This is a genomic window from Kribbella sp. NPDC056345, from assembly GCF_042262745.1.
Classification (GTDB): Bacteria; Actinomycetota; Actinomycetes; order Propionibacteriales; family Kribbellaceae; genus Kribbella.
The window spans coordinates 84,497-141,588 of record NZ_JBHJQQ010000013.1 but is presented as its reverse complement, the minus strand read 5'-3'; the positions used below and the strand labels follow the sequence as shown (position 1 = coordinate 141,588).

Here is a 57,092-nt window from a genome sequence, read left to right as displayed (position 1 = left end):
CTACTCCTTGAGCAAACCTGCGCGGAGTTCGGTCAGCGTGCGGGCCAATAGCCGCGAGACGTGCATCTGCGAGATGCCGATCTCCTCGGCGATCTGGGACTGGGTCATCCCGCGGAAGAATCGCAGCGTGAGGATCCGCTTCTCCCGCGTGTCCAGCTGGGCCAGCAAGGGTTTGAGCGATTCGCGGTACTCCACGCTCTCCAGCGCCTCGTCCTCGCCACCCAATCCGTCCAGGACCGTGGTCGCGTCCGACTCGTTCTGGTCGGGAGCGTCCAAGGACAAGGTGTTGTAGGCGTTCGCGGACTCGAGCCCCTCGATCACCAGGTCGGTCGGCAGGCTCAAACGCACTGACAATTCGGCCACGGTCGGGGCCCGGCCGAGCTCCTGGGTCAGCTCGGCGGTGGCCGCGGTCAGCGACAACCGCAGCTCCTGCAGGCGTCGCGGCACCCGGATCGCCCAGCCCTTGTCCCGGAAATACCGCTTGATCTCGCCGAGAATCGTCGGCGTCGCGTACGTCGAGAACTCGACCCCGCGATCGGAGTCGAACCGGTCGATCGCCTTGATCAGCCCGATCGTCGCGACCTGCACGAGGTCGTCGTACGGCTCGCCCCGGTTCCGGAAGCGGCGGGCCAGGTGCTCGACGAGCGGCATGTGCAGCGAGACCAGGCCGTCACGGGCAGCGTTGTGCTCCGGCGTACCGGCCCCGGCGGCAGCCATCGCGGCGAAGAAGGTGGCCGTCCGGGTGCGTAGATCAGGATGTTCCTGGGAGCCGCCGCCCAGGGATCTCTCGTCACTCACGCCTTCTCCGCGGCCGTGGCGGTAGCGGTCGCTGTCACGGTGATGGTCAGGCGGCCGTCGATCGTCTCGACGGCGGCGGTCTCGACCAGGGCGGTCAGCACGGTCCAGCCGAACGACGACGTGTCCGGGGTCCAGCCGGCCGGTACGACGGCGCTCGTGCGGACCGTCAGTTGCGGCGGGTCGATCACGAAGACGCAGTCCAGCACGCCGTCGGTGGCCTGCGGCAGCAGCAGCGAACACGCTTCGTCCACGGCGATCCGCAGATCGTCGATCGCGTCCACGGTGAAGTCGTTGCGGGCCGCAAGGTTGCCCACCACCGACCGCGGTACGGCGATGTACGCACCGTCGGCCGGGATACTCAGGCGGACCTCGGCGGATTGCCCCGTGCTGCTCACTTCGTCTCCTCTGAATCGGACTGACGCCGTACTTCTACCACTCTCAGCGCATTTGAAGCACGGCGCCAGATCCTCAGGAGTGTTCGGACCTCAACCGAGACAAGAAGGTCTTGGTCCGCTGGTGTTGCGGGTTGCCGATCACGTCGGCCGGGGGACCGGCCTCGACGACCACGCCGCCGTCCATGAAGACGACCGTGTCGGCCACCTCGCGGGCGAACGACATCTCGTGGGTGACCACGATCATCGTCATCCCGTCGGCGGCGAGCTCACGCATCACCGACAGCACCTCGCCGACCAGCTCGGGGTCGAGCGCGGAGGTCGGCTCGTCGAACAGCATCAGCTTCGGCTGCATGGCCAGTGCCCTGGCGATCGCAACTCGTTGCTGCTGGCCACCGGACAGTTGCGCCGGGTAGGCGGCAGTGCGGTCGCCCAGGCCGACCCGGTCGAGCAGCGACTGCGCGCGAGCTCGGGCCTCCTTCTTCGACTCGCCCTTGACCTGGACCGGTGCCTCGGCCACGTTCTCGAGCGCGGTCATGTGCGGGAACAGGTTGAACCGCTGGAAGACCATGCCGATCTCGCGCCGCTGGGCCGCGATCTCCTTGTCCTTCAGGCGATACAGCTTGCCACCGCGTTCGGCGTACCCCATCAGGTCGTCGTCGACCCAGATCCGGCCGCCGTCGATCGTCTCGAGCTGGTTGATACAGCGCAGGAACGTCGTCTTGCCCGAACCCGACGGACCGAGCAGGCAGACCACCTGGCCGGCGTCGACATCGAGGTCGATGCCCTTCAGTACCTCGTTGTGGTGGAACGACTTCGTCACGTTGACCGCATGGACGAGTGGCATCAGGCACCTCCCGCCCCGGCCGGACGAGCAGCGCGTGGCGCCGTCGTACCGAAGCCCTTGCCGAAGTGCCGTTCGAGGAAGTACTGCCCGACCATCAGCACGCTCGTCGCGGCCAGGTAGTACAGCGTCGCGGCCACCGCGATCGGGAACGTCTTGTAGTACGTGCTGCCGATCGACTGCAGCTGGTAGAACAACTCGCCGATCACAGGGACGGCGAGGAGCAGCGACGTATCTTTCAGCATCGCGATCGTCTCGTTACCGGTCGGCGGCACGATCACCCGCATCGCCTGGGGCAGCACGACCCGGCGCATCGCCTTGGGTTTGCTCATCCCGAGTGCCTCGGCGGCCTCGGCCTGGCCCTTGTCCACCGACATGATCCCGGCCCGGGCGATCTCGGCCATGTACGCCGCCTCGGACAGCCCGAGACCGATGACACCGGCAACGAGTCCGGTGAACACCTGGTTCGCGTCGAGAGTCAGGAACCGCCAGTCACCGGACATCCCGAGCCAGTCGATGATCTTCCAGTCGAACGGGATGCCGAGGGCAACGCCGTTCGGGAAGAGCACGCCGAGGGTGCCCATCGTGAAGAGCAGCAGGTACCGCGGGACGCTGCGGAAGAACCACGTGAACGCCCAGGACACCCCGGACAGGATGGGGTTGTCCGACAGCCGCATCACCGCCAGCAGCACCCCGCCGCCGACACCGACGACCATCGCCAGCGCGGTGACCAGCAGCGTGCCCTTGAGGAAGCCGTTGATCACTGGCGTCTGGTTCATCGCCTGGAAGACGAAGCCCCAGTCGAACGCCTTGTTGGTGACCAGGAGATGCACCAGCATCGCGACCAGGACCGCGATGATCGCGATCGCGACCCACCGGCCGGGATGCCGGACCGGTACGGCGTCGATCGCGCCGGGCCGGTCGTCCGTCGTACTGGCCGGGGTGGTCTCTGCACTCATCAGGGGTTGACCGCGAAGTCGGTGATCGCTCCCGACTCGTTGCCCCACTTGGCCAGTGCCGCCTTGTAGGAGCCGTCGGCCGCGGCCGACTTCAGCGCCTCGACGACCGCGTTCGCGAACTCGGTCTGCGCCTTCGGGATGACATAGCCGTACGGCGCGGCGTCGTAGATCTCACCGAGCTGCTCCAGGGCGCCGTTGGTCTGCTTGACGGCGTACAGCGAGATCGGGGAGTCGGCGAGCATCGCGTCGGCCTTGCCGGCCACCAGGTCCGCGGTCGCCTGGTCCTGCTTCTCACGGACCAGCGGCTTGATCTCCGGCTTGCCCTCGGCCTTGCACTTGGCCTGCCGCTTCGGCAGGTCCTCCTCCAGCTGCGTGGTGCCCTTCTGGACCGCGACCGTCTTGCCGCAGGCGTCGTCGGCGTTGACACCCTTCGGGTTGCCCTTCGCGGTCACCCACAGGGTGCCGGCGCTGAAGTAGCTGACCATGTTGACCTGCTGCTTGCGCTTGTCGTTGATCGTGAACGACGAGACGCCGACGTCGTACTTACCGCTCTGGACACCGGTGATGATGGTGTCGAAGCCGGCCGGCTGCCAGTCGACGGTGACGCCGAACTTGGCCGCGACCGCGTTGAACAGGTCCACGTCCATACCGACCACGGTCTTGCCGCCCTGGAGCGACTCGTTCGGCGGGTAGCTCGCGTCCACGCCGACGACGATCTTCTTCGCCGCGGCGATCTTCGGCGGCAGCTTGCCGCTCAGGTCCGGCCCACCACTGGACGGCGCGCTCGAGGGTGCACTGTTCGGTGCACTCGGGCTCGAGCCGGAGCCGAGCGAGTCCGAACCACAACCCGCCGCCGCCAGAACCAGAACGCCCGACAGTACGAGCGTCCTCCGCAGGACAGACATCTAGTCCTCCAAGACCGGGCGCCGACCGGATTCCGGCGCCGTGTGGTCCGCATCTTGACACAGGGCGATGCCCGCGCTGCAGCGGAATCCCCCGAATGGAGACCCATTCGTAGCCGATCCACCACCCACGCCTCCACCCCGTCCCACCCCCATCACCCACCGTCACCACCACCCCCCAGCCGCATTTGGCTGGCTACCCAGCCAAATCGGGGGTTCAGCACCGTGGTTATGGGTGCAGAACCCCCGATATCGGTGCCTAGCCAGGCAAATTGTGGTGGGTCAGAGGTCCTGGACGTGGGTGGGGTCGAGGACGCGGCGGAGGAAGAGCTGGGTGCGCTCCTCCTGCGGGTTGCCGATCACGTCGGCGGGTGGGCCCTGCTCGACGATGACGCCGCCGTCCATGAAGACGACCCGGTCGGCGACCTCGCGGGCGAAGGCCATCTCGTGGGTGACGACGAGCATCGTCATCCCCTCGAGGGCGAGTTTGCGCATCACGGTCAGTACGTCGCCGACGAGCTCGGGGTCGAGCGCGGAGGTCGGCTCGTCGAACAGCATCAGCGCCGGGTCCATCGAGAGCGCCCGGGCGATCGCGACGCGCTGCTGCTGACCGCCGGACAGCTGGGCCGGGAAGGCCTGGATCTTGTCGTTCAGGCCGACCCGGTCGAGGTTGGCCCGCGCGATCTTCTCCGCGTCGGCCGGCTTGCGCTTCAGGACCGTGGTCTGGGCGACCGTGCAGTTGGTCAGCACGTTCAGGTGCGGGAACAGGTTGAACTGCTGGAACACCATGCCGATCCCCGCGCGGGCCGCGTCCAGATGGCAGTCCGGGTCGGTGATCTCCTCACCACGGACGATCACCTGACCCTCCTGGGGCACCTCGAGCAGGTTGACGCAGCGCAGCAGCGTCGACTTGCCCGAGCCGGACGGACCGATCACGCAGACGACCTCGCCCTGCTCGACGGTGAAGTCGATACCGCGCAGGACGTGGTTGCTGCCGAACGACTTGTGCAGGTTCTTGATTTCTACCAGTGCCATGTCAGCGGGCCCTCGCAGCCTTGGCCTCGAGCCGGCGCACGAGGATGCCGAGCGGGAGGGTGATGATCAGGTAGCAGAAACCGCAGACCACGATCGGGGTCAGGTTCGAGTAGGTGTTGGCCAGATCCCGGCCGAATCCCGTCAGCTCGTAGCCGTCGGCCGCGACGCCGATCATGAACACCAGTGACGAGTCCTTGACCAGCAGGATCAGGTCGTTGGTGAGCGGCGGCAGCACGATCCGGAACGCCTGCGGGAGCACGATCTTGCGCAGTGCCAGCCCGGGTGGCATACCCAGTGAGCGGGCCGCCTCGATCTGGCCCTTCGGGACCGCCTGGATCCCGGCCCGGATCACCTCGGCCATGTACGCCGCGGCGACGATTCCGAGCGCGAGCCAGACGACGCCGTACGGGTCCCAGGGGATGGTCATCCCCTCGAAGGCCAGCGGCAGCAGGCTGAACGCGATGAAGACCACGATCGCCGGCAGACCACGGAAGAACTCGATGTAGGCGGTCGCGATCCACCGGTACGGCCCGACGCTGCTGAGCCGCATCAGCGCCAGCACCGTGCCACCGGCCAGGCCGATCACGAAGGCGCCGGCCGTGTACTCGACCGTCTTGACCAGTGCCTGCAGGACGCCGTCCTGGAACGTCGACTTGATGAATTCAGGCTTGAAGAAGACCGAGCCGATCTGGCCCCAGTCGGCGCTGAACAGTGCGAACAGGGCGACGATCACCAGGACGGCGTACTGGATCAGGCGGGAGCGCTGAGCCCGCTTGCGCGGACTCAGCCCCTTCCGCACGACAGTGTCAGCTGGAGTGCTCACTTCTTCGGCTCAACCCCGAACCACTTCTTGTAGATCTCGGTGTACTTGCCGTCGGACTTCGCCTTGGCCAGCAGCTCGTTGAACTTGGCCACGATCTTCGGGCCGGAGCCGTCCTTCAGCGCGGCGAACCCGTACTGCTCGCCGGTGTCGAACTCGGCCACCACAGCCATCTCCGGGTTGTCCTTGACGAAGTCGTAGAGCACGCCGTTGTCGTTGATCGCGGCGTCCACCCGGCCGGACTTGACGTTGTTCCCCTGCAGGGCCAGGTCGTTGAACGGGATCACCGTGTAGCCGTTGGCGGCCGCGTTCTTGTCGGCGTAGTCCTTACCGGTGGTGTCGGCCTGGGCGCCGAGCTTCTTGCCCTTCAGGTCGGCCAGGCCCTTGATGCCGGAGTCCTTCTTGGCCATCAGTACCTGGGTGGCGTCCATGTACGGGTCGGTGATGCTGAGCGCGGCCTTGCGCGGATCGGTGATCGTCATCGCGCCCATGCCGATATCGCACTTCTTCGCCTTGAAGGCGGCGCCCGAGGTGACCTGGGCCCACTCGATGTTGACCACGTCGGTCTTCAGGCCGAGGTCGTCGGACAGCAGCTTGAGCAGGTCGACGTCGAACCCGACCACCTCGGTGCCGTCCTTGTACTGGAACGGCTTGTACGGCAGGTGCGTGCAGATGGTCAGCTGGCCGGACTTCACCAGCTCGATCCCGGCCGCCTTGGCCTTGTCCTCGGATCCACCGCCGCTGCCGGACTCGTTGCCGCAAGCGGCGAGGGAGAGCGCCAGGGCCGAGGCGGCGACGGCCGCGGTGATCCGGCGATGCGTACGGAGAGTGCGGACGATGTTCATCGCGATTACTCCTCGACAGGGGTCTGGATCTCCGCATCCTGGCACAGCGGGCAGTTCCCGGCCGGGAGTTCGCCGGGATCGTTATCTGTGTGGGGCCGCTCACAGCAGACCAGTAGGCGCTGTGGTTTACTCGAACCGCACGGGTGACCCCCTGGAAACAGCGCCGTTTCGACGCATCAACGTCGGGCGCACTCAGTCTTGTACACATCTTCCCCGAGGGGTTCTGTCATGGTCGCCCAGCCTGTTTCTGCTGTTGTCTCCGATCCCTACGAAGGCGATCCGGTCTTCGAGCTGCACCGCGGCGGCAAGATCGAGGTGACGTCGTCGGTGCACGTCACCGACGCCGCCGCGCTGTCCAAGGCCTACACCCCGGGAGTCGCCCGGGTCTGTACGGCGATCGCCGAGGACCCGTCGTTGGCCCGCCGCTACACGTGGCGCTCGAACGTGGTCGCAGTCGTCACCGACGGAACCGCCGTACTGGGTCTCGGTGACATCGGGCCGACCGCCTCGCTGCCGGTGATGGAGGGCAAGGCGCTGCTGTTCAAGGAGTTCGGCGGTGTCGACTCGGTGCCGATCGCGCTCGACTGCACCGACGTGGACGAGTTCGTCGAGACGGTCGCGCGGATGGCGCCGTCGTTCGGCGGGATCAACCTCGAGGACATCTCGGCGCCGCGCTGCTTCGAGATCGAGCGCCGGCTGAAGGAGCGGCTGGACATCCCGGTCTTCCACGACGACCAGCACGGTACGGCGGTCGTCGTACTGGCCGCGTTGCAGAACGCACTCCGGGTGACGGACAAGTCGATTTCGGAGATCCGGGTGGTGATCTCAGGGGCCGGTGCGGCCGGGGTTGCGTGTGCGCGGATCCTGCTGCAGGCCGGTGTCGGCGACCTGGCCGTGGTGGACAGCAAGGGCGTCCTGCACCAGGACCGCGCCGACCTGAACCCGGTCAAGCTCTCACTGGCCCGCGACACCAACACCGGCGGCCTGTCCGGTCGCCTGGTGGACGCCCTCGACGGCGCCGACGTCTTCATCGGCGTCTCCGGCGGCACGGTCCCCGAGGAAGCGATCGCCCGGATGGCCCCCAACTCGATGATCTTCGCCCTCGCCAACCCGAACCCCGAGGTCCACCCCGACATCGCCCACCGGCACGCCGCAGTCGTCGCCACCGGCCGCTCGGACTTCCCCAACCAGATCAACAACGTGCTCGCGTTCCCCGGCATCTTCCGCGGCGCCTTCGACGCGAACGCCTCCCGCATCACCGAAGGCATGAAGCTGGCCGCCGCCAACGCGCTGGCCGGTCTCATCAGCCCCGCCGAGCTCCGCCCCGACTACATCATCGCCTCGCCCTTCGACGAGCGCGTCGCACCGGCCGTCGCCGGCGCAGTAGCCGAGGCCGCGCGCCGCGAAGGTGTCGCGCGAGACTGAAACCCAGCTCGAAAGCCCGGACCGCCGCTCCGGGTCAGTGTCGCGCAACGCTGCGACCCAGCCCGAATACGTTGCCGCTCCCTCGGCCCGGTGCTCAAATGAGCCCGACCCGAGGGAGCCGCCATGTTCACCCGCCCCAACCGCATCCTGCTCGGCCTACTAGCTGTCGCGTGTCTCGCGGCACCCCTTCCAGCGCGAGCGATGGGAGTGGGAGCGGGGGTGGGAAAAGGGGGAGCAGCCGCCACGCAAGCTGCTGTCCCCGCGCAAGCCGCGAACCCGGCGCCCTGGGTGGTGCCGGCGTTGCGGGAGTGGACGGGTGGGGAGGGGACGGCTCGGCTTAGCGGGCGGGTTGTGCGGGACGTGGGCGATGCGGCTGCGTTGGCTACTACTAGCGGGGTGTTTGCGGAGGACCTGCGGGCGTTGACTGGGCAGGCGGTTGAGCAGGTGGTGGGGCAGGCGGCCGACGTACGGGCGGGTGACGTCTACCTCGACCTGGCTGCGAGTCAGGTGGGTGCTGAGGGGTACGACCTGGCGATCACGGATCGGGTTCAGATCAGTGCACCGGCCGACGCGGGTGTCTTCTACGGGACTCGGACGGTTCTGCAGTTACTCAAGCAGAACGCCGAGCTGCCACGAGGGAGTGCGCGGGACTGGCCGACCAAGCCCGAGCGAGGGCTGATGGTGGATGCCGGGCGGAAGTACTTCAGTGCGGACTTCTTCGCGCGGCAGATCCAGGACCTGGCCTACCTGAAGCTGAACACCCTGCACCTGCATCTCAGCGACGACCTCGGCTTCCGGATCGAGAGCACGCGGCATCCGGAGATCGTGTCGGCCGAGCATCTGACCAAGCGGCAGCTCGCCGACCTGATCGCGCTGGCCGGCCGGTACCACATCACTGTGGTCCCGGAGATCGATATGCCCGGGCATCTGCGCCAGGTCATCAACGCGCACCCGGAGCTGGAACTACGTGCTGCGGGCCAGCCGACCGGCTCCGGCTTCGTGGACGTGTCCAAGCCGGAGACCTACGCGTTCATGAAGGACCTGCTGGACGAGTACCTCCCCCTGTTCCCCGGTCCGTACTGGCACATCGGCGCGGACGAGTACGTGCAGAACCCTGAGGCCTTCCCGCAACTGCTCCAGTACGCAAGAGCTCGGTACGGCGCCACTGCGGTCGCCAAGGACAGCTACCTCGGTTTCATCAACTGGGCGAACCAGATCGTCCGTGCGGCCGGTAAGACCAGCCGTGCGTGGAGTGACGGGATCGGCGGCGGTTCTGCGGTGACCGTCTCGACGGACATCGTGCTGGAGTTCTGGACGAACCACGGTCTGACCCCTCAGCAGCACCTGACGAACGGACACGTGCTGTCCAACCAGAGCTGGGATCCGACGTACTACGTGCTCGGCAACGGCGCTGTGGTGCGGCCGAACCTGCCCTGGGCGTACGAGACCTGGGACCCAGACCTGTTCCAGGGCGGCCAGCGGATCAGCGACCCGACGCGTAATCGCGGTTCCAACCTGCATGTGTGGTGTGACTGGCCCGGTACCGAGACCGAGGACCAGGTCGCGGCCGGGATCAAGCAGCCGCTGCGCGTGCTGTCGCAGCAGCTCTGGGGCTCGCCCAAGCTGGTGCCGACCTGGGAGCAGTTCCGCTCGGTGATCGGTGCGGTCGGCCGGAACCCGCAGTGGGCGCCGCGGCAGGTAGGCAACCTGGCGGCGGGCCGACCGGTCGTGGTGTCGAGTCTGGAAACACCTGACCTGGTTGGGCCTTACGCGGTCGACAGCGACCCGACCAGCCGCTGGGCCAGCGGGCTGACCGACAACCAGTGGATCCAGGTCGATCTCGGTTCGGTGCGCTCGGTGACCGGCGTACGGCTGAACTGGGATCCCGCCTACGGCAAGGCCTACGAGATCCAGCTCTCGAACGACGGGACGACCTGGCGCAAGATCTACGCGACGAGCACGAGTGACGGCGGGATCGACGACCTGACCGGCCTCACCGGCGCCGGCCGGTACGTGCGCATGCAGGGCATCAGCCGGGCCACCCATTGGGGCTACTCGCTCTGGGAGTTCGAGGTGTACGGCGGAACCGACCTCGCGCTCGGTCGGCCGACGACCGCGTCATCGGTCGAGCCCACGACGACGTACGAGGGCCGGTTCGCGACCGACGGCGACGGTGCGACCCGGTGGTCCAGCGGGTACGACGATGTCGGCTGGATCCAGGTCGACCTCGGCACGGTGCAACCGGTGAACCGGGTCCGGCTGGCCTGGGAGCCGAGCCATGCGCGCGCCTACCAGGTGCAGGTGTCGTCCGACGGGACCAACTGGTCCAGCCTCTACTCGACCACAGCAGGCGACGGCGGACTCGACGACCTCACCGGCCTCGCGGGCTCCGGCCGCTATGTGCGCATGCTCGGGACCGCCCGAGCCACCCAATGGGGCTACTCGCTGTGGTCCTTCGAGGTCTATTCGTGAGACATGTCCCACTGACCAACTGATCAACAGCGGCCTAGGGTGGGTCGCATGCTTGCTGCTTATGCTGCGAAGTTCGACCCGGAGAACCCGGTGGCCGCTCTCGAGGTGGGGGAGCGGCCGGAGCCTGAGGCGCGGGACGGGTGGGTGACGATCGACGTGAAGGCGTCGGCGCTGAACCATCACGACCTGTGGTCGCTGAAGGGCGTGGGGCTGGCCGAGGCGAATCTGCCGATGATTCTCGGGTGCGATGCGGCGGGTGTGGATCCGGATGGCAACGAGGTGGTTGTGCACGCGGTCGTCTCGGACCCGGAGTGGCGGGGGGACGAGACGCTGGATCCGAAGCGGTCGCTGCTGAGCGAGCGGTACGACGGGACGCTGGCCGAGAAGGTGTCGGTTCCGGCGCGGAACGTCGTACCGAAGCCTGCTGGGTTGAGCTTCGAGCAGGCGGCGTGTCTGCCGACTGCCTGGCTGACGGCGTACCGGATGTTGTTCACGCAGTCCGACCTCAAGCCTGGGGACACCGTGCTCGTGCAGGGTGCTGGTGGTGGGGTGGCGACCTCGCTGATCACGCTGGCGCGGGCGGCCGGGATCCGGGTCTGGGCGACCAGCCGGGACGAGGCGAAGCGGGCGAAGGCGCTGGAGATCGGCGCGCATGACGTGTTCGAGTCCGGGGCGCGGCTGCCGGAGCGGGTCGATGCAGTGATGGAGACGGTTGGTCAGGCCACCTGGTCGCACTCGCTGAAGTCGCTCAAGCAGGGCGGGACGCTGGTGATCTCCGGCGCGACGAGTGGGCAGGCGCCGAAGTCGGCCGAGCTGAACCGGATCTTCTTCCTGCAACTCCGCGTGCAGGGCTCCACGATGGGCACCCGGACCGAGCTGGCCGAGCTGGTCCAGTTCATGGCGAACGCCGGGATCTCGCCGCACATCGACACCGTGCTGCCGCTGGCGGACGCGCGGGAGGGCTTCGCGAAGATGAATGCGGGTGACGTCTTCGGGAAGATCGTCTTCACTGTCTGACATGACTCCCGAGATCCGCGTAGCGACGGCCGAGGACGCCGAAGCCGCCGCCTGGTGCCACCTCCTGTGCTGGCAAGAGGCGTACGCCGGTCTCGCACCGCCCGAACTGCTCGCCCGCCGAACGGCGAACGTGGAGCAGCGCATCGAACGCTGGAGCGCGGCGATCACGGAGGGGAAGGTGCGCTGGCTCGCGATCAACCCAGTTGCGGACGTGCGGGATCGGGTGGTTGGGTTCGCGAACAGCAGTCCGGGGCGGGACGAGGATTCGCCGGTGGCGTTGGAGCTGCAGGCGATCTATACGCGGGCGGCGTGGTGGGGGACCGGGCTGGGGGCGCAGTTGCTGGACGTTGCTATCGGCAAGGATCCGGCGTACCTGTGGGTGTTCGAGGACAACGAGCGGGCGCTCGGGTTCTACCGCCGGCACGGGTTCGCGCCGGACGGGGCCCGTAAGCACGACGACTACTTCGATCTGTGGGAGATCCGGCTCGTCCGGACCTGACGTTTCATCCCGGAAACATTCGCGTCGCACCGGGGCAACGCAGGTGGAGCACGCTGTTCCTACCGCCGGGAAACCCCCGGCGGATTCGATCCGCCCGATCGATGAGGGAGCAGGAGTGCCCATGAGGCCGCTTTTGACGGTGATCGTCGACCCCGCCGACAACTGGATGAGCCGCGCCGCGTGCGTCGGCCAGGCCCCGTCGTACGACGAGAGCGCCAGCCAGTGGGAGCAGCGCAAGGCGCAGGCGATCTGCCTGACCTCGTGCCCGGTGCTCGAGGAATGCCGCGAGTGGGCCCGCCGTACCAAGTTCACCGGCACCGCCGCCGGCGAGAAGTTCCTCTCCGGCCGCCGCCGTGGCCGCCCCGGCCCGCAGGAACGCCGCACCCGCATCCCCGCCGCAGAAGAGCAGCAGGCCAGCTGACCAACGCCCCGCCCACCGATGGGTACGTGGGCTAGGCGTCGACGAGTTCGCGCTGGGGTTCGGCTGGCTGGTCGGGCTTGCGGAAGGGGGCCCGGAGGGTGGCGGCCAGGTGTTCGCGGTTGCGGATGACTGCGATCACGGCGAGGACCAGGTAGATCGCGCTCAGGATGTAGCGGCCGGTCTGGCCCGGTACGGCGAACTGGATCGCGAACAGGGCGAGTAGGGTCCAGGCGGCCCAGCGGGGGAAGCGCAGGCTGAGCAGGACCGCGATGCCGAGCAGGGTCTGAGTGGCGGTGAGCAGGAACTCCTCGATCTGCCGGCCGTCCAGGTGCAGGGCGGTGGTGCCGCCGCCGAGGCCGTAGGCGATCGGGAGGCTGCCGATCAGCAGGGTCCACTGGTTCACCTTGGCCGAGATCAGCAGGCCGAGCGCCGCCGCGCCCTTGCCGCGCCAGGCGAACAGGATCGCGATGATGAACTCGGGCGCCTCGGAGGCCAGCGGCGCCAGCCACTGGACGAGCAGGAACTGGTCGATCCCGAGCGCCTGACCACCCTCGACGAGCGAGTCGGCGAAGGGCTCCGCCGAGGTCAGGATGATCCCGGCCGCGACCGCGAACATCCCGATCACCGCGATCCGCCGCTGCACGGTCGGCAGCGCGCCGATCCGCGCGGCCGGGCCGATCAGCTCCGGCTCGTCGTCGTGCCCGGAGACGGCGGCGCGATACAGGTAGTAGGCGAAGAAGCCGAGCAGCGCGATCCCGAGCAGCAGGTGGATCTCACCGGTCACCGGGATCACGAACGCGACCACACCGGCGATGGCGAGAAAACCGAGCTCCCGGCGATAGCCCGACCCGAGAACGAGCTCCTTGACCGAACGCCCGCTCCGCCGGGAGGCGACGTACAGGCTGATCAGTACGACGCTCGACCAGCCCAGGCCGAGGAGTAGCCGGTTCGACCCCGTCATGTTGGCTGCGGCGTACTGCACGTAGTCGGGGTTGCTGCCCGCGGTGTGCGCGAAGTAGAGGTCGACCGCATACTCCGGCAGGACGGCGATGACTGCGAGCAGCGCGATCGCCAAGCCGCCGGAGATGTCCACCTCCGCCGCTTCGGCCGCCCAGGCGAGCACGAACGACGCGGCGACGACCGCCAGCCCGAAAACCAGGATCGAGGCGAGCGCCGGCGGGTGCGTGCCGGCCAGCCGCAGCACGACGGCGGGAACCGCCACCGGGAGCAGCAACAGCACTGGGCGAAGCGCTCTGACCATGCGTCCAGGCTGCCACCATTTTGATACTTTCGCAATTGCGAAAGTGTGAGAGCGTCGTCACCACGGCTCGGCGAGGTACTGCACGGCCCGTTCAGCGGTCACAATGACTGCGCGATGACGACTTCGTTCCCCGAACCCACGAAGGCCCAGCTGGATTCCGCCGCCGGTACCTTCGCGATGCTGTCCGCCCCGGTGCGGCTGCACCTGGTCTCCCTGGCGGCCCAAGGCGAGTACGACGTCGGCACGCTGGCCGACCGGGTCGGCGTCAGCATCGCCACCGCCAGCCAGCACCTCGGCAAACTCCGCCTGGCCGGCATCATCACGGCCCGCCGCGAAGGCCGTCGGCACATCTACACCGTCGACGACCCGCACGTCCTCAACCTGGTCGACCAGATCTTCGAGCACATCGCCCCCGACGGCTCACTGGCGCCGGACCCACCCCGCCGTACGAGGCCTCCGCACACGGACTAGAGCAGGCCCAGGACAGACGAATGCCCTCCGCCGTGGTGGCGAAGGGCATTCGGTGGTTCAGTCGTCTTCGTCGTCCAGGCGGGCGAGCCAGGTGGCGAAGCGTTCGATCGGGGTCTCGAAATCGGGGTTCAGATCGACGAACTCCCGCAGCCGCTCGGCCACCCAGGCCAGCGAGACGTCTTCCTCGCCTCGCCGGCCCTCGAGTTCCTCGATCCCTCGGTCGGTGAAGTACACGTCAGCTGAAGGCCTGCTTCAGCAGCGTCTGCTGCTCCGCCGTGTGCGCACCCATCGAGCCGACCGAGGTCGCCGACATGGCCGGCCGGGAGACCCGGTAGAACGGCTTGCCGCCGAGGTGCTCGGTCAGGTTCAGCGCCATGAACGGCCACGGGCCCTGGTTCGCGGGCTCGTCCTGGACCCAGCGGATCTCGGTGACGTTCGGGTACTTCGCCAGTTCGGCGACGATCTCCTCGGCGGGCAGCGGGTAGAGCTGCTCGACCCGGATGATCGCCGTACTGATCTTGTCCGGCTCGACCTTCTTGCGCTCGGCCAGCAGGTCGTAGCAGATCCGGCCCGACGAGAGGATGACGCGCTCCACGGTGGCCGCGGTGGCCTCCGCCTCGGCGTCGCCCAGGATCGGCCGGAAGGTGCCGTGGGTGAGCTCCTCCGGCTGCGACACCGCCTCCTTGCGCCGCAGCAGCTGCTTCGGCGTGAAGACGATCATCGGGTTGTGCTCCTCGCCGAGCGTGTGCCGGCGCAGGAGGTGGAAGTACGACGCCGGGGTCGACGGCTGGGCCACGGTCATCGCGTTCTCGGCGCACAGTGCCAGGAAGCGCTCGATCCGGGCGGACGAGTGGTCCGGGCCCTGGCCCTCGTAGCCGTGCGGCAGCAGCAGCACGACACCCGACTTCTGGCCCCACTTCGCCTCACCGGCCGAGATGTACTCGTCGATGACGGACTGGGCGCCGTTCACGAAGTCGCCGAACTGCGCCTCCCAGAGCGTCAGGGCCTCCGGCCGCGCCACCGAGTAGCCGTACTCGAAGCCGAGAGCGGCGTACTCGCTGAGCAGTGAGTCGTAGACGTAGAAGTTGCCCTGCTCGGCGTCCAGGTTCTGCAGGGGGACGTAGTCCTGGCCGTTGACCCGGTCGATGATCGCGGCGAACCGCTGCACGAACGTGCCCCGGCGGCTGTCCTGACCGGCGAGCCGGACCGGGCGACCGGCCAGCAGCAGCGAGCCGAGCGCCGTCATCTCCGCCGATGCCCAGTCGATCGGGCCCTGGGTGATCGCGGCGGCCCGGCGCTGCAGCTGCGGCAGCACCTTCGGGTGCACGGTGAAGCCCTCCGGCAGCGTGGTGTACGCGTCGGCGATCTTCTTCAGCACCTCGGGCGTGGTCGCGGTCGCGTCCGGGCCCTGCGGCTTGTCCGGGTACTCCGGAACGGTCACGTACGGCGCGGGGGTGTCCGGCTGGCTCTTCGCCTCGCGGACCTCGGTGAAGACCCGCTCGAGACGCTGCTGGAAGTCCCGCATCGCCTGCTCGGCCTCTTCGATCGTGATGTCGCCACGACCGATCAGGGCCTCGGTGTAGAGCTTGCGGACCGACCGCTTCTGCTCGATCAGGTCGTACATCAGCGGCTGGGTGAACGACGGGTCGTCACCCTCGTTGTGACCGCGGCGGCGGTAGCAGACCAGGTCGATGACGACGTCCTTGTTGAACGCCTGGCGGTACTCGAAGGCCAGGTCGGCGACCCGGACACAGGCCTCGGGGTCGTCGCCGTTCACGTGGAAGATCGGTGCCTGGACCATCCGCGCGACGTCGGTGCAGTACATCGACGAGCGCGACGAGGCCGGCGAGGTGGTGAAGCCGACCTGGTTGTTGACGATCACGTGCACGGTGCCACCGGTGCGGTAACCGCGCAGCTGGGAAAGGTTCAGCGTCTCGGCCACCACGCCCTGACCGGCGAAGGCCGCGTCACCGTGGACCAGGATCGGCAGCACCGGGAAGGCGGCACCGCGGTCGAGGATGTCCTGCTTGGCCCGGACGATGCCCTCGAGTACCGGGTCGACGGTCTCCAGGTGCGACGGGTTGGCCGCCACCGACACCTTGATCTTGTCGCCGAACTCGGAGACGAACTCGCCCTCCGCGCCCAGGTGGTACTTGACGTCACCGGAGCCCTGCACGGTCCGCGGGTCGATGTTGCCGTCGAACTCGCGGAAGATCTGCCCGTACGACTTGCCGACGATGTTGGCCAGCACGTTCAGCCGGCCGCGGTGCGCCATCCCGATGACGACCTCGTCCAGTCCGGCGCCGGCGGCCTCCTCGCAGAGCTCGTCGAGCAGCGGGATGGTGGTCTCGCCACCCTCCAGCGAGAAGCGCTTCTGGCCGACGTACTTGGTCTGCAGGAAGGTCTCGAAGGCCTCGGCCTCGTTCAGCTTGGCCAGGATCCGGAGCTGCTCCTCGCGCGGCGGCTTGGTGTGCGGCCGCTCGATCCGCTCCTGCAGCCACTTGCGCTGCTCGGGATCCTGGATGTGCATGTACTCGATACCGGTGGTCCGGCAGTACGAGTCGCGCAGGATGCCGAGGATCTCGCGCAGCTTCATGAACCGCCGGTCGCCGCCGAACGAGCCGGTGGCGAACTCGCGGTCCAGGTCCCACAGCGTCAGGCCGTGGGTGGCCACGTCCAGGTCGGGGTGGCTGCGCTGCTTGTACTCCAGCGGGTCGGTGTCGGCCATGATGTGGCCGCGCACCCGGAAGGCGTGGATCAGCTCGAGGATCCGGGCCTGCTTGTTGATGTCCTCTTCGTGGCTGTGCGGAAGGTCGGTGGCCCAGCGGATCGGCTCGTAGGGGATCCGCAGGCTCTGGAAGATCTCGTCGTAGAAACCCTCCTGGCCGAGCAGCAGCTGGTGGATCCGGCGCAGGAACTCACCCGACTGGGCGCCCTGGATGATCCGGTGGTCGTAGGTCGAGGTGACCGTCATGACCTTGCTCACCGCGAGCTTGGCCATCGTCTCCTCGGCCGCACCCTGGTACTCCGGCGGGTATTCCATGGCGCCGACGCCGATGATGCAGCCCTGGCCCGTCATCAGCCGCGGCACCGAGTGCTGGGTGCCGATGGTGCCCGGGTTGGTCAGGCTGATCGTGGTGCCCTGGAAGTCCGGCAGCGCGAGCTTGTTGTCGCGGGCCCGCCGGACGATGTCCTCGTAGGCCATCCAGAACTCGGCGAACGTCATGTCCTCGGCGGCCTTGATCGACGGCACCAGCAGCTGCCGGGTGCCGTCCGGCTTCTGCATGTCGATGGCCAGGCCGAGGTTGATGTGGGCCGGCTGGACGTGCGTCGGCTTGCCGTCGGTCTCGTCGTACGACGCGTTCATCTCGGGCAGCGTCTTGAGCGCCTTCACCAGCGCCCACCCGATCAGGTGGGTGAAGGAGATCTTGCCGCCGCGGGCCCGCTTGAGGTGGTTGTTGATGACGATGCGGTTGTCGATCAGCAGCTTGACCGGCACCTGGCGGACGCTGGTCGCAGTGGGGACCGTGAGGCTGGTCTCCATGTTCTGCGCGGTCCGGGCCGGCGCGCCGCGGAGGATCTTCCGCTCGGCGTCGGTGCTGGTGGCGGGCGCGGGCTTGGCCTGCGCCTTCGGCGGCTGGTTCACCGTTCCTCCGGTGGGGGCGGCGGGCGCGGCCGGGGCCGGCACGGGCTGCGTGGCGGGCTTGGCTGCCGGCGCGGAGGCCTGGGCAGCCGCTACCGCGGGCTGGTTCGAGGCGGGCACGGACGGCGCGGAACCGCGGCTCGGGGCCTCAGGGGTCTTGTTGTCCGACACGGCATCGGGCCTCGGAGCGGCGTCGGCCGGGGTCGTCGTCACCGGCTTCGCTTCTGCCTCGGGCTGATACGTCTTGAAGAAGTCGAGCCACGCCGGATCCACCGAGTTCGGGTCCTGCTTGTACTTCTCGTACAGCTCGTCGACCAGCCATTCGTTCGCACCGAAGGCTGCAAGGGGATTTGAGTCTGATGGCTCGGTGGCCACTGGGCAGTTCGCCTCTTCCGATCTCGAGTCAGATACCGCGGGTTATGACTTGTGCAGTTATGGGTTGGTTCCCGAGGGCAAGGCTAATAGCACGGCGGTAAGTTCCACAGCCCGGGATCACCGGACCAGTGTGCCAAGTGGTCGGGACCTGGGACTGCGATCGTTCGAAGCCTGGAACACTGTGCAGGCAGGTGTTTCAGCGGTCCCGTCACTCCGGTTCCCCTGGACGGCCGGACCAATGCTGTGATCAACTGCGGGACGCGTTGTACAGGTGGGATTCCGGGCGCGCGGGCGGTCACTTCGGGTGACGTCGCGGAGCGTGAATGGCGACTGTATGCAACCGTGCCGGTGCAGCAGGTGAAGGTGCACAACTGATGAAAATGTGGTGAAGCTCACCCTGATCATCAGTCCACTTCGCACCTATTGGCCTTCCTGCGGACGCCGTTCCTCCAGAACCTCTCGGACCTCGGGAACTGCGTGCTCGGCCGAGACCGCGTGCGAAAGCGGCGTCTGCCAGATCTTTTCGAGCAGCTGGACGAAGGCGGCGGCCTCGGCCCGGGCGGCGAAGTCGAGGTCGACGAAGACCTTGGTGAGGTCCTCCGCGGGGCGGGTGATGCGGTAGCCGAGCACGTTGTGGTCGCGGCGAGCCCGGTCGTAGCGGTCGAAGGCCGCCTTCCAGGCGGCGTAGTCGTCGATGGTGTTCTCGATGTGCAGAGTGATCATGTGGTCAGCGTGCGCGCGGTCGGCAGTGCGTTCCCATCCCCCATGCTGGGGATTTACGCTCGGTAGGTGCTGGACCGGGTGGAACGGCTGTGCGCGGGGGACCTGGACGCCAAGGCGCTCCGGGAGCAGGTGCTGGCCGCGGTGCGCCGGGCGGTCCCGTTCGACGGACACGTCTGGGTCCTGACCGATCCGGTGACCTGCGTCGGTACGGCGCCGCTGGCCGACGTACCGGGGCTGCAGTGGAAGGACCTGCCCGGGCTGGTGCGGTGGCGCTACCTGGAGCGCGGGACTCGCTGGACCGACCTACGAGCCGCCGGTACGCCGGTCCTGTCGTTCCGGGGTGAGTTCGCCGACATCCTGACCGTGGCGTGCTGGGACCGGTTCGGGTGCTGGGCGTGGCTGGACCTGTGGCGCTCCACGCCGTTCACGCGGTCTGAGCAGACCCAGCTGACCGCACTGGCGCCTGTGTTGACCACTGGGCTGCGGCGGGCGCAGGCGCGCACCTTCGCCGCGGTACCGCAGCACACGCCAGGCGGCCCGGCGATCGTCGTACTGGGTCCTGATCTGACTGTGCGGGTGCGGACGCCGGCGGCGCTGGAGGCGTTGGAGCGATTGAACCCGCCGGACGAGGCGATCCCGGCGATCCCGGCCGCGGCGTACAACCTGGCGGCCGCACTGATCGCTGCCGAGCAGGGGATACCTGTCGGGCCGGCGTGGTCCCGGGTGCATCTCGGGGCCGGGCGGTGGATCACGCTGCGCGCAGCCCGCGCCACCGGCCAGACGGACATCGTGGTGAGCATCGAGGACTCGACACCTGCCGAGCGGCTCGAGGTGTTCGGGCTGTCGCACGGGCTGAGCCCGCGGGAGCGGCAGGTGCTCACCGAACTGGCGACCGGGATCGATTCGCGCGCTCTGGCCGGGCGGCTGGTGCTGTCCCAGCACACGGTCAACGACCACGTGAAAGCGGTCCTGGCGAAGACCGGCACAGCGACCCGGGGTGCCCTTCTGGCCCGCATAGCTGGGACGGGTTAGGCGCTGACGGCATACTGACGCAATGGCGCTGACGGATGAGGCGATCGTCAAGATCAAAGGGATGATCACCTCGGGGGAGCTCGGGCCGGGTGACCGGTTGCCGAAAGAGGCGGATCTGGCCGCGCGGCTGGGGTTGTCGCGGAACTCGCTGCGGGAGGCGGTCAAAGCGCTGACGCTGGTCAACGTGCTCGACGTCCGGCACGGCGACGGCACCTATGTGACCAGCCTGGACTCGGCGCACCTGCTGGACGCGCTGAACTTCATGGTGGACCTGCACCGCGACGACTCGGTGCTGCAGTTCTTCGAGGTACGGCGATTGCTGGAGCCCGGTGTGGCTGCGTTGGCGGCGGCGCGGATCGGGGCGGAGCAGCTGTCGTCGCTGCGGAAGCTGTGTTCCGACCTGCCGCCGGATGCGGGCGTCGAGGACCTGGTGGCGAACGACCTGCGCTTCCACCGTGGGATCGCGGAGGCGACCGGGAACCAGGTCGTCTGCTCACTCCTGGACGGCATCTCCGGTGCAACCCAGCGGGCGCGCATCTGGCGCGGCGTCACCCAGGCCGGCGCGGTCGAACGCACGCTGGCCGAACACACCGCCATCCTCGACGCCATCGAGCTCGGTGACGCCGAAGCAGCCCGTGCCTGGATGACTGCGCACATCGCCGGCGTCGAGACCTGGCTCCGCCAAGCCCCGTGAAATGTGCTTGATGGGTTCGGAGGGTCGCCCTAAGGTAGGTGCTGTCACATTGCCTACGACAGGGGTGCAGGTTGCGCATCTGAGGTCTTCCTTCGACTGTTGATGACCGCTGCCCGGTTCTCGGGAGCTGTGCGGTCTCCTTGAAGACCTCTGGGAGCACCTGATGAGCCATTCCCTGTCCTGTACTGATCTCTTTTTCGCCTGGCCCGACGGCGACGTGCTGTTCGACGGGCTCAGCTTCGTCGCCGGCCCGGTGCGCTCCGGCTTGGTCGGGCGCAACGGCACCGGCAAGTCGACGCTGCTTCGCCTGATCGCCGGCCGGCTCACCCCGCAGCGCGGGACGATCCGGGTCAACGGCGAGCTCGGCTACCTGCCGCAGGACCTCACCCTGGACACCGCGTTGCGGGTCGACCAGGCGCTCGGTATCGACGCGATCCGGCGCGCCATCACCGCGATCGAGTCCGGCGACGCCTCGGAGGAGAACTTCGCGGCCGTCGGCGACGAGTGGGACGCCGAGGAGCGGGCCGAGGCGTTGCTCGGCAAGCTCGGTCTGGGCTCGATCGGCCTCGATCGGTCGGTCGGCGAGCTGTCCGGTGGCGAGACGATCCTGCTCGGCCTGGCCGCGGAGCTGCTGCGACGTCCCGACGTACTGCTGCTCGACGAGCCGACCAACAACCTCGACCTGCGCGCGCGACGGCATTTGTACGACGCTGTCGAGCAGTTCCGGGGTTCGTTGCTGATCGTCAGCCATGACCGCGATCTGCTCGACCGGGTCGACCAGATCGGCGATCTCCGCAAGGGTGACGTCACCTGGTACGGCGGCAACCTGTCGGCGTACGAGGAGGCGGTCGCGATCGAGCAGGAGGCGGCCGAGCGGATGGTGCGGGCGGCCGAGTCGGATCTGCGCAAGCAGAAGAAGGACCTGATCGAGGCCCGGATGAAGTCCGACCAGCGGCAGGCACGTGGTCAGCGGGCCTTCGAGAAGGGCGGCATCCCGAAGATCGTGGCCGGCAATCTGAAGCGCAATGCTCAGGTGTCGGCGGCGAAACACATCGGCATGCATTCCGACCGGCTGGAGTCGGCGCAGGACGCGCTGGCCGATGCCGAGGCGAAGGTCCATGACGACGAGACGATCCGCGTCGATCTGCCGAAGACCGCCGTACCGGCCGGACGCGTCGTACTGCGCCTCGAGGAACACTCGTTGCGGACAGGAGCGCTCGTCGACCTGGAGATCCGCGGTCCGGAGCGGATCGCGTTGACCGGGCCGAACGGCGCAGGCAAGACAACGCTCCTGCACTCGATCACGAGTGAGGCGTTGCCAGCAGTCCCGTTCCGGTACCTGCCCCAACGGCTTGACCTGCTACGCGACGACCTGTCGATCGTGGACAACGTGGCATTGCTTGCCCCCGGCCACGAAAACCAGGAACGCCGCTCGCGCCTGGCCCGCTTCCTCTTCCGCGGCCGCGCCGCAGACCAACTGGTCAGCACCCTGTCCGGCGGCGAACGCTTCCGCGCAACCCTGGCCGCCCTCCTGCTGGCCGAGCCCCCACCGCAGCTGCTGATGCTCGACGAGCCCACCAACAACCTGGACCTGGCCAGCGTCGCCCAACTCAAAGACGCCCTCGCCTCCTACCAAGGCGCCCTGATAATCGCCAGCCACGACCTCCCCTTCCTCCGCGACATAGGCATCACCCGCTGGCTAGAACAAACCCCCACCACCCTCGAAACCATCGACCCCCTCTAACCACCCCCCGCCGCCACGGCAGGCACGCTCACCACCCCGGCGGGCGTGCTCACCGCGCCGCCCTGCCAGGCGGGGGCCACGACCCTGGCCTCCACGTCGGTGGGCGTGCTCACAGCCCCGCCCGGCGACGGACACCACCCTGGCCCCACGTCCGCATGCGTGCTCACCGCCCGCCCCGCTCGGCCCCGCCCAGCGACGGCTACCGCCCTCGCCACCACGTCGGTGGGCGTGCTCATCACGCCGCCCTGCCAGGTGGCGGCCGCGAGCCGGGCCTCCAGGTCGGTGGGCGTGCTCCCGCCTCGCCGGCACACCTGGCTCAAGGGACATCTCTCTCGAGTGGGGTTTGTTGTGGGCTGGGGTGGGGGTTGAAGGACATACCCTAGGGGGGTATGGTGCGGGGTATGGATGAGCACGTGGGACACGTTGAGCGGGCAGGGCATGCCGGGCATTCCGGGGGGATGGAGCACTCCGGGCACGGGGATCATGCGGCGCAGTTCAAGGACCGGTTCTGGATCAGCTTGGGGCTGTCGGTGCCGGTGGTGTTCTTCAGCGAGATGTTCGCCGACCTGCTCGGGTACATGCCGCCCGAGTTCCCCGGGTCGAGGTGGGTCGCGCCGGTGCTCGGGACGGTGATCTTCCTGTACGGCGGGCGCCCGTTCCTGACCGGCGGCTGGGGCGAACTCAAGTCGCGGCGGCCGGGGATGATGCTGCTGATCTCGATGGCGATCACGGTCGCGTTCGTCGCGTCGTGGATCACCACCTTGGAGATCGGTGGCTTCGATCTCGACTTCTGGTGGGAGCTCGCGCTGCTGATCGTGATCATGCTGCTCGGGCACTGGCTGGAGATGCGTGCGCTCGGCGCCGCGTCCGGAGCGCTCGATGCGCTGGCCGCGCTGCTGCCGGACGAGGCCGAGAAGGTGACCGCCGACGGCGTGGTCGCGGTGTCAATCCACGAGTTGCAGACGGGCGACGTCGTACTGGTTCGGTCCGGCGGGCGGGTGCCGGCGGACGGGACTGTGGTCGAGGGGCAGGCCGAGGTCGACGAGTCGATGATCACCGGGGAGTCGCGGCCGGTGTCGAGAAACGTCGGAGACTCGGTCGTCGCCGGAACCGTTGCCACCGACAACGCATTGCGCGTCGAGATCACCGCAGTCGGCGACGACACCGCGCTGGCCGGTATCCAGCGGTTGGTTGCCGAAGCGCAGGCCTCGTCGTCGCGGGCGCAGGCGCTGGCCGATCGGGCGGCGGCGTTCCTGTTCTACTTCGCGTCGATCGCCGGGCTGATCACCTTCGTGGTGTGGACGTTGCTCGGCGAGCTCGATCAGGCCGTCACACGCACGGTGACCGTGCTCGTCATCGCCTGCCCGCACGCCCTCGGCCTCGCGATCCCGCTGGTGATCGCGATCTCCACCGAGCGCGCGGCGAAGGCCGGCGTACTGGTGAAGAACCGGCTGGCGCTGGAGCGGATGCGGACTGTCGACGTCGTCCTGTTCGACAAGACCGGCACGCTGACCAAGGGTGAGCCCGCGGTCATCGGCCTCGCGCCGGTGAATGGCGTTTCCGAGGGCGAGCTTCTGGAGCTGGCGGCCGCGGTCGAGAGTGACAGTGAGCACCCGTTGGCCCGAGCAATCGTCCGCGCCGCCGCGGAGCGAGTGCCGGCTGGATCTGACGCGGCCCACGGTCGGCTGGTGGCGAGCGAATTCACCTCGCTGACCGGGCGCGGCGTACAGGCGGTTGTCGATGGCAACGAAGTGGCGGTGGGTGGACCGGCGTTGCTGCGTGAGTACGGCGTGGCCGAACCGGCCGAGCTCGAGGCGCACGTGGCCGAGTGGAAGGCGCAGGGTGCGGCCGTCTTGCAGGTATTGAAGGATCGGCAGGTCGTGGGAGCGATCGCGCTGGCGGATGCGGTTCGGGAGGAGTCGCGGCAGGCTGTGGATGCGCTGCACAAGCGGGGTGTCCGGGTCGCGATGATCACCGGGGATGCGCATCAAGTGGCCGACGCGGTGGCGAGCGAGCTGGGTATCGACGAGGTGTTCGCCGAGGTGCTGCCGGGCGACAAGGATGCCAAGGTGAGCGAGCTGCAGGCCCGCGGGCTGAAGGTGGCCATGGTCGGTGACGGCGTGAACGACGCACCCGCGCTGGCGCGAGCCGAGGTCGGGATCGCGATCGGAGCCGGTACGGACGTGGCGATCGAGTCGGCCGGTGTCGTGCTGGCCGCCGACGACCCACGGGCTGTCCTGTCGGTCATCGACCTGTCCCGCGCGAGCTACCGCAAGATGTGGCAGAACCTCGTCTGGGCGACCGGCTACAACGTGATCACGGTCCCACTGGCCGCCGGCGTACTGGCCTTCGCCGGCATCCTCGTCTCACCCGCCGTCGGCGCCCTGCTGATGTCGATCTCCACCATCGTGGTAGCCCTCAACGCCCAACTCCTCCGCCGCCTCGACCTCCGCCCCGACCGTCTGCCGTCCTCCCCACCCAGGGCAATATGAACGGATAACCCCTCCTGTTGTCCCTTCTCCGGTCGTATACGAGGGGAGAAGGGACAACACGGACGGATATCCGTTCGTGTTGGTGCGGTCGTGTCAGCGGGGTGCGGTGAGGAGTTCGGGGCGGCCGATCTGCAGTAGCAGGGAGGCGGTGTCGAAGTAGACGCGTTCCAGGGTGATGCGGTCGCCGGTGAAGAAGAAGACCGCGATCACCGGCACGCGGAACGCCTTCCCCGTCGGCGGCAGGCCGTAGAAGTCGCCGAGGTTCGTCCCGAGGAGGTCGAACTCGACGATCACCGAGTCGGCCGCCGCATGGAACCGCACGTTGTCGTGCCGCTGGTCCGGGAACGCCGTCCGGGTCAGCGTGTAGTACGCCATCACCTGCTCGGCACCGTCGAACCGCTGCCCGGTCGGCACGATCTCGTACAACGGATGCCCGTCGAACGTCGCCAGGGTCAGGTCGAACTCCTGCGTCACCTCGGTGTCCATGTGCTCCTGGATCACCGCGATCCGCCGCGCCGCCAGATCAGCATCCACATTCAGCTCCATGCTCGGCAACTTAGCCGATGTCATGAACCGGCGACCGGCTCCGACGTACTCCGTGAAGGCCTTCGCCGAAGGCTCCGAGCAGGAGAAGAACCATGGAAGCTCTGAGCGTGATCATCGCCACCAGCCAGGTCAGGGACGGCATCCGGCACTCGCAGGCCGGTCCGGACGCGCCCACCCGGCGTGCGCCCGAGCCGCGCCGTACGATCGCCGCCGCGGCGTGGCGCTGGGTCCGTACGGCGGTGTCGCGTCAGCCGGTCGGGGCGTCCGCGCGCAACAGGCCGGCCGACTTCAGGTCCGACCAGAGCGCGGCCGGGACCTGCGCCTGATCCAGCGCTGCATTCACCTGCACCTCGTCCGCGTTCCGGCAGCCGACTGCGATACCGGCAACCGCGGGATGGAAGCGCGGGAAGGCCAGTGCGGCCGCGGGCAGGGTGACGCCGTGCGACTCGCACACATCGGCCAGCTGGTTCGCCTTGGCGATCAACGCCGCGTCGGCCGGGGCGTAGTTGAAGGTCGCGTCCACCGCGGGCCGCGGCTGCGAGAGCAGGCCGGAGTTGAAGACACCGACGGCAATCACCTGTACGTCGTTCGCCAGGCAGGCGGGCAGTACGTCGTCCAGCCCGTCCGGGTCGATGAGCGAATAGCGGCCGGCCAGCATGATCACGTCGAGATCGATCTCGGTGACGAACCGGGTGAGCATCGCGCTCTGGTTCATCCCGGAACCGATCGCTCCGATGACACCTTGTTCTCGCAGCTCGATCAGCGCGGGGAAGGCGGTCCCGACGGCTTCGTCGTAGTGGTCGTCCGGGTCGTGCACGAAGACGATGTCGAGCCGGTCGGTACCGATCCGGCGCAGCGAGTCCTCGATACTGCGCAGCACCCCGTCCCGGCTGTAGTCGAAGCGGCGGCGGCGCTTGCTGACGACCGCGAAGCCTTCGCCGTCCGGTGCCTCGGTATCGGCCTCGTAGATGATCCGGCCGACCTTCGAAGACAGCACGTACTCGTCGCGAGGCTTGCCCGCGAGCCCCAGCCCGAGCCGCTCTTCGGCCAGCCCGAGCCCGTAGTGCGGCGCGGTGTCGAAGAACCGCCAGCCCGCGTCCCAGGCCGCGTTCACGGTGGCGACCGCATCGGCCTCGCTCACCTCGGTCCGCAACCCGGCCAGCGGCGCACCACCCAGTCCGATCGTGCGATCGTCGCCGAAGATCTTCATGAGCGAGCTGCCGGCAGGCGCAGATTCTGCATGCCACCGTCCACGGCGATCGCCGTACCGGTGGTTGATCCGGCCAGTGGACTGGCCAGGTACGCGATCGCCAGCGCGACCTCCTCGGCCGACACCAGGCGGCCCATCGGCTGCCGGGCTTCGAGGGCGGCCCGCTCGGCCTCCGGGTCGGCAGCGGCGTCGAGCAGGCGGCCGACCCAGGGGGTGTCCGCGGTGCCCGGGTTCACGCAGTTCACCCGGATGCCTTCGCGGACATGGTCGGCGGCCATCGCCATCGTCAGGGCCAGTACGGCGCCCTTGCTCGCGGAGTACAGGGCGCGGTTCGGCAGGCCGGCGGTGGCGGCGATCGAGCAGGTGTTGACGATCGCGGCCGCCGACGACTTGCGCAGGTACGGCAGTGCGGCGCGGGTGACCCGGGCGATACCGACCACGTTGACGTCGAATACGCGGTGCCACTCGTCGTCGTCGTTGGCCGCAACGTTGCCCTGGGCTCCGATCCCGGCGTTGTTCACCACGATGTCGATCCCGCCGAGTTTCAGCGCGGCCGCAGCGACCGCGGACCGCACCGAGGCGTCGTCGGTGACATCGGCGGCGATCCCGGTCAGCGGCTCCGGAACGTCGGGCTTGAGGTCGAACACGGCCACCCGCGCGCCGCGAGCGGCCAGCAGAGTGGCGGCCGCGAGCCCGAGACCCGATGCGCCACCGGTGACCACGGCCCGCAGACCGTCAAAGTCGCTCACTGGTTCTCCTTCGTCAGATCGTTCCAGATCTTGCCACCCGGGTACCGGAAGTCGGTCAGCGTCTCGGCATCCATCTCGGCGCCGAACCCCGGCTTCACCGGTGCCACGTAGTGCCCGGCCCGGATCACGACCGGGTCCAGGAAGTGCTCGTGCAGGTGGTCGACGTACTCGATCACGCGGTCCTCGACCGACCCGCTGACCGCCACGTAGTCGAACATCGACAGGTGCTGGACCAGCTCACACAGTCCTACCCCACCCGCGTGCGGACACACCGGTACGCCGAACTTCGCGGCCAGCAGGAGGATCGCGATGTTCTCGTTCACCCCGGCGACGCGGGCGCTGTCGAGCTGCAGCACGGACAGTGATCCGGCCTGCAGCATCTGCTTGAAGACCACCCGGTTCTGGACGTGTTCGCCGGTGGCGACGCGGGTCGGGGCGATCGCCTTCGCGATGGTCGCGTGCCCGAGGATGTCGTCCGGGCTGGTCGGCTCCTCGACCCACCAGACGTCGTACGGCGCGAGGGCCTCGATCCAGCGGATCGCGTCGGCGACGTCCCAGCGCTGGTTGGCGTCGATCGCGATCCGGATGTCCGGGCCGACGGCCTCGCGGGCCAGCCGCATCCGGCGGATGTCGTCGTCGAGGTTCGCGCCGACCTTGAGCTTGATCTGGGTGAACCCGTCGGCGACCGCGTCGTGGCAGAGCCGGACGAGCTTCGCGTCGTCGTACCCGAGCCAGCCCGGAGTCGTCGTGTACGCCGGGTATCCGCGCTCACGCAGGAGCGCCTCGCGCTCGCCCCGGCCGGCCTGGGCCTTGCGCAGGATCTCCAGCGCCTCGTCCGGAGTGAGTGCGTCGGTCAGGTAGCGGAAGTCGATCAGGCCGACGATCTGCTCGGGTGTCAGATCGGACAGCAACTTCCAGAGCGGGACGCCGGCCCGTTTGGCGGCCAGGTCCCAGACCGCGTTGACGACCGCGCCGATCGCCATGTGCATGACGCCCTTCTCGGGGCCCAGCCAGCGCAGCTGCGAGTCGTGTACCAGCGACTTCCAGAAGGCGCCGAGGTCGTTCAGCGTCGCGTCCAGGTCGAGCCCGACGACGTGGTCCCGCAGCGCCTCGATGGCGGCGGTCTGGACGTCGTTCCCGCGGCCGATCGTGAACGCGAACCCGTGCCCTTCGAGCCCGTCACCGGCATCGGTCCGCAGGATCAGGTACGCCGCCGAGTAGTCCGGGTCGGTGTTCATCGCGTCGGAGCCGTCCAGGTCCAGCGAGGTGGGGAAGCGGACGTCGTACGTCTCTAACTCGGTGAAACGTGCCATGGAGTGACCCGATCTGGTGCGGAGGGCGGTCTGTCAGGACGGATCCTATAGGATATGTGGCAGCTTCGGCAGGGGGTCCGGATCTGCAGGCCATCACAATCGGGGTCGCCGGTGGTCGGCACGCGGGGAACCGGGCGCGACGTGGCAGTTGTGATGGCCTGGGGGTCCGCCCGATACAGTCGGAGCCGTGGAACTCCGGCTGGGTCAGCGCACCTTCGGGGTCGGCGAGTTCGCGGTGATGGCGATCGTGAACCGGACTCCGGACTCGTTCTTCGACCGGGGCGCGACGTTCGCGACCGACGCGGCGTACGCGGCGATCGACCAGGCGGTGGCCGACGGTGCCGATCTGGTCGACATCGGCGGCGTGAAGGCCGGGTACGGCGAACCGGTCAGCGAGGACGAGGAGCTGCGGCGGACGGTCGATTTCGTGGCCGGTATCCGGGAGCGGCACCCGTCGCTGGTGATCAGCGTGGACACGTATCGCAGCGGGGTCGCGCGCCGCGTGGTCGAGGCCGGGGCCGACCTGCTCAACGACACGTGGTCCGGGTCCGATCCCGATCTCGTGTATGCCGCGGCCGAGTTCGGCGCGGGTCTCGTCTGCAGTCACGTCGGCGGACTCTCCCCGCGCACCGACCCACACCGGATGGCGTACGACGACGTGGTCGCGGACGTGATCAGTACGACGACCCGCCTGGCCGATCGCGCGGTTGCCGCCGGGGTGCGGCGGGACGGGATTCTGATCGACCCGACGCATGACTTCGGCAAGAACACCCTGCAGTCACTCGAACTGACGCGCCGGCTGGACGAGCTGGCCGCGACCGGGTGGCCGGTGCTCGTTGCCGTGTCGAACAAGGACTTCATCGGCGAAACGCTCGAGCTGCCACCGGGCCGGCGGGGGAACGGGACGCTGGCCGCGTTGAGCATCTCGGCGTGGCTCGGGGCCCGGGTGTTCCGGGTGCACGACGTACCGGCCGCGCGGCAGGCGCTCGACCTGATCGCCGTACTGCGCGGGACAGCCCAGCCCGCCGGAACCCGAAGGAGCCTGGCCTGATGCAGCAGCTGGACGAACTGTCGGACGACGACCTGATCGGCGTCTACCGGGTCGAGGACCGATCGGTCCCGCACCTGCGGGCGAACTTCGTCAGCAGCCTGGACGGCGCGGTCGAGATCGACGGCCAGTCCAAGGCGTTGTCGAGCGACTCCGACAGCCGGGTCTTCAGCATGATCCGCCGGCTGGCCGATGTCGTCCTGGTCGGGGCCGGCACGATTCGCGACGAGGGCTACCGGCCCCTCCGGTTGTCCGCCGCCAGCCGCTCCTGGCGAACCGCTCAAGGGCTGCCCGAGAACCCGACCCTCGCGATCGTCTCCTCCCGCCTCGAACTGAGCCCGGTGAACCCGGTCTTCCAGTCCGCCGAGCGCCCGATCGTCATCACCCACGAAGCCTCCCCGCCCGACCGCCGCGAAGCCCTGGCCGAGGTCGCCGACCTGGTCGTCCTCGGTGCCGCCGAAGTCGACCTCACCGCCGTCCTCCAGGAGCTGGCCGGCCGCGGCATGCCGCAGATCCTCTGCGAAGGCGGCCCCCACCTGCTGGGTGCCCTGACCATCGCCGACCTGGTCGACGAACTCTGCCTGGCCCTGGCCCCCCTCCTGGCCGGCCCCGGCTCCGGCCGCATCACCGCCGGCCTCCCCACCACCCTCACCCGCCAACTCAAACTCGCCACCCTCCTCACCGCCTCCGACGACTACCTCTTCTTCCGCTACCTCCGGGAGTCCTGAAGTGCCCGTAGTCACCGCCGCTGTCTGCCCCCACCCACCCCTCCTGGTCCCCGAAGTAGCCACCGGCGCCGCCCCCGACCTAGACGAACTACGCGCTGCCTGCCTAACCGCAGTCGACCACCTGGCAACCGCAGACGAGATCCTGGTCGTGGGCTCAGCGCCGGCCGGAAGCCACCGTGGTTCGGGGGGTGAGGAGTCGCGCCGCGCAGCAGCCCGCGTGCTCGCCGACTCCGTCGGCATCGATCCGACAGCCCCACCGCTCGGCCCGGGAGATGCGGGTGCCGCCCACGACGCTCTGTTGGGTGTCGTCTACGGCGGGTCGGCGGGTGGGGGGTTTGGGGCGTACGGCGCCCCGTCCGTCCGGTTCGGGGACGGGCCTGCGGTGTTGCCGCTTTCGTTGGCGATTGGGGGGTGGCTGCTGGAGCAGTCGAAGGCGGCCGGCCTGCCGCGCAGCTACCGGGCGGTTGATCCTGTGACTGCTCCGGCCGCTTGCCTCGAGCTCGGGCGGGGGATTGGTCAGGGGGACCAGCGGGTTGGGTTGCTGGTGATGGGAGATGGGGCTCCGCGGCGGAGTGAGCATTCGCCGGTGCACCTGCATCCGCTGGCTGAGGTGTTCGACAGTACGGTCGCCAAGGCGCTCGCTGCGGCGGATGCCGACGTACTGGCTGCGCTGGATCCGGAGCTGGCGGCTGAGTTGCAAGCGGCTGGGCGGGCGCCTTGGCAGGTGCTGGCTGGTGCGCTGGGTGAGCTGCGGGGTGAGCTCTTGTACGACGCGGCGCCGTACGGGGTCGGGTACTTCGTCGCCAGCTTCAGCTGACCGGCACGGCCGGCCAGCGCGGTGCGGTCGCCGCGAGGTCGTCACGACCGGCGGCGGTGAGCTGCTCGACCAGCTCAGCCCGAGCAGCCTGTACGACGCTCACCGCGGCCTCGGCGGTTTCATGCGGACCCGACCAGTTGCAGACCGCATCCCCGGCGTACCAGCCTCGCCGTACATGGGAGGCGGCGAGCCGGGCGGCCGGGAGGTGTGTGTCGGCCAGCTGGATCACAGCGTCGACAGCCACGACCGGTGCGGTCAGATCCAGCAGTGGACGCAGCTCAACGGCGTCGGTGCGGACGAACTCGTAGCCAGCGGGCGCCCGCTCGGCCAGCCAGGCCAGAGCTTCGTCAGCGGTCTGTTGAAGCAGCTCCGGGTCGGCGAGCGTGTGGACACCGCACTGCCGGGTGTGGGTCGGGCGGAGCTCGTTCTGCCAGAGGCGGACCTGGAGCTCGTCCCGGCCGGACAGTCGCCGGCCCAGGATGCGAGCCAGGCCGACGATGTCGAAGTTCAGCTCGTCCGGGGTGCGCTTCCGCCCTGGCTCGAGTGGCATGCCCGGCAGTGTCCCCCGAGTGGTCCACGGCCCGACATGCCACCGAGTCAGAACAGTCACAACACCGACCCTATCGAGTCACGCCTTGACCGGTGCATCCACACCGAAGGTCTTGGCGAGGTCGGTGAGGATGACCCAGGCGCCCTGCAGGCCGACGGCGGTCATCCAGGTCAGGTCCGGGACCTCGTGCACCTTCGGGGCGAGCGGCTTCCAGAGCGGGTTCGCCTTGAATTCGCCGGCCGTCTTCGCGCCCACGCCCTTGTCGTCGGCGAACGTGGTCACGAAGATCGCGTCCGCGTCGGCATCCTTGATCCGCTCCGGGCCGATCTCCAGGGCAAACCCGTCGACGTCCTGCGACTTCGGCCGGGCCAGGCCGGCGTCCTTCAGGACGATGCCGGAGAAGGTCGCCTTCTGGTAGAGCCGGGTCGGGCCGTCGAGGAAGCGGACGACCGAGATGGTCGGGTTCTGAGCCTTGGCGTTGATCGCGGTCCCGACCGCCTTGGCCGCAGTCTCGTACGACGAGATCTCCTTCTCGGCCAGGGCTTCCTCGCCGAGCGCCTTGCCTTCGAGCCGGATGTTGTCCTTCCAGGTCGGCCCGGTGGTCGCCGACATGATCGTCGGCGCGATCTTCGACAGCTGCTCGTAGAGCTTCTCGTGCCGGACCTTGGCGGTGATGATCAGGTCCGGATCCAGGTCGGCGATCTTCTCCAGGTTCGGCTCGGCCAGGGTGCCGACCGCCTGGGCGTCCTTACCGAGCGTGTCGCGGTCGGCACCGAGGTACTCCGGCAGCTTGTCCTTGATGCTGCGGTAGTCGGTGTAGCCGACCACCGGGGTGTCCAGGATCAGCGTGGCGTCCACGAAACTCGCGTCCAGGGCGACGACCCGCTTCGGCTTGGCCGGGATCTCGGTCTTGCCCATCGCGTGCTCGACCGTGCGCGGGAAGCCGGTCGCCGAGGAGCCGGACGCCTCCGGGGTCTTGCCGTCGTCCGACGAGCCACAGCCGGTCAGGGCCAGCGCGGTGACGGCGAACAGGGCGGTAATGCGGTGCAGGCGCACGGGTCTCTCCTGGTGGGACATGGGGTCGCGTAAGGTGACTGACGACCTCTGACAAGTAAGGCAACGCTAACCTATGTCGTCCCCTGCTCGGCGCACAGTGTTCCTGGTAGTGCTGATCGTCATACTCGCGCTGGTCTTCGTTGCCAGCTTGGCTTTCGGGTCGCGCTGGCTCGGTCCGGGCGCGCTCTGGCACGCACTGTCGGCGAACGACGGCTCAGACCCGGACGTGATCATCCGCAGCCTGCGGGCGCCCCGCACGATCGTTGCCGTCCTCATCGGTCTCTGCCTCGGTGTCGCCGGGGCTCTGATGCAAGGCCACACTCGCAATGCGCTCGCCGAGCCCGGCATCTTCGGGGTCAGCGCGGGAGCTGCGTTCGCTGTAGTCCTCGGACTACAAATCGGAGTGGTCGAGTCTGTCGGGGAGACAGTGTGGCTAGCACTCGCGGGTGCGTTACTGGCGACGTACGGCGTGCAGCGGCTGGCGTCGCGGGGGAGTGGTGCCACTCCGGTCGGGCTGGCGCTGACGGGTGCCGCAGTCGCCGCGCTACTCGGTGCGATGACCTCGGCGATCGTGCTGCTGGACAGCACCACCCTGGACAGTTATCGCTTCTGGGCGGTCGGATCGGTAGCAGGACGTGGGCTGGACGTTGCCGGCCAGGTATTGCCGTTCGCCGTAGTCGGTCTGGCACTTGCTGCAGTCAACGCACGTGATCTCGACCTGCTGGCGCTCGGTGACGATGTGGCTGCGGGACTCGGGCTGTCGATCCCCAGAGCTCGCCTGATCGGACTGGGCGCGATCGGCTTGCTCACTGCGGCCGGAGTGGCCGCCTGTGGCCCGATCGGCTTCCTGGGCTTGCTGTCCGGCCATGTGGCTCGGCAGATCTTCGGTTCCCGCAACACCTGGCTGATCCCGGGTGCCGGACTGGTCGGTGCGAGCGCCATGGTGCTCGCAGACCTGGTCGGCCGGTTGGTCGGCGGCGCCGGTGAGGTGCAGGCCGGTGTGGTGCTCGGCATCGTCGGTGCGCCGCTGTTCGTGCTGGTGGTTCGCCGCCGGGCGGTGGTGCTGTGAAGTCCCGCACTGTCGTGCTGAGCCTGCTCTTCGCGGCATTGGCAGTCGCTGTAGCCCTGCTGTCGTTGAGCATCGGTACGTCGAAGGTCCCGGTCGCCGACGTAATCGACGTACTGCTCGGTGGTGGTCGCCGTGGGCAACGACTGATCGTGCTGGATCTGCGACTGCCCCGAGTCGCCACCGGACTGCTGGTCGGGATCGCCTTCGCCGTGTCCGGTGCACTGCTGCAAACCCTGTCCCGCAACGCGTTGGCCAGTCCGGACATCGTCGGGGTGAACTCGGGGGCGTCGGCCGGAGCAGTTGCGGTGATCGTGCTGGCCGGGAGTGGCGGTGGCAACATCTCGGGGTTCGCGGGCCAGGTCGGGATCCCATTGGCCGCCGTACTCGGCGGACTCCTCGCCACCGTGATCGTGGGCGCACTGTCGATCCAGCGCGGACAGGTCGACGGTGGCCGGGTGGTGTTGATCGGGGTCGGTATTGCGGCCGCTGCGAACTCCCTGGTCGCCTGGATGCTGGTGATCGGTGATGTGAACGACGCCGGCCGGGCTGCGGCCTGGCTGGCCGGTTCGCTCAACTCACGCGAGTGGAGCGATGCCGTGCCGGTGCTGATCGCCGTGGTGGTGCTGTTGCCGGTAGCAATCATGTTCAACCGCGACCTGTCGGCCATGGTGCTCGGTGACGACGTGGCGTCCTCACTCGGTGTGCGCGTGGCTCGCATCCGGCTGCTCCTGTTGATCGTGGCGACCGTACTGGCCGCCATGGCGACTGCAGCTGCCGGTCCGATCGCTTTCGTCGCTTTAGTGGCTCCGCAGGTCGCACTGCGGCTCACCCGGATGGAGCGGCCGCCACTAGTGACAACCGCGTTGCTGGGCGCAGTGTTCGTCGTACTGGCTGATCTGCTCGCACGAAACGGTCTGGGCTGGCTCCACTTCGGACCGTACGAATTGCCCGTCGGTGTGCTCACTGCCGCGGCCGGAGCGCCATACCTGCTTCATTTGATCGGCCGTCAGCAGAAGGGACGCTAGAGTGGCCGCCATTCGGTCTCCGCACGCCGTCTCCGGCGCCCAGCCGGGCGCCTCGCTGCGTTGTCGGAAGCCCACGATGAACCCCGCATCGAGGGCTCCCTCCGCCTTGCGATGCACCCACCTGGACACCGGAGCCGACGCACTGAGACCGAACGGAGGCCACTAGTGCACGTCGAGAACCTCACCCTCGCGTACGGCGCAGATGCGCCAGTCGTGACTGGGTTGACGCTGGAGGTGCCGGCCGGGCGGTTGACGGCGATCGTCGGACCGAACGGGTCCGGCAAGTCCACACTGCTGCGCGGCATGAGCAGGTTGATGCCTCCACAGAGCGGGCAGGTCTTGCTGGACGGCGAGGACATCCACAAGCTGCCTGCTCGTGAGCTGGCACGGCGACTCGGCGTACTGCCGCAGGGACCGGTGACACCGGAAGGCATCACCGCCGCCGAGTTGGTGTCGCGTGGCCGGCATCCGCACCGCGGACTCTTCGGGCGGCTGACCTCTGAGGATGACTCAGCGATCGACGAGGCCTTGGCTGCCGTCGAGCTGACCGAGCTGCGGGACCGGCCGGTCGATCAGCTGTCCGGTGGACAGCGGCAGCGAGTCTGGATCGCCATGGTGCTGGCCCAGGGGACTGCACACCTGCTGCTGGACGAGCCCACGACGTACCTGGACCTGGCGCATGCAGTGGACGTGATGAACGTCATCCACGGTGCAGCACACACCTCCGGTCGCACCGTGGTGGTCGTGCTGCACGATCTGACGCTGGCCGCGCAGTACGCCGATCACTTGGTCGTGATGGGCGCCGGCGCGATTGCGGCTCAGGGACGACCGGCCGACGTACTGACCGCAGGGCTGCTGGATGAGGTGTTCGGCCTGCAGGCCACGGTGGTGGAGGTCGGCGGAGCCCCTGTGGTGGTTCCGGATCGTAGGCTGGCTGGGTGACCCACTCCGTTCGTTCCCTCGTGGACATCCTGGCCGACTCGGTCGACTGGCTGTCCGTGCGGACGGCGGACGCCGTACCGGGACCGGAGTGGGTGTCCTGCGCGCAGGTCGTTGCCGAGCAGCAGGCCGGTGGTGATCCGACGCTGGAGTGGCGTAGCCGGGTAGCGGCCGACTATGCGCGTGATTACGGCATCGATCCGCCGGTTCAGGTCGCAGCGATGTTCACGCTGATGTGGTACGTCCAGGTGCCCGCCCTGGTGGCCGGAGTGCTCGGTGCGGCGGTAGGTGTCACACCAGAGGTTTCCCCGGCGGCGCTGGCGTTTCGCGTGCATCCGACGGCGCACTACCCGGTTGAGGTCGCGCTCCTGTCCGACCGCGTCGTGCCGGTGCAGACTGCGGCAGAGCAGCTTCAGCAGCACGCCAAGGCGTTTCTGGACTCGTATCGGCCCGAGGTGAAGATCGGTTCGCTGCAACGGTTCGGAGCAGTCGACGACGAGGTGCGGTCCGCGCTGAGGTTACCGGGCAGTGCGCCGTACACCGATGAAGCGGCCGCGGCGTTCGGCGTCTCGCTGGAGCAGAAGCTGCGGACGTCCTGCTGCTACTTCTACGTGCTGCCGAAGGTGAACGCCTGCACCACCTGTCCCAGGTTCCGCTGAATGGTCTATACCACCTCCGTCTAAAGGATTGCCCGGTTCCGGATCGGCCCTGAGGCTGTTCCGCATGCAGTGGATACGTGCAGTGCTGACAGGCGCACTTCTGGTGACATCGACGGCCCTGGCGCCGATGGCACAGGCAAGGGAGGCGGCCGGTGCTCTTCCGGGTATGTGGACCGAGACGGCGTACAACTCGGTCTTCAAGGACAGTGGGCGCTCTCCGGAGGCCCGCGACGACATCCGTCTCGACACGGCGAAGAACGACTACGAGGGTGCGCAGATCGTGCTGCGTGGCTCGGCGGCGTTCACCGTCACCAGTGTTGCCTTCACACCGCTGACCGGTCCGTCGGACTCGATCCCCGCCGCGGAGATCAGCTACAACCCGGTCGGCTACCACTACCTGAACCACAACTCGGTCCTCGGCTGGGATGCGGACAGCTTCGTGCGGCCAACAGTCCGGAAGGGAGCCGGTGACTACCCGGACCGGTTGCTGAACGCACAGTCCTTCGACGTACCGGCCGGCCAGACGCAGTCGATCTGGGTCCGCGTGCACGTCCCTGCCACGGCTGCTGGTGGTGTCTACACCGGCCGGGCCACCGTGAAGACGACGAACGGCGATCTGTCGGTGCCGATCACCGTCAACGCCCGCAACGTGGTGATCCCGCCTGCCGACCAGAGCGAGTTCACCAACGTGATGTGGACGAACTTCCTCGGCCTGACGTCGTGGGACCCGGGCGACGGTGACACCGTCGAGCTGTTCTACGGGTACAAGCGCTACTCGGCGGACTGGTGGCAGCTGATCGACAACTGGGCTGAGTACATGAAGCGGTACCGGCAGAACAACCTGCAGCTGCCACTGCTCAGTCTGCTCCGTGACGGCGGCAGCACGGTCGATGCCAATGGCAAGTACACCTTCAACTGGAGCAGGTTCGACGAGGTCGCGCAGCGCTTCCTGGACAAGGATGTCGTGCACACGCTCGAGCTCTTCACCGGCGCCGGCCCGAAGAACAAGGAGCACAACCCGGAGTACCCGCGGTACATGACCGAGGTGATTCCGAAGAACCCGGCACAGGCGGTGCCCGACTACCCCTACTGGAACACGCCGGCGGCGGACAACTGGTACGCGCAGTTCTACCCGGCGGTGCGGCAGCACCTGATCGACAAGGGCTGGCAGGACAAGTCCTGGATCCACATCGGCGATGAGCCGGGCGCGGGGTCCGAAGGCTGGGACGGTATCCACGCGAAGCTGCGCCAGTACTGGCCGGAGGCGAAGGTCGGTGACGCGGTGGTCAACGACAAGGCGGAGCACATCGCGGATCTCACCGACATCGTGATCCCGAACCTGCACACGTACACGGATGCCACCAAGGCGGACGGCAGCAACGTGTTCGACGACGACCGGCGCGGTGGCAAGCCGCTGTGGTTCTACAACTGCAACATCCCGGCCGGCAACCACCTGAACAGGTTCATCGACCAGCCCCAGTGGAGTCAGCGGCAGACCATGTGGCTGGCCTACAACAAGGGCGCCACCGGCTACCTGCACTGGGCCTACGGCAACTGGCAGGCCCCGCTGGACAAGCAGGACGTCAAGGGCGACGCCCACATCGTGTGGTACGACAAGGCGAACCACACCATCGAGTCGTCGACGCGCTACGAGTCGCTGCGGGACGGCATGGAGGACTGGGAGGTCCTCAACAAGCTCGGCAAGACCAATCCGGGTCTGGCACACGACCTGGCCAACAGTGTGGTGCAGGCGAGCGACACGTACACGCCGGACGTCGACTACATGCAGCGGGTACGGCGGATCGCGCTCGACGCCGCAGCTGGGCTGCCGGTGCCGGCCAAGGACCTTGCGCGGAACCGGATGAGCAGTGCGTCGAGCGGTGACTCCAACAAGGCCGTCGACGGTGACAGTACGACGGGCTGGCAGCCGACCTCGGGCACCGGGACGAACTGGGTCCAGGTCGACCTCGGTCGGCAGGCGCAGGTCGACGGCGTCCGGCTGAAGTGGGGCACGACGCATGCGAGCAAGTACCGCGTGCTGACCTCGTTCGACGGGACCAAGTGGGCCGAGGCCGGCTCGCGGGCCGACAACCCGATCGACGACAAAGCCAAACCCGGTGGCGACGACTTCGTCGGTCTGAACGTGAAGGCGCGGTACCTGCGGGTCGAGACAACCGCCTCCAGCGCTGGGGCGACGCCGTACCAGCTGCTCGACCTCCAGGTGGCCGGCAACCTCCTGCTGCAACAGAACATCGCGGGCGGCAAGAGGTATGAGCGGACCGCGCCGTCGGGCCGGTTCACCGACGATGCCAAGACCGAGGCGACGGACGGGGTGCTCAGCGACAACTGGGGTGACTGGAAGAGCTTCGGCTACGAGCTTGTGAAGGACGGCGACACTGTGCGGCCGTCCGTCACCATCGACCTGGGGTACTCGCAGGCCGTCGGCACCGTCCGGTTCCATGCCTACCAGGAGTACCCGGACTACCGGCCGGACCAGATCACCGTCGAGACCAGCAACGACGGGGCGAACTTCGGGGAACGGGGCCGGCTGAGTTTCGTCAACGGCGCCTCGAGCATCTGGTACGACCTCGGCTTCGCGCCGGTGAACGCACGCTGGATCCGGGTGACGCTCGACAAGAAGCGGAACAACAAGTACCAGTCCGGTGTCTTCGTCGACGAGATCGAGGCGTACGGCGCCGGGCAGCCGGGTGACGTGATTCCGGGGTCGACGGCGTACCAGTGGAACGACCACCAGGTGATCTTCGCGCCGACAGCTACTGGGTCGATGGGGCGCTTCGACTGGAGTCCTGCGGCCGGTCTCAAGCGCGACGACCTCGGCGGCGGTCCGATCTCAGGGAAGACCAGCGGGTACGCCTGGAACAACCAGCAGCACGCGGTGGCCCGCGGTCTGAACGGGAAGCTGCAGCACTGGTGGTGGATCGAAGGGGAGACGACGCCGCACTACGCGGATTGGGGCGGTGACGCGGCCAGCGATCCCACAGCGGTCGTCTGGTCCGGGCAGCAGCACATCTTCGCGCGGTCGTCGTCGGCCGATCTGCAGCACTGGTGGTGGGACCCGGCTGATGGCCAGCTGCGTCTTGACCGGTGGGCCGGTGCGCCAGGGCCGATCGTCGGCACACCGTCGACGTACGTGTGGGGTAACCAGCTGCATGTGGTCGCACGGGGCGCGAACAACCACCTGTACCACTGGTGGTGGGTGAGCGGTGAGTTCGAGCCGCACTTCGCCGACTGGGGTGGTGAGGCGTACTCCGACCCGACGACGTTCGTCTGGAACGGACAGCAGCACGTGTACGCCCAGGCGGCCGACGGCCAGCTGTACCACTGGTTCTGGGACGCCGGTAGCGGTCTGAACCGGGTGAAGTGGGGCGGTGCGCCCGGCAAGTTCGTGGGAGCGCCGTCAGCGTTCAAGACGGGCACCCAGCAGCACGTCGTTGCCCGGGGCCCGAACAACACGCTCTACCACTGGTGGTGGGACCAGGGTCTGGGCATCGTGCAGTGGGAGGACCGCGGTGGCGAGGTGTACTCCGACCCGGTCGGCTTCGCTTACGGCAACCAGCACCAGTACTTCGCGCAGAGCAAGACGAACACCCTGGCGCACTGGTGGTGGGTCCCCGGTGACCCGAACAACGGATGGCACTACAACGACTGGGGCGGGAGCGTGAAGTACCCGTAGTAACCTGCGAGCCGTGTCCACTGACAACCGGCTGACAGCTCGCCAGGCGGCCGCCGAGCAGACGAAACAGAAGCTGCTCGCGGCCGCCGTGGCGGAGTTCTCACAGCGGCCGTACGACGAGGTCACGGTCGGCGGCATCGCCCGTGCGGCCGGCGTGGCTCACGGTCTGGTGTCACACCACTTCCAGGGCAAGCAGGGTGCCTACGTGGCCGCGGTCGACGCGGTCTACCGGCAGATGGAAGCTGCCGAGTCCTCAGAGCTGGTGGTGGATGCGGTGGGCGACCGGCTCCGGCAGCGCTTCCGCCGGTTCCTCGCCTTCGTCGCCGCCAACCCGGACACCGCCCTCAACCTCATCCTCGCCTCGGGCCGCGACGAAGCATTCGCTGCCCGCCGCGAGTACTCGATCTCCGTTGTGACCGGCTGGCTGGACCTGCCGACCGGCAACGCGGCTGTCACCGTCGCGCTGGCCGCCTTCGCGGACGCGGCTGAGGGACTGGCCGCTGAGTGGCTCCGGGGTGGCCGGGCAACGAGCCCACCGACCGACACCGCGCCGTTCTCCGTCGAGGCCATGACGGAGGCCTTCCTCGCGCTCCTGGCCGGCGCCCTCCGCAGTGCCCAGGCCCTGGACCCGTCGCTCGACGTGCGTCCGGCACTCGCTCTGCTCTGATGACCGGTCGCTTGGCTTTCCGGCGGACTCGCGTAAGCTTTTCGTTGATCGTCAATCAATGACTTGTGATCAATGAGGAGAGATGACCGTGAAGCTCGGCGTCACGCTGCCGCAGGACTGGAAGTTCGATCCGCAGACCGCCCTGACCCGGGCCGCGCGAGAGGCGGAGGAGGCCGGGTACGACAGCGTCTGGGTGTTCGAGCGGATCCTCTATCCGCAGGACCAGACCGGCGTCCACGGGTTCGGCGCGTACGGCGCTTGGCCGGACGGGTACCGCAAGGTGCTCGATCCGCTGGTCGCGATGAGCATGGCGGCCGCGGTGACCACGCGGGTCCGGCTCGGGTCGGCGGTTATCGTGCCGCCGCTGCACGTGCCCTACCGGCTCGCGAACTCACTGGCCGGGATCGCTGCTGCCAGCGGTGGGCGGGTGGTCGCGGGGTTCGGGACCGGCTGGTCGGTCGACGAGTTCGCCGTCGCGGCGCCGCGGCCGCTCGCGGAACGTGGTGCCGCGCTGGACGAGTTCCTCGACGTGGCCGACGCGGTGTGGGGCCCGGACCCGGTTTCCTTCGAGAACGAGCGCTACAAACTGTGGCCTGCCGAGACCGGTCCGAAGCCGGTTGGCAAGCTCCCCGTCTACCTCGGTGGCTGGGGTCCGCGGGCGCTCAGCCGGGTGGCTCGGCGGGCGGACGGCTGGTTGCCGGTGATGGTGCCGCCGGCACAGATCGGTACGACGCTGACCGAGCTGCGGAAGCAGGCCGAGGAGTACGGGCGGGATCCGGAGTCGGTGCGGGCGATTGCCGTTGTCGCGCTCGGTGGGGAATTCGTCCGGGTCGCGCCGGCCGAGCGCGCGCCGTACCAGGGCAGTGTCGAGCAGATCATGGGCGATCTCGCGGAGCTGGCCGAGGTGGGGGTCGACGAGGCGGTGCTGACACTGCCCACGGTGGCCCGTGACATCGAGGAGTACAGCGACCTGTTGAAGCGCTTCCACCAGGAATTTCTAGCCCTGTAAGGAAAATGCCAGACCGGGGCGGTGGGGTGGGTTTCGTAAAGTGTCGGTGGCGCCGTGCAGGATTCGGGGCATGACTTACGGACTGCAGGCGTCACCGACGAGTAATCCGGACTTGGTTGTCCGGGCCCCCGGCGAGAGCTACGGTCGCTGACGTGACCTCGTCCGGCGGTTCTCCGGCGACGACCCCGATCGGCTCCCGGGCCGAGGCTGAGGGATACGTCGCGATGGTCTGTTTCAAGCACGGCCCTCCGCAGCTGCACGGCGTCGAGCTGGAGTGGACCGTTCATCACGCGGAGGACCCGCGACGGCCGCTCGACGCCGGCCGGTTGAGCAAGGCACTGGGCGTGCACGCGCCCGCCACCCTGGTCCCCGGCAGCCCACAGCTGCCATTGGGCCGGGGTGCTCTGGTCACTGTGGAGCCGGGTGGCCAGGTGGAGATCTCCGGTCCCGCCTCTGCGTCGATCCAGCAGCTGGTCGACGACACCGCCGCCGACGCGGCCGAGCTGGCCGCGTTGTTGCAGTCCGAGAGCCTGGTCCTCGGCGAGCACGGCCTGGACGCGTTCCGCAGTCCGCGCCGCATTCTCACCGTCCCGCGCTACGCGGCGATGGAGCACGCCTTCGAGCGGGTCGGTCCGCACGGCCCGCGGATGATGTGCAGTACGGCGGGGTTGCAGGTCTGCCTCGACGCCGGTGAGGCGGACCAGACCGCACTGCGCTGGCGCGCGCTGCACGATCTCGGACCGACTCTGGTCGCACTGTTTGCCAACTCGCGGCACCGGGCCGGCTCCGACACAGGCTGGGCCTCCGCGCGCACCGAGGCCACGTTCGGTACCTGCGCGCCGTTCACCGAGCCACCGCCGCTGGACGGGGACCCGGCTGCGGCCTGGGCCCGGACGGCGATGGAGGCGCCGGTGCTGTGCCTGCGGCGTGGCGACAGCTGGATCGCACCGGACGGGCTGACCTTCGGCGACTGGGCCGATGGCCGGTTGCCCGGCGACAGACCGACGTACGACGACCTTGAGTATCACCTGTCCACGCTGTTCCCGCCGGTGCGGCCACGTGGCTACCTGGAGGTGCGCTACCTGGACACGCAGCCGGGAGACGGGTGGATCGCCCCGACCCTGCTGATCAGCGCCCTGATGTCCGACCCGGCCCGCATCGACCAGGTGCTGGCCGCGGCCGAGCCCGGCGCCGGCCGCTGGTTTCCAGCCGCCCGAGACGGACTCAACGACAAGCCGGTCGCGCAGGCAGCCGCCGAGGTCGTTGACCTGGGCATCGACCTGCTGGACCGCACCGGCGTCACTGCAGAGCTTCGTACTGCAGTCGCAACCCGGCTGCAGCGCATCGTCGATGACACCCACGGAAGGCGAGCATCATGAGTCAGCACCAACTCTCCGATCTGACCGAAGAGGGCCTGCGGGCGTATGTGGGGGAGCAGTTGGAGCGGTCGCGGCGGCGGACTGCTCAGCTGGCTGATGCGGTCGACACCGACGACCTGGTGAAGCAGCACTCGAAGCTGATGTCACCACTGATCTGGGACTACGCGCACATCGGCAACCAGGAAGAGCTGTGGCTGGTCCGGGACGTCGGCGGTCGCGAGCCGCTGCGACAGGACATCGACGAGCTGTACGACGCGTTCATGCATCCGCGCGCGGATCGGCCGACGCTGCCGTTGCTGGGGCCGGTGGAGACGCGCGCGTATGTCGAAGAGGTTCGGGACAAGGTGCTCGATGTGCTCGACCACGTGAAGTTCGACGGTGGGCGGGAGCTGGTCGACAACGGGTTCGCGTTCGGGATGATCGTGCAGCACGAGCAGCAGCACGACGAAACGATGCTGGCGACACACCAGTTGCGGCGCGGCGTACCGGTCCTTGATGCGCCACCGCCACCGCCCGGGCGACGCCTGGCCGCTCCGGAGGTGCTGGTGCCCGGCGGCGTCTTTGAAATGGGCACGTCGGTCGAGCCGTGGGCACTGGACAACGAGCGGCCGGCGCACGCGGTCCGGGTCGCGCCGTACGTGATCGACACCGTTCCGGTGAGCAATGGGGACTACCTGCGGTTCGTGACTGGTGGTGGGTATCGGGATCCGCAGTGGTGGTCCGAGGCAGGCTGGGCGCATGTCCAGAAGGCGTCGCTGGCCGGGCCGCGGTTCTGGGAGCTTGTGGACGGCGAGTGGTGGCAGCTGCGGTTCGGCAAGCGGGAGCAGTTGCCGATGGACGAGCCGGTGATGCATGTCTGCTTCTACGAGGCGGAGGCCTATGCGAAGTGGGCCGGCAAGCGGCTGCCGACCGAGGAGGAGTGGGAGTTCGCGGCGCGGTTCGACCCGGCGACCGGGCGGACGCGACGGTTCCCGTGGGGTGACGAGAGCCCGAGCCCGCAGCACGCGAACCTCGGCCAACGGCACCTCGGCCCGGCGCCCGTCGGTGCCTACCCAGCCGGTGCGTCGCCGCTGGGTGTCGAGCAGCTGATCGGTGATCTGTGGGAATGGACGTCGAGCGACTTCAGCCCGTACCCCGGTTTCCGCGCGTTCCCGTACGACGAGTACTCGCTGGTCTTCTTCGGGCCGGAGTACAAGATCCTCCGCGGCGGCTCCTTCGCCACCGACGAAGTGGTTGCCCGTAGCACCTTCCGGAACTGGGACTACCCGATCCGCCGGCAGATCTTCGCCGGTTTCCGTTGCGCTCGCGATCCGCGTCCTGAGGAGCTGCGCGCCTGATGTGCCGCCACCTCGCCTACCTCGGCCCACCCGTGACGCTGGCGTCGCTCGTGCTGGACCCGGAACACTCCCTGTACGAGCAGTCCTGGGCCCCCCACGACATGCGCGGCGGCGGCACAGTGAACGCCGACGGCTTCGGCCTCGGCTGGTACGCCGGTGGTCCGGTTGCTCACCGCTACCGGCGGAACGTGCCGATCTGGACGGACGACAACCTCCGCGACCTCGCCGACGGAATCACCTCCGGCGCGGTGATCGCCGCCGTACGGAACGGGACAGATCGGATGCCGCACGACGAGTCGGCGGTGGCGCCGTTCCGTGCCGGGAAGTGGTTGTTCAGCCACAACGGCCGCATTCCGGGGTGGCCGGAGTCGACGGTGAAGCTGGCTGAGCAGTTGCCGGTCGCGGACCTGCTGACAATCGGCGCACCGGTCGACTCCGCGTTGTTGTGGGCGCTGATCACGCATCGCCTTCACTCCGGGGTCGACGCCGGCGAGGCCGTGGCGTCCGTCGTACAGGAGGTGGAGCAGGCGGCACCGGGCTCGCGGCTGAACGTGCTGCTCACCGACGGCACACAACTCGTCGCCACCACGTGGACACATTCACTCTGGGTACGCCGGACGCCCGACTCGACCACCGTCAGTTCGGAACCGTTCGGGACCGGGCGCTGGGACGAGGTCCCCGACCGATCCTTGCTCGTGGCAACCGCTACCACCGTGAGCATCACCCCGATGGAAGGACCGCAGTGACCCAGATCGACGTACATCTCACGCCGGACTATGCCGCTCGAACCCTTCGCGAGGATGTCCGCGCCGGACTGACCGCCGACGCGAAATGGCTGCCGCCGAAATGGTTCTACGATGCCCGCGGCAGTGAACTGTTCGAAGAGATCACCCGTCTCCCGGAGTACTACCCGACCCGCGCCGAGCGCGAGATCCTGCAGACCCGCAGCCGCGAGATCGCCCAACTGACCAAGGCACATACCCTCGTCGAGCTCGGGTCCGGCTCGTCGGAGAAGACCCGCCTGCTGCTCGACGGACTCCGCGACCACGGCACACTCACCACGTTCGTCCCGCTGGACGTCTCCGAGTCGGCGCTCCGTGAGGCGGCGGACGCGATCAACGCCGACTACCCGACGATCGACGTACACGGCGTGGTCGGTGACTTCACCGCCCACCTCGACAAGCTACCCGGCGACTCGCCCCGACTGGTCGCCTTCCTCGGCGGCACGATCGGCAACCTGTTACCAGCCGAGCGCGCCACCTTCTACCGCTCGATCCGCGACGTCCTCGAGCCAGGCGAGTGGCTCCTCCTCGGCACCGACCTGGTCAAGGATCCAGCCACCCTGATCGCGGCGTACGACGACGCCCAGGGCGTGACCGCCGAGTTCAACCGCAACGTGCTCCGCGTGATCAACCGCCAACTCGGCGCAGACTTCGACGTAGACGCCTTCGAGCACGTAGCCCGCTGGGACCCCGACAACGAGTGGATCGAGATGCGCCTCCGAGCCACCAGCCCCCAACGCGTGCTCATCCCCGAAGTCCACCTGGAGATCGACTTCGCCGAAGGCGAGGAACTCCACACCGAGATCTCCGCCAAGTTCCGCCCCGACCGAGTAACCACCGAACTGGCCGAAGCCGGCTTCACCCCCACCGCCTGGTGGACCGACCCCCAAGCCCGCTTCGCCCTCTCCCTCTGGCAAGCCACCTGACCCCCACCCCGGACCAGGGGCTTGCGGGGGCCAACCGCAACGCCACCCCGACCGCCCCTGGGGTCAGCCGCCGGATTTTATGAGGGTGTTGATCTTTTCTATGTAGGACGGGAGGTTGGTGATGGGCTTTTTGCCGTTGAGGATGGGTTGGTACTCGGCGGTGGTGAGGTCGCCTACCTGCTGGGCCCATTGGGTGGTGAAGCGGACGCCGACTGTTTTCTCGGCGGCCAGGTCGGCCTTGACGGTGTCGACGACGGTGGTTTGCTGGGCTTTGGTGAGGGCGTCGAAGTAGCTGGCCTGGGCGGGGGTGTAGGCCGGGGGTGCGACGGGGGATTCCGGTAGGACGGCGTCCCATACCTTGGTGTTGATGTACTGCAGTACCTTGAAGGTTGCGTCCTGGTCCTTCGTGTACTGCGGGGTGCAGATGCCGACCGAGTCGTACAGGGTGGCGGGGGTGGTTACCTGGGGGAACGGGGCGAAGCCGTACTTGACCTTCGGTTTGTCGACCTGGAAGCCGGCTGCCAGCCACTGGCCGCCGAACATCATCGGTACCTTGCCGGCCGCGAACAGCGACTGGGCGTTCGAGGCGTCGTACCCGGGTGGGGCGACCGAGCCGTTCTTGACTGCGGCTGTCAGCTTCTGCACGCCTTCGGTGTACTTGGCGTCGGCCTCGGCCTTGGTCGGGTGGTTCACGTTGTCGGTGAACGGCGCGCCACCCGCGGAGACGGCGTACATGCTCATCGTGAAGGGACCGTCGGGCCCGGTCAGTTGGTCGGCGACCAGCCCGTACTTCGCTCCGTTCTTGCCGGTGAGCTTCGTGGCGGCGGCGTACATCTCGTCCCAGGTCCAGCCGTCCTTCGGGATCTGCAGGCCGGCCGCGGTGAATGCATCGGCGTTGTACCAGACGCCGTACGTGTTCATCAGCGACGGCAGTCCGCCCATCTGGCCGTCCGCGGTCTTCCAGTTCTCGATCGCGGAGCCGACGAACTTGTCCGGTCCGAAGTCGCCGGTGAGCTTGCTCGTCCAGTCGACCAGCAGCCCTTGCTGGGTGTACTGCTGCTCGGTGTCGTTACCGCACCAGAACAGGTCCGGCAGCTTCTTCGCCTGGGTCAGCGACGACAGTTTGTCGCCGTACTGACCGCTCGGGGTGTCGAGCAGTTCGACCTTGATGTTCGGATCCGCGAAGGAGGCCAGCGCCTTCTTGATCACGGCGTTGGTCTGGGTCGACTCCCACGTCATCACGGTCACGGTGACCGGCCCGTCGCTCGAACCGGAGTCCGAACCGCTGCAGGCCGACAGCGTCAGCAACCCGGCGCAGGCCAGCGCGGCCGCACCGATGAGCTTGGTGTTCACAGGTTGTCCCTCATTTCTGGGTGGTGCTGCCGAGCGAGCCGAGGCCCTGGATGAAGTAGCGCTGCGCGACGAAGAAGAGGATCAGCGGAGGCAGCATGTAGAGCAGGTTGGTGGCCATGTAGTAGCTCCAGTCCGGCGTCTTGCCGGCGAACGGCGAGATGAACGCGGCCATCCCGACCGACAGCGGCCACTTGCCGGACGAGTAGAGGTAGACCAGCGGGTTCAGGTAGTCGTTCCAGGAGGCCTGGAAGGCGAGGATCGCCATCGTGATCCAGGCCGGGCGGGTCAGCGGCAGCATCACCTGGGTGAAGATCCGCAGATGCCCGGCGCCGTCGATCTTGGCGGCCTCGTCGATCGAGTACGGGATGGCCAGGAAGTACTGCCGGGCCAGGAAGATGAACAGCGGGTTCCCGCCCAGGAAGGCCGGCACGATCAGCGGCAGCCAGGTGTCGTACCAGCCGATGCTCTTGTACAGCTGGAAGAGCGGGATCAGTCCGACCACGCCGGGCAGCAGCATGCTGCCGACGAACAAGTAGAACCAGACCTTGCGACCGGGGAAGCGCAACCGGGCCAGTGCATAGCCGGCCATCATCGCGGTCATCACTCCACCGAGCACGCTGAGCGCGGTGATGATGGTCGAGTTGAGGAGCAGTCGTGGGAAGTGGATCGCCTGTGGGCCGTCGATGAAGTTGCGCCAGGTCCATTCGCGCGGCAGCAACCGCGGTGGGATCTCGAAGACCGCCGAGCCGCTCTTCAGGCCGATGGTGATCATCCACAACAGCGGCACGATCATCACCGCCGCAACGAACAACGCGGTCACGTACCAGGCCGTCGTACCGATCAGGCGGCGCGGCCGGCGGTCAGTCGGGAGTGTTGTCACTGTAGGTCCAAAGGGAGGTGAACTTCGCGGCCAGGGCGATGACGGCGATGATGATCACGAACAGCACCCAGACCTGCGCCGAGGCATAGCCGAGCTGGGGGACCCGGCCGAGGTTGGGGAAGCCGTTGTTGTAGATCGACAGCATCAGCACGCTGGTGCTGAAGCCGGGGCCGCCGTTCGTCAGGATCTTGGGCTGGTTGAAGGTCTGCAGAGCAGCGGTGGTCTGCAGGATCACCTGCAGCAGGATGATCGGGCTGATCGTCGGCAGGGTGATCCGGACGAACGCCGACCACGGCCCGGCACCGTCGACCTTGGCTGCTTCGTACAGCTCGGTCGGGACGGCCTGCAGGGCGGCCAGGAAGATGATCATCGTGCCGCCGACGCCCCACAACATCATCAGCACCACCGACGGCATCGCCATCGTCGGGCTCTGCAACCACAGGCTGGTCGGCAGGCCGAGGCGATCGAGGACGGTGTTCAGCAGCCCGACCTGGGGGTTCAGGATGAACTTCCAGAGCGTGATGGTGGCGACCGCAGGTAGGACGACCGGCAGATACGCCAGCGTCCGGAGCAGGCTGACACCGCGGAACCGCTGGTTGCAGAACATCGCCAGTGCGAGCCCGAGGATGAGTGAGAGCGGCACGTACAGGACCACCAGGTACCCGGTTGCGCGCAGGGCCGGCCAGAAGGCCGGGTCGGTCGTGAAGAGGCGGCGGAAGTTGCCGAGTCCAACGAAGACCGGGTCGGTCAGGCCGTTGTACTTCGTCAGTGCCAGATAGAAGGAGCGGATCAGCGGGTAGCCGACGAAGACCGCGAACCCGATGATCGCCGGTGCGATGAACAGGTACGCCGCCATCGTGTCGGAACCGGCGCTGCGGCTGAGCCCGCCGCGGCTGCGGGTGTTGCCACGTTGGAACGGACGGCGCGACCGGGTCACCCGGCCGCCCCCGTCATCGGTGCTCTCGATTCATCCGATCTCCAGGGTCGAGCGTGCTGGACGGTAACGTTTCCAAGTTTTAGTGTGGAGTGGACGATGCCGTGCCGCCAAAAGGAAGTCAACCCCGTGCCCGAAACGTTTCCAAACACTCCCGAGGCCGCTCGGCCGACGATGATCGACGTGGCCCGGCGGGCGGGGGTCGGGCTCGGGACGGTGTCGCGGGTGGTGAACGGCGGGCACGGTGTCCGGGACGAGACCGCCCAGCGGGTCCGGACCGCGATCGACCAGCTCGGTTTCCAGCGCAACGAGGTCGCCCGCGCACTGCGGCCGGGGAAGAAGTCGTCCAGTCTGGCGCTGGTGCTCGGTGACCTGACCAACCCGTTCTACGCGACGATCGCCAAGGCCTCGCTCGAGGTGGCCGGGCAGTCCGGGTTCGCCGTCGTACTGGGCAGTGTCGACGAGGATCCGGAGGGGGAGAAGCGGGCGATCCGGGAGCTGGTCAGCCGCCAGGTCGCCGGGCTGATGATCGTGCCGGACCAGGGCGACCACGCGTTCCTGGCGGGCGCCGGTGTGCCGGTCGTGTTCGTCGACCGGCCCGCGACCGGGATCGAGGCCGACATCGTGATGGTCGACAACGAGGGTGGTGGGCGGCTCGCCACCGAGCACCTGTTGTCGCAGGGGCACGAGCGGATCGCGATCCTGCTGGCGCCGTCGTACTACACGACCGGCCGGCGGCTGCGCGGTTTCCGGCGGGCACACCGGACCGCCGGGCTGGAGGTGGACGAGTCGCTGGTCGTTCAGTTGCCCGAGGGCAATGCCGAGTCCGCGGAGAAGGCGACCCGCGAGCTGATGCTGCGGCCCGATCCGCCGACCGCGATCTTCGCGTCGACCAACTTCCTGACTGAAGGTGTCCTGCGGGCGCTCGGTGAGCTCGGTCGCGAGCCCGCGGTGGTCGGCTTCGACGACTTCCGCCTCGCCGACATGCTGCCGACACCGGTCACCGTGGTCGCCTCCGACATCGCCGAGCTCGGCCGCAGCGCGGCGCGGTTGCTGCTGGACCGGGCCGCGGGCACCGACCGTCGGCCGCCGCAACGCATCGTGCTGCCCTGCGCGTTGATCCAGCGCGGGTCGGGCGAGCGGCCGCCGTCTGCTGCGAAGAGAAAGGCGCGCTGAGCGGAGCGGACGCGGCTACCGTCGTTCCATGTACTACGAGTCCTTCGGCAGCGGTCGCCCGATCATCTTCCTGCCCGGCTGGGGCGGCAACAACGGTGAAACCCGAGACATCCACGAGCCGGTCTTCGCCGATCGCGAGGGTTGGCGGCGCATCTACGTCGACCCACCTGGCACCAACCACCGCCCGGGTGATCCGAACATCACCGACCAGGACGGAATGCTCGATGCGATCGCGGCGACCATCGCCACAGCTGTCGGGTCCGAGCAGTACGCCGTCGCCGGCACCTCCGCAGGTGGTTTGCACGCGCGCGGGCTGATCAAGCGCGACCCGGCACGCATCCTCGGCCTGCTGCTGCGGGTGCCCGGTGTGATTGCCGACCGAACCCTGCGCACCCTGCCGACAGACGAGTACCTACGGAAGACGCCGTACTGGCAGGTGAAGCAGGACAACTACTACGACCCCGCCGAGCAATCGGCCGACCTGGAATTCCTCGCGCGGATCCAGAGCGATCCGACGACCTACGGCTTGCGAGACGATCCGGCCTTGCGGTTCGAACGGCCGACGTTGATCGTGACCGGGCGGCAGGACACCATCACCGGGTACGCCGACGCGTGGGGCCTGCTCGACGACTACCCGACCGCGACGTACGCCGTACTGGATCAGGAGGATCACGACCTGCCAGTACGGCGACCAGCGCTCTATCACGCGCTGGTCGCCGACTGGCTGGATCGGATGGAGGTTAGCTAGCCACCCCGATCAGTTTCCACGGCTCGTGGTCAGGGTCGGCCCCGGTCCCCGGAGCACTGTTCTGGGTCTGCCACTTGGCCTTCCAGATCTTGCCGTTGTACTTCACGGTGACCTGCTCGACGGTTTGCGTGGCCGGGTCGTAGATCTTGGTCGCGTCCCAGTTCCCCGCATTACAGCCGCCGGCTGGGGGAGTCGCCGTACCGAGTCCCTTGAGGTTGTCGGTCATCGGCGCGTACGCCGTTCCCCCGATCGACAGGCTGGTGTTGACCGGACCGGTGATCGGGAGGAAGTAGATGATCGGCAGATCAAGGCTCTTCCCGGCCGGAATGATCTGGCAGTAGTCCAGCGTCGTGCTGATCCGGTGGAAGGTCGAACCGGCGGTGAGCTTCCACTGCCCACCCTGGTCACCGGTCTGCCAGTTGACGTCCTTGACCAGCGGGGACGTCGAGGCCGGGATGTCGAACGACAGCTTGGTGTCCTTGCCGCCACCCAGCGTGCGGCCGGTGTTGTTGGTGATCCGGACGGTCGGCTGCAACGGCCACAGGTTCGCGGTCGCGGTCGGGTAGTTGACCATGTCCACGCTGATGTTTGCGGTCACGGCCGGCGCGGCGCCGGAGCTCCCACTGCGCAGATTGTTGTCATAGGCCCCTGAGTTACCCAGCTTCTCGTTCAGCCGGGTGGTCAGCGTGTAACCCATGCCGCACGGGCTCTGCGCAGTGACGACTGCCGGGCAGGCGAAGTCGCCGCCGAGCTCCCACATCATCACGCCACCGGCACCCGTCGACTTCACCATGTCCACGACGGCGTCGATACCTTGCTCGTCCTCGGTCGACAAGAACACCTTCTTGTCGTTGTTCCACAGCCACGACGTCTTGGTGGTGTCGTCCCAGTGCCGGGTGTACTGGCCCGACAGCCGGTCGGCCGGGTTGGCCGGGTCCAGGCCGACGTTCGGCGCGTACCTGGGGAGGATGTTCTTCTCCAGGTTCTTGGTGTGCCACAAGGGGTTCGTCCCGGAGCCCAACTCGCCCCCGTTGGCGGTGTTGTCGTGCCAGATGTTGTCGATACCGACCGCGCCGTCACCACAGGGACGCTTGATCCCGGTGCCCGGTTCACAGCCGTCCGGCTTCGCGGACTTGCCCCACAGGCCGTTCGTGCCGCCGGTGACATTCTTCCAGCCGCGTGTGTAGTAAGGGATCCCGAGGTTGACGCGGCCGGCCTGGAGTGCGCCGCGCATGTACTTCATCGCCCAGTTGGTGTTGAAGTAGCCGATCCCGCCGTACTCCGGGGTGGCGTACTGCTCGGCGAGTTCCGGGTCCTTGCCGTCGTCGAACAAAGCCGCGTTCGGGCCGACGACATCGTTCCAGGTGCCGTGGTAGTCGTAGGACATCAGGTTCGTGAAGTCCTGGTAGTCCAGCGCGGTCTGGTTCGCCATGCCGCGCACCAGATAGCCGGAGGCGGACGATGCCGAGGTGAGCTGGTAGTAGCGGTTGTCCGCCACCGAAGCCCGGTTCAGCGAATCGCGCAGCGTCTTCATCAACGCGGTGTAGGCGGTGGGCAGACCCTTGCGGCGCGGGTTCGCCGTACCCCAGTCGTTCGGGTTGCCGGTGTCGTCGAGGACGGTCGGGTACTCGAAGTCGATGTCGACGCCGTCGAACCCGTAGGTCCGCAGGAAGCTCACGGCCGAGGCTGCGAAGGTGTCGATGCCGGCCTGGTTCACGGTGCCGTCGGCGTTCGTGGTCATGCCGTAGAAGCCGCCGGACCCGGCCCAGCCGCCGACCGAGATCAGCGTCTTCACCCGCGGGTGCAGGCGCTTGTACTTCGTGAGCAGGTTGAAGTGACCCTTGTACGGCAACGACGGATCCATCTCCGCGCCGAACTTCCCGGGCCACTCCATCCCGGTCGCCGCGTGGTCAACGGCAATGCTGTTGTTCTGCACGGAGGCGAAGGCGTAGTTGATATGCGTGACCTTCGACCACGGGATGTTCTTCACCAAGTAGTACGGCGTCCCGTCGGCACCCGTGCGGGCCCCGTTGAAGTACGCCACGACCCGGCGGTCCCGGCCCTGACCGAGCCATTCCCGGCCGTCACCCTGGTAGATCTTGCAGTACGGCGTCGCCACGCCCGGCGTGGTTGCCAGACCGTCCGGCCGGCAGTCGCCGGAAGCGGGCGGACGCGTGCCGCCGTCGTCACCGCCCGGGTGTGCCTCCATCGGGTCGCCGACGCCACCGTTGGCACCCGCCGCGGCTTCGCTCGGCAGCAGCCAGCCGTCGACACCCTTGGAGGTCGAGTTGTAGAGCAGGAAGTCCGAGACCTTGTCGGCGTCGAGGTCGCCGAAGTCACCGACGGTGCCGCCGAACGCGGCGCCGGAGCGGATCGTGCCGAGCGACTTCCACGGGTCGGCCGCGGCGGTCATCTTGGCGGCCGTCTCGGTCCAGCCGGTGCCCAGGTTCTGCCACGCGTCCACGTCACCGGTCATGTACCGGACGACGACCACATCGGCGCGGCCGTCACCGTTGATATCGGGGTAGGAGACCGATCCGGTCGGGCCTTCGGCGGGGTGCGTGAAGCCCTCGATCTTGTCCCAGTCGCCGGGCTTCGGCAGTCCGCTGGTCTTGGTGTTCTCCCAGGCAGTCAGGAAGTTCAGGCGATCCGGGATGATCAGGTCGTCGTCACCGTCGCCGTCGAGATCGGCGAACACCGGGATACCGACGTACCCGAGGTCGTTGGCGACGATGACCGGGGCGCCCCAGCGGATGGTCTGGCCGCTGGACTCGTTACGCCAGACCCGCATCGCCGGGAAGCCGGTGCCGGAGTCTGCCGCGGTCATGAAGTTGACCATGTCGTCCTTGCCGTCACCGTCGAGATCGCCGAAGTACGCGGTCTTCGGGGTCTGCTTGGCGCTGGCCGGTGACGTGTCACCGTGCGGCAGCCAGATCCGCCGGCCGTCGATCCCGCAGCCGTGGTTGGTCCAGGTGTAGAGCCGGCCGTTGACGGAGACCGCGCGGTCCACGTCGATATCGCCGTCGACGTCCATGAAGCGGGTCTGCGCACCGTCGGCGGCGTGCACGATCTGGCCGAGCGGGGCCCAGCCACCGCCGGGCTCGGTCTCGCCGACCGGCTCGCGGCAGATGCCGGTCGCCGAGGAGGCGTTGCGGAGGTAGCTCGGCAGGTACCGCTCGAGCGTGTCGAGCATCCCGGCCAGCGTGTCACCGGCGGTCGTACCGCCGAAGAAGGCCTCGACGGTCCGGACGAAGCGGACGATCGAGGCGCTGGTCGCCTTGTACCAGATCAGCGCCTCGGCGGTCCCGGCCCAGGCGATCGCGAACGTGGTCAGGCCGGCCGCGATGGACTTCGCCATCGTGTTGGCCCACTCGTCGGCATCTCCCAGTTTGCCGTCGGCCCACTGTGTCAGCGCGCCGTTCACGAACTCGCCGATGAACCCGCCGACGCCGGCACAGACGGTCGCCGGGCCACCGGCGTACGCACAGGCCGCGCCGGCTCCGACGCCGATCAGGATGGAGCCCGCGACGATCAGCGCGCCCTGCCACCAGGTCGCGTCCACCTCGACGTCGGGCGCCTTGATGACGATCGTGGCGATCGTGCCCTCGACCTTGGTCTCGGCGTCGAACTCGATGTACCGCAGCGTCGGCATGACGTCCTGGAGCTGGCCCTTGGTCCGCTCCTCCAGCACCTTGCTGAGCTTCTTGCCGCTGGCCCGGATCTCGTCGAACTGCTGGATGTAGTGCGCGGCCAGCGCCGGGTCCTGGAAGTCGTGCCGGACGACGTGGTCCTCGGCGGCCGGTGCGGCCTGCGCGGGCTGGATACCGGTGCTGGCCAGCAGCACGGCGATCGCCGACACGATGGCGATCAGGTAAACCGCTGGTTTACAACGATAGAAACTTCGGGGGCTTCGGGTCCTCATCGCGAAATCTTTCTGCTGGGGCGGTGGAAACGCTTCCATGAGAGCGTTTGCACGCACGGTACAGAAAGTTCCGCCTCAGGGCTATGAGAGGAAACGCTATCCGTGACCGAGTTAACACGGTCCGCTGGATTTGAGCGTTGGAAAGCCCCCGGATACCTAGGGGCGGCAGGTATCCGAGGGCTTGTGGGGTCAGAAGTTCGGCCAGGCCCAGCCGAGGTAGTTGGAGAAGTACGGCAGCTTCGCGAGGCCGATCTTGCCGCCGACGCTGGTGGCCCAGAAGTAGCCGTCGCCACGGGCGACACCGACGTGCCCGTACGGCGCGGCCAGGTCCCAGAACACCAACGCACCCTTCGGCGGGTTCAGGTCACCGCGGTGGGCGACGCCCCGGGCGACGGCGTCGTTCCAGTCCGCCTTGGCCGACTCCCAGATGCCGGTCTTCCCGTACGAGTTCTCCGCAGCCATCTCGCAGTACCCCTGGTAGGCGGTCGAACCGTTGCGAGCGGCGTACCAGGCGATGGCCTTGTCGGCACGCGGGTTGTTCGTGCAGAGCGGGGCGACCAGGCCGGTGCTGCCGGTGTTCACGTAGGAGTCGGAGATGAAGCCCTTGCCGGGGATGTGGTCCCAGATCAGGCTGCGGCCGAACTTGCCGGTCACGGGCTCCCCGTAGATCTGGCAGTCGATCTCGACCGTGCCGTTCGGCTGGGTACCGACCGAGCCGAAGCTGAGGGCGTTGCCGGACCGGATCGTCACGCCGGAGCCGCTGTCGGTGACCACGGTTCCGGTCGCGGCGTGGGCGGGCAGGGTCCCTGCGCCGAGGAGGGCGCCGGCGCTGAGCAGGGTGAGGGCGGACAAGCGGGCAGTGATGCGCAGGAGGGCGGTACGCATGAGGTTTGTCCTTTTCGATCGATGTAACGCGAGATGTCGCTGACTTTCAGACAATCAGAGGGTTACGGTGTTGTCGCAGTGGGCAACGTCTGCCGACTGGGTCGCTTCTGGGGAGTGCAGCGTGAGGCCAGCGCAGGCTCGCTTTGTGATCGGTTGCCGGATGCGCGAGCTCCGAGAGGCTGCCGGTGTGCCGCTGACCCGCGCCGCCGTGATGTCCGGCTGGGACAAGGGGCACCTGTCCCGGGTGGAGCGTGGGCACACCAAGCCCAGTCGCGAATTGATCGAGTGGTACGACGCCTCGTTCGGAGCGCGGCAGGCGCTCGTCAACCAGCTGACGGAGCTGGACGCCGCCGTACGGGCTGGTCGGGACACGTCGCTGCGAGACATGCGGCGGCATGTTCAGCCGGTGTCACTGGGTGGGTCCGTGCCGGCTGATCACCACGCTGAGGACCGGGCGGAGCTGGCGGGGGAGACGGTGCCGGACGGGACCCAGGTTCGCCGGGACGAGACCTTCGAGAAGACCTGGCAGATCCGCAACAGCGGTGAGCGGCCTTGGCGCGACCGGTGGCTGACCCGGCAGGGCGCTCCCGGCACTCCGGGCTGGCTGCGGTCGCCGGCACGTGAGCGAGTGCCGGATGCGGAGCCGGGGGAGGTGGTGGTCGTGACGATGCAGCTGCAGGCGCCGTCCCAGGTCGGCGCGTCCACGGCGTACTTCAAAATCACTGATGAGGCCGGGCGTTTGTACTACCCCGGTCTGGAGTCGCCGCCGATGTACTGCACGATCTTCACTGTCTACGACCTATAGGGAATCCCCTTGTACTGACTTC

At 68.1% G+C, this 57,092-nt stretch carries 51 protein-coding genes; 28 read left to right on the top strand and 23 right to left on the bottom strand.

Annotated elements, in window-relative coordinates; genetic code table 11:
* From ACFCV3_RS34610 to ACFCV3_RS34575, 8 genes are all read right to left on the bottom strand, one after another.
* Positions 1–798: an RNA polymerase sigma factor SigF gene (locus tag ACFCV3_RS34610; RefSeq protein ID WP_376037500.1), complete on the bottom strand. Its 798-nt coding sequence runs from the start codon at positions 796–798 to the stop codon at positions 1–3.
* Positions 795–1,193 (bottom strand): anti-sigma regulatory factor, encoded by a 399-nt coding sequence (locus tag ACFCV3_RS34605; RefSeq protein ID WP_376037497.1) that lies wholly within the window; start codon positions 1,191–1,193, stop codon positions 795–797. The genes ACFCV3_RS34610 and ACFCV3_RS34605 overlap by 4 nt, the downstream gene beginning before the upstream one ends.
* A 73-nt stretch (positions 1,194–1,266) precedes the next feature.
* Positions 1,267–2,037 (bottom strand): amino acid ABC transporter ATP-binding protein, encoded by a 771-nt coding sequence (locus ACFCV3_RS34600; protein WP_376037494.1) that lies wholly within the window; start codon positions 2,035–2,037, stop codon positions 1,267–1,269.
* Positions 2,037–2,993: an amino acid ABC transporter permease gene (locus ACFCV3_RS34595; protein WP_376037492.1), complete on the bottom strand. Its 957-nt coding sequence runs from the start codon at positions 2,991–2,993 to the stop codon at positions 2,037–2,039. Before ACFCV3_RS34595 ends, ACFCV3_RS34600 begins: the two co-directional genes overlap by 1 nt.
* The gene (locus tag ACFCV3_RS34590) at positions 2,993–3,898 is read right to left on the bottom strand and encodes an ABC transporter substrate-binding protein (protein WP_376037490.1); all 906 of its coding nucleotides are present in this window, start codon (positions 3,896–3,898) and stop codon (positions 2,993–2,995) included. The genes ACFCV3_RS34595 and ACFCV3_RS34590 overlap by 1 nt, the downstream gene beginning before the upstream one ends.
* 279 nt (positions 3,899–4,177) lie before the next feature.
* Positions 4,178–4,930, bottom strand: coding sequence for an amino acid ABC transporter ATP-binding protein (locus tag ACFCV3_RS34585; protein WP_376037487.1), 753 nt, complete (start codon positions 4,928–4,930; stop codon positions 4,178–4,180).
* A 1-nt stretch (position 4,931) separates the two neighbouring features.
* The gene (locus tag ACFCV3_RS34580) at positions 4,932–5,753 is read right to left on the bottom strand and encodes an amino acid ABC transporter permease (RefSeq protein ID WP_376037484.1); all 822 of its coding nucleotides are present in this window, start codon (positions 5,751–5,753) and stop codon (positions 4,932–4,934) included.
* Complete coding sequence (locus tag ACFCV3_RS34575; protein ID WP_376037482.1) at positions 5,750–6,595, bottom strand: transporter substrate-binding domain-containing protein; 846 nt, start codon at positions 6,593–6,595, stop codon at positions 5,750–5,752. Before ACFCV3_RS34575 ends, ACFCV3_RS34580 begins: the two co-directional genes overlap by 4 nt.
* A 228-nt stretch (positions 6,596–6,823) precedes the next feature.
* Between ACFCV3_RS34575 and ACFCV3_RS34570 the strand changes: the two genes are divergently transcribed.
* The 5 genes from ACFCV3_RS34570 (at position 6,824) to ACFCV3_RS34550 (ending at position 12,429) form a co-directional block, all read left to right on the top strand.
* Positions 6,824–8,020: an NADP-dependent malic enzyme gene (locus tag ACFCV3_RS34570; protein ID WP_376037479.1), complete on the top strand. Its 1,197-nt coding sequence runs from the start codon at positions 6,824–6,826 to the stop codon at positions 8,018–8,020.
* Positions 8,021–8,143: 123 nt separating this feature from the next.
* Positions 8,144–10,492: a family 20 glycosylhydrolase gene (locus ACFCV3_RS34565; protein WP_376037476.1), complete on the top strand. Its 2,349-nt coding sequence runs from the start codon at positions 8,144–8,146 to the stop codon at positions 10,490–10,492.
* 48 nt (positions 10,493–10,540) lie between these two features.
* Positions 10,541–11,509: a zinc-binding dehydrogenase gene (locus tag ACFCV3_RS34560; protein WP_376037473.1), complete on the top strand. Its 969-nt coding sequence runs from the start codon at positions 10,541–10,543 to the stop codon at positions 11,507–11,509.
* A gap of 1 nt (position 11,510) precedes the next feature.
* Complete coding sequence (locus ACFCV3_RS34555) at positions 11,511–12,008, top strand: GNAT family N-acetyltransferase (protein ID WP_376037471.1); 498 nt, start codon at positions 11,511–11,513, stop codon at positions 12,006–12,008.
* Positions 12,009–12,129: 121 nt separating this feature from the next.
* Positions 12,130–12,429, top strand: coding sequence for a WhiB family transcriptional regulator (locus ACFCV3_RS34550; RefSeq protein WP_376037468.1), 300 nt, complete (start codon positions 12,130–12,132; stop codon positions 12,427–12,429).
* Between the two features lie 31 nt (positions 12,430–12,460).
* On the opposite strand, the gene ACFCV3_RS34545 is transcribed toward ACFCV3_RS34550, so the two are convergent.
* Complete coding sequence (locus ACFCV3_RS34545; RefSeq protein ID WP_376037465.1) at positions 12,461–13,690, bottom strand: sodium:proton exchanger; 1,230 nt, start codon at positions 13,688–13,690, stop codon at positions 12,461–12,463.
* Positions 13,691–13,804: 114 nt separating this feature from the next.
* Between ACFCV3_RS34545 and ACFCV3_RS34540 the strand changes: the two genes are divergently transcribed.
* On the top strand, positions 13,805–14,161 hold the full coding sequence (locus tag ACFCV3_RS34540) for a helix-turn-helix transcriptional regulator (protein ID WP_132408944.1): 357 nt from the start codon (positions 13,805–13,807) through the stop codon (positions 14,159–14,161).
* A 57-nt stretch (positions 14,162–14,218) separates the two neighbouring features.
* On the opposite strand, the gene ACFCV3_RS34535 is transcribed toward ACFCV3_RS34540, so the two are convergent.
* From ACFCV3_RS34535 to ACFCV3_RS34525, 3 genes are all read right to left on the bottom strand, one after another.
* Complete coding sequence (locus ACFCV3_RS34535; RefSeq protein ID WP_355457191.1) at positions 14,219–14,395, bottom strand: DUF6104 family protein; 177 nt, start codon at positions 14,393–14,395, stop codon at positions 14,219–14,221.
* Between the two features lies 1 nt (position 14,396).
* A complete protein-coding gene (locus ACFCV3_RS34530; RefSeq protein ID WP_376037462.1) occupies positions 14,397–18,179 on the bottom strand; it encodes a multifunctional oxoglutarate decarboxylase/oxoglutarate dehydrogenase thiamine pyrophosphate-binding subunit/dihydrolipoyllysine-residue succinyltransferase subunit in 3,783 nt (1,260 codons plus the stop codon).
* A 420-nt stretch (positions 18,180–18,599) separates the two neighbouring features.
* Entirely contained in the window at positions 18,600–18,902 is a 303-nt protein-coding gene (locus tag ACFCV3_RS34525) for a hypothetical protein (protein WP_376037459.1), read from the bottom strand.
* A gap of 66 nt (positions 18,903–18,968) precedes the next feature.
* Here ACFCV3_RS34525 and ACFCV3_RS34520 point away from each other — a divergent pair, with 66 nt between their 5' ends.
* The 4 genes from ACFCV3_RS34520 (at position 18,969) to ACFCV3_RS34505 (ending at position 24,864) form a co-directional block, all read left to right on the top strand.
* Positions 18,969–19,934: a LuxR C-terminal-related transcriptional regulator gene (locus tag ACFCV3_RS34520; RefSeq protein WP_376037457.1), complete on the top strand. Its 966-nt coding sequence runs from the start codon at positions 18,969–18,971 to the stop codon at positions 19,932–19,934.
* Between the two features lie 22 nt (positions 19,935–19,956).
* On the top strand, positions 19,957–20,628 hold the full coding sequence (locus tag ACFCV3_RS34515; protein WP_376037454.1) for a FadR/GntR family transcriptional regulator: 672 nt from the start codon (positions 19,957–19,959) through the stop codon (positions 20,626–20,628).
* A 163-nt stretch (positions 20,629–20,791) separates the two neighbouring features.
* Positions 20,792–22,372: an ABC-F family ATP-binding cassette domain-containing protein gene (locus ACFCV3_RS34510; protein WP_376037452.1), complete on the top strand. Its 1,581-nt coding sequence runs from the start codon at positions 20,792–20,794 to the stop codon at positions 22,370–22,372.
* Positions 22,373–22,773: 401 nt separating this feature from the next.
* Positions 22,774–24,864, top strand: coding sequence for a heavy metal translocating P-type ATPase (locus tag ACFCV3_RS34505; RefSeq protein ID WP_376037449.1), 2,091 nt, complete (start codon positions 22,774–22,776; stop codon positions 24,862–24,864).
* 93 nt (positions 24,865–24,957) lie between these two features.
* On the opposite strand, the gene ACFCV3_RS34500 is transcribed toward ACFCV3_RS34505, so the two are convergent.
* On the bottom strand, positions 24,958–25,410 hold the full coding sequence (locus ACFCV3_RS34500) for an ester cyclase (protein ID WP_376037447.1): 453 nt from the start codon (positions 25,408–25,410) through the stop codon (positions 24,958–24,960).
* Positions 25,411–25,502: 92 nt separating this feature from the next.
* Here ACFCV3_RS34500 and ACFCV3_RS34495 point away from each other — a divergent pair, with 92 nt between their 5' ends.
* Positions 25,503–25,736 carry a hypothetical protein gene (locus ACFCV3_RS34495; protein WP_376037445.1) on the top strand — a complete coding sequence of 78 codons (234 nt, stop codon included), beginning with the start codon at positions 25,503–25,505 and terminating at the stop codon, positions 25,734–25,736.
* Here the strand turns inward: ACFCV3_RS34495 and ACFCV3_RS34490 are convergent.
* The 3 genes from ACFCV3_RS34490 to ACFCV3_RS34480 are packed head-to-tail and all read right to left on the bottom strand — an operon-like array spanning position 25,658 to position 28,682.
* Positions 25,658–26,620 carry an aldo/keto reductase gene (locus ACFCV3_RS34490; RefSeq protein ID WP_376037442.1) on the bottom strand — a complete coding sequence of 321 codons (963 nt, stop codon included), beginning with the start codon at positions 26,618–26,620 and terminating at the stop codon, positions 25,658–25,660. The two genes, ACFCV3_RS34495 and ACFCV3_RS34490, sit on opposite strands and share 79 nt — an antisense overlap.
* Positions 26,617–27,369, bottom strand: coding sequence for an SDR family NAD(P)-dependent oxidoreductase (locus tag ACFCV3_RS34485; protein ID WP_376037439.1), 753 nt, complete (start codon positions 27,367–27,369; stop codon positions 26,617–26,619). Before ACFCV3_RS34485 ends, ACFCV3_RS34490 begins: the two co-directional genes overlap by 4 nt.
* Entirely contained in the window at positions 27,366–28,682 is a 1,317-nt protein-coding gene (locus ACFCV3_RS34480; RefSeq protein ID WP_376037437.1) for an L-fuconate dehydratase, read from the bottom strand. The genes ACFCV3_RS34485 and ACFCV3_RS34480 overlap by 4 nt, the downstream gene beginning before the upstream one ends.
* A gap of 187 nt (positions 28,683–28,869) precedes the next feature.
* Between ACFCV3_RS34480 and folP the strand changes: the two genes are divergently transcribed.
* The 3 genes from folP to ACFCV3_RS34465 are packed head-to-tail and all read left to right on the top strand — an operon-like array spanning position 28,870 to position 31,275.
* Positions 28,870–29,733, top strand: a complete 864-nt coding sequence (gene folP / locus ACFCV3_RS34475) for a dihydropteroate synthase (protein WP_376037435.1) — start codon at positions 28,870–28,872, stop codon at positions 29,731–29,733.
* Entirely contained in the window at positions 29,733–30,458 is a 726-nt protein-coding gene (locus ACFCV3_RS34470; RefSeq protein ID WP_376037433.1) for a pyrimidine reductase family protein, read from the top strand. The genes folP and ACFCV3_RS34470 overlap by 1 nt, the downstream gene beginning before the upstream one ends.
* A 1-nt stretch (position 30,459) precedes the next feature.
* Positions 30,460–31,275, top strand: coding sequence for a hypothetical protein (locus ACFCV3_RS34465; RefSeq protein WP_376037430.1), 816 nt, complete (start codon positions 30,460–30,462; stop codon positions 31,273–31,275).
* Here ACFCV3_RS34465 and ACFCV3_RS34460 read toward each other — a convergent pair.
* Together ACFCV3_RS34460 and ACFCV3_RS34455 are read right to left on the bottom strand one after the other, a co-directional pair.
* On the bottom strand, positions 31,268–31,825 hold the full coding sequence (locus ACFCV3_RS34460; protein ID WP_376037427.1) for a hypothetical protein: 558 nt from the start codon (positions 31,823–31,825) through the stop codon (positions 31,268–31,270). The two genes, ACFCV3_RS34465 and ACFCV3_RS34460, sit on opposite strands and share 8 nt — an antisense overlap.
* A 78-nt stretch (positions 31,826–31,903) precedes the next feature.
* The gene (locus ACFCV3_RS34455) at positions 31,904–32,881 is read right to left on the bottom strand and encodes an ABC transporter substrate-binding protein (RefSeq protein ID WP_376037424.1); all 978 of its coding nucleotides are present in this window, start codon (positions 32,879–32,881) and stop codon (positions 31,904–31,906) included.
* Between the two features lie 109 nt (positions 32,882–32,990).
* Between ACFCV3_RS34455 and ACFCV3_RS34450 the strand changes: the two genes are divergently transcribed.
* The 11 genes from ACFCV3_RS34450 to egtD all read left to right on the top strand — a co-directional run bounded on the left by ACFCV3_RS34450 (position 32,991) and on the right by egtD (position 46,367).
* Positions 32,991–33,950, top strand: a complete 960-nt coding sequence (locus ACFCV3_RS34450; protein WP_376037422.1) for a FecCD family ABC transporter permease — start codon at positions 32,991–32,993, stop codon at positions 33,948–33,950.
* Positions 33,947–34,975, top strand: a complete 1,029-nt coding sequence (locus ACFCV3_RS34445) for a FecCD family ABC transporter permease (protein WP_376037419.1) — start codon at positions 33,947–33,949, stop codon at positions 34,973–34,975. Before ACFCV3_RS34450 ends, ACFCV3_RS34445 begins: the two co-directional genes overlap by 4 nt.
* Positions 34,976–35,140: 165 nt before the next feature.
* Positions 35,141–35,917 (top strand): ABC transporter ATP-binding protein, encoded by a 777-nt coding sequence (locus tag ACFCV3_RS34440; RefSeq protein ID WP_376037416.1) that lies wholly within the window; start codon positions 35,141–35,143, stop codon positions 35,915–35,917.
* Complete coding sequence (locus ACFCV3_RS34435) at positions 35,914–36,573, top strand: (2Fe-2S)-binding protein (protein WP_376037413.1); 660 nt, start codon at positions 35,914–35,916, stop codon at positions 36,571–36,573. Before ACFCV3_RS34440 ends, ACFCV3_RS34435 begins: the two co-directional genes overlap by 4 nt.
* Before the next feature lie 64 nt (positions 36,574–36,637).
* The gene (locus ACFCV3_RS34430; RefSeq protein ID WP_376037411.1) at positions 36,638–40,267 is read left to right on the top strand and encodes a glycoside hydrolase domain-containing protein; all 3,630 of its coding nucleotides are present in this window, start codon (positions 36,638–36,640) and stop codon (positions 40,265–40,267) included.
* Between the two features lie 13 nt (positions 40,268–40,280).
* Positions 40,281–40,934 (top strand): TetR/AcrR family transcriptional regulator, encoded by a 654-nt coding sequence (locus ACFCV3_RS34425; RefSeq protein ID WP_376037408.1) that lies wholly within the window; start codon positions 40,281–40,283, stop codon positions 40,932–40,934.
* An 82-nt stretch (positions 40,935–41,016) separates the two neighbouring features.
* The gene (locus tag ACFCV3_RS34420) at positions 41,017–41,943 is read left to right on the top strand and encodes a TIGR03619 family F420-dependent LLM class oxidoreductase (protein ID WP_376037406.1); all 927 of its coding nucleotides are present in this window, start codon (positions 41,017–41,019) and stop codon (positions 41,941–41,943) included.
* A 152-nt stretch (positions 41,944–42,095) separates the two neighbouring features.
* Entirely contained in the window at positions 42,096–43,322 is a 1,227-nt protein-coding gene (locus ACFCV3_RS34415; RefSeq protein WP_376037404.1) for a glutamate-cysteine ligase family protein, read from the top strand.
* Positions 43,319–44,659 carry an ergothioneine biosynthesis protein EgtB gene (gene egtB, locus ACFCV3_RS34410; RefSeq protein ID WP_376037403.1) on the top strand — a complete coding sequence of 447 codons (1,341 nt, stop codon included), beginning with the start codon at positions 43,319–43,321 and terminating at the stop codon, positions 44,657–44,659. Before ACFCV3_RS34415 ends, egtB begins: the two co-directional genes overlap by 4 nt.
* Entirely contained in the window at positions 44,659–45,405 is a 747-nt protein-coding gene (egtC, locus tag ACFCV3_RS34405) for an ergothioneine biosynthesis protein EgtC (protein ID WP_376037400.1), read from the top strand. Before egtB ends, egtC begins: the two co-directional genes overlap by 1 nt.
* Positions 45,402–46,367 (top strand): L-histidine N(alpha)-methyltransferase, encoded by a 966-nt coding sequence (egtD, locus tag ACFCV3_RS34400; protein ID WP_376037397.1) that lies wholly within the window; start codon positions 45,402–45,404, stop codon positions 46,365–46,367. Before egtC ends, egtD begins: the two co-directional genes overlap by 4 nt.
* A gap of 63 nt (positions 46,368–46,430) precedes the next feature.
* Here the strand turns inward: egtD and ACFCV3_RS34395 are convergent, their stop codons facing one another.
* The 3 genes from ACFCV3_RS34395 to ACFCV3_RS34385 are packed head-to-tail and all read right to left on the bottom strand — an operon-like array spanning position 46,431 to position 49,537.
* Positions 46,431–47,720 (bottom strand): ABC transporter substrate-binding protein, encoded by a 1,290-nt coding sequence (locus ACFCV3_RS34395; RefSeq protein WP_376037394.1) that lies wholly within the window; start codon positions 47,718–47,720, stop codon positions 46,431–46,433.
* Between the two features lie 10 nt (positions 47,721–47,730).
* On the bottom strand, positions 47,731–48,600 hold the full coding sequence (locus tag ACFCV3_RS34390; RefSeq protein ID WP_238176642.1) for a carbohydrate ABC transporter permease: 870 nt from the start codon (positions 48,598–48,600) through the stop codon (positions 47,731–47,733).
* The gene (locus ACFCV3_RS34385) at positions 48,581–49,537 is read right to left on the bottom strand and encodes a carbohydrate ABC transporter permease (protein WP_376037391.1); all 957 of its coding nucleotides are present in this window, start codon (positions 49,535–49,537) and stop codon (positions 48,581–48,583) included. Before ACFCV3_RS34385 ends, ACFCV3_RS34390 begins: the two co-directional genes overlap by 20 nt.
* A gap of 126 nt (positions 49,538–49,663) precedes the next feature.
* Between ACFCV3_RS34385 and ACFCV3_RS34380 the strand changes: the two genes are divergently transcribed.
* Complete coding sequence (locus ACFCV3_RS34380) at positions 49,664–50,710, top strand: LacI family DNA-binding transcriptional regulator (RefSeq protein ID WP_376037388.1); 1,047 nt, start codon at positions 49,664–49,666, stop codon at positions 50,708–50,710.
* A 28-nt stretch (positions 50,711–50,738) separates the two neighbouring features.
* A complete protein-coding gene (locus ACFCV3_RS34375; RefSeq protein ID WP_376037385.1) occupies positions 50,739–51,458 on the top strand; it encodes an alpha/beta fold hydrolase in 720 nt (239 codons plus the stop codon).
* On the opposite strand, the gene ACFCV3_RS34370 is transcribed toward ACFCV3_RS34375, so the two are convergent.
* Together ACFCV3_RS34370 and ACFCV3_RS34365 are read right to left on the bottom strand one after the other, a co-directional pair.
* A complete protein-coding gene (locus tag ACFCV3_RS34370; protein WP_376037384.1) occupies positions 51,451–55,380 on the bottom strand; it encodes a glycosyl hydrolase family 18 protein in 3,930 nt (1,309 codons plus the stop codon). The genes ACFCV3_RS34375 and ACFCV3_RS34370 overlap by 8 nt on opposite strands.
* Before the next feature lie 189 nt (positions 55,381–55,569).
* Positions 55,570–56,265, bottom strand: coding sequence for a CHAP domain-containing protein (locus ACFCV3_RS34365; protein WP_376037382.1), 696 nt, complete (start codon positions 56,263–56,265; stop codon positions 55,570–55,572).
* A gap of 160 nt (positions 56,266–56,425) precedes the next feature.
* On the opposite strand from ACFCV3_RS34365, the gene ACFCV3_RS34360 reads away from it, so the two are divergent.
* Positions 56,426–57,070 carry an NBR1-Ig-like domain-containing protein gene (locus ACFCV3_RS34360; protein WP_376037379.1) on the top strand — a complete coding sequence of 215 codons (645 nt, stop codon included), beginning with the start codon at positions 56,426–56,428 and terminating at the stop codon, positions 57,068–57,070.
* Positions 57,071–57,092 lie beyond the last annotated feature (22 nt).

Bases quoted from the DNA above. Each gene is read 5' to 3' on its own strand.
- ACFCV3_RS34600 (WP_376037494.1), bottom strand. From the start codon at position 2,037: ATGCCACTCGTCCATGCGGTCAACGTGACGAAGTCGTTCCACCACAAC.
- ACFCV3_RS34595 (WP_376037492.1), bottom strand. From the start codon at position 2,993: ATGAGTGCAGAGACCACCCCGGCCAGTACGACGGACGACCGGCCCGGC.
- ACFCV3_RS34590 (WP_376037490.1), bottom strand. From the start codon at position 3,898: ATGTCTGTCCTGCGGAGGACGCTCGTACTGTCGGGCGTTCTGGTTCTG.
- ACFCV3_RS34585 (WP_376037487.1), bottom strand. From the start codon at position 4,930: ATGGCACTGGTAGAAATCAAGAACCTGCACAAGTCGTTCGGCAGCAAC.
- ACFCV3_RS34575 (WP_376037482.1), bottom strand. From the start codon at position 6,595: ATGAACATCGTCCGCACTCTCCGTACGCATCGCCGGATCACCGCGGCC.
- ACFCV3_RS34570 (WP_376037479.1), top strand. From the start codon at position 6,824: ATGGTCGCCCAGCCTGTTTCTGCTGTTGTCTCCGATCCCTACGAAGGC.
- ACFCV3_RS34565 (WP_376037476.1), top strand. From the start codon at position 8,144: ATGTTCACCCGCCCCAACCGCATCCTGCTCGGCCTACTAGCTGTCGCG.
- ACFCV3_RS34560 (WP_376037473.1), top strand. From the start codon at position 10,541: ATGCTTGCTGCTTATGCTGCGAAGTTCGACCCGGAGAACCCGGTGGCC.
- ACFCV3_RS34555 (WP_376037471.1), top strand. From the start codon at position 11,511: ATGACTCCCGAGATCCGCGTAGCGACGGCCGAGGACGCCGAAGCCGCC.
- ACFCV3_RS34550 (WP_376037468.1), top strand. From the start codon at position 12,130: ATGAGGCCGCTTTTGACGGTGATCGTCGACCCCGCCGACAACTGGATG.
- ACFCV3_RS34545 (WP_376037465.1), bottom strand. From the start codon at position 13,690: ATGGTCAGAGCGCTTCGCCCAGTGCTGTTGCTGCTCCCGGTGGCGGTT.
- ACFCV3_RS34540 (WP_132408944.1), top strand. From the start codon at position 13,805: ATGACGACTTCGTTCCCCGAACCCACGAAGGCCCAGCTGGATTCCGCC.
- ACFCV3_RS34525 (WP_376037459.1), bottom strand. From the start codon at position 18,902: ATGATCACTCTGCACATCGAGAACACCATCGACGACTACGCCGCCTGG.
- ACFCV3_RS34515 (WP_376037454.1), top strand. From the start codon at position 19,957: ATGGCGCTGACGGATGAGGCGATCGTCAAGATCAAAGGGATGATCACC.
- ACFCV3_RS34510 (WP_376037452.1), top strand. From the start codon at position 20,792: ATGAGCCATTCCCTGTCCTGTACTGATCTCTTTTTCGCCTGGCCCGAC.
- ACFCV3_RS34505 (WP_376037449.1), top strand. From the start codon at position 22,774: ATGGATGAGCACGTGGGACACGTTGAGCGGGCAGGGCATGCCGGGCAT.
- ACFCV3_RS34500 (WP_376037447.1), bottom strand. From the start codon at position 25,410: ATGGAGCTGAATGTGGATGCTGATCTGGCGGCGCGGCGGATCGCGGTG.
- ACFCV3_RS34495 (WP_376037445.1), top strand. From the start codon at position 25,503: ATGGAAGCTCTGAGCGTGATCATCGCCACCAGCCAGGTCAGGGACGGC.
- ACFCV3_RS34490 (WP_376037442.1), bottom strand. From the start codon at position 26,620: ATGAAGATCTTCGGCGACGATCGCACGATCGGACTGGGTGGTGCGCCG.
- ACFCV3_RS34480 (WP_376037437.1), bottom strand. From the start codon at position 28,682: ATGGCACGTTTCACCGAGTTAGAGACGTACGACGTCCGCTTCCCCACC.
- ACFCV3_RS34470 (WP_376037433.1), top strand. From the start codon at position 29,733: ATGCAGCAGCTGGACGAACTGTCGGACGACGACCTGATCGGCGTCTAC.
- ACFCV3_RS34460 (WP_376037427.1), bottom strand. From the start codon at position 31,825: ATGCCACTCGAGCCAGGGCGGAAGCGCACCCCGGACGAGCTGAACTTC.
- ACFCV3_RS34430 (WP_376037411.1), top strand. From the start codon at position 36,638: ATGCAGTGGATACGTGCAGTGCTGACAGGCGCACTTCTGGTGACATCG.
- ACFCV3_RS34420 (WP_376037406.1), top strand. From the start codon at position 41,017: ATGACCGTGAAGCTCGGCGTCACGCTGCCGCAGGACTGGAAGTTCGAT.
- egtB (WP_376037403.1), top strand. From the start codon at position 43,319: ATGAGTCAGCACCAACTCTCCGATCTGACCGAAGAGGGCCTGCGGGCG.
- egtC (WP_376037400.1), top strand. From the start codon at position 44,659: ATGTGCCGCCACCTCGCCTACCTCGGCCCACCCGTGACGCTGGCGTCG.
- ACFCV3_RS34375 (WP_376037385.1), top strand. From the start codon at position 50,739: ATGTACTACGAGTCCTTCGGCAGCGGTCGCCCGATCATCTTCCTGCCC.
- ACFCV3_RS34370 (WP_376037384.1), bottom strand. From the start codon at position 55,380: ATGAGGACCCGAAGCCCCCGAAGTTTCTATCGTTGTAAACCAGCGGTT.
- ACFCV3_RS34365 (WP_376037382.1), bottom strand. From the start codon at position 56,265: ATGCGTACCGCCCTCCTGCGCATCACTGCCCGCTTGTCCGCCCTCACC.
- ACFCV3_RS34360 (WP_376037379.1), top strand. From the start codon at position 56,426: ATGCGCGAGCTCCGAGAGGCTGCCGGTGTGCCGCTGACCCGCGCCGCC.